Consider the following 53,929-nt stretch of genomic DNA (forward strand, 5'->3'; position numbering starts at 1 on the left):
GGCCTGTCGGTTTCGCCCGGCGGGGGGTGGGGGCGTGGGGGCCTTCGGAGCGCGGCGTGCCAAATAGCCCCCCCCCCCCCCCCCCGGCCGGCCGGGGGGGGGGGGGGGCCCCCCCCCCCCCCGACGGCCTTCGGATGAGGTGCTCAGAACACCGGCTGGCCGGCGCGCACCAGGCGCCAGGAGTCGGTGAAGAAGTCTGCCGGGTCGATGACGCCCTTGGCCTTCACCCAGGCGATCATCGTGTTGCGGATCTCGTCCGAGTTCGACCAGACCAGCTTGGCCTGCGCCACGTGCGGGAAGTTGCCGCCGCCGTTGGCACGGTAGTTGTTGACCGCCAGGACGAACTGCGCGGCCGGGTCGATCGGCTTGCCCTGGAACGACAGGTTGACGATCCGCTGACCCTTCGGCTGCGCGATGTCGATGTCGTAGCTCAGCCCGTACAGCGAGTCGTAGTTGTAGTCCGGCGTGGTCTCCGCGCCGGTCAGCGCGTCCTTGTCGACCGGCGCGCCCGGGGCCAGCTGGTTGTAGTACTTGGCCGAGAACTCCAGGTAGTCCTTCAGCTGCGCACCCGTCAGGACGCGCGCCTCCAGCGTGTTCTCGTAGATGTACAGACCCGCCGCGTCGCGCAGCTTCACCTGGCCCGCCGGGATCAGCGCCGTCCGGTTGAACGGCGCCGCCTGCGCCAGCACCGGCAGGTTGGCGTACTGCCCGCCCGCCAGCGCCGCCTTCACCGCGTCCGCCTGCACCCGGCCGATCAGGTCGATGATCGGGGTCGCCCGGAACCGCGCCTCGGCGATCGACAGATCCGTCTTGCAGGTGCCGATCTGCTGGTTGACGTACGCCACGACCTTCTTGTGCTGCTCGGTCAGCGCGTCCACGATCTCCGGGTTCTCCGGCACGGTGTTGGAGTTCAGCACCCGCGAGGACACCGAGAGGACCTTCCACGCGCCGTCGGCGAACTCGACGTCGAAGTCGAAGCAGCTCAGGCGCTGGCCCCAGCACAGCGGCTCGGAGAGCACCACGGTCCTGCCGGTCTTCTTGTTGACGATCAGCCGCTGCGCCACCTCCTTGTGGGTGTGGCCCACCAGCACCGCGTCGATGCCCGGAACGGTCTCGGCCATCTCGCCGGAGGCGTCCTCGGGCCAGGGCAGCTGGTCGCCGTAGGTGGTCGGCTCGTCGATGCCGGAGTGGGCGGAGACGACGATGACGTCCGCGCCCGCGGCCTTCATCCGGGGCACGTACTTGGCGGCCGTCTCGACGATGCCCGGGAAGACCATCTTGCCGGTGACGTTGGCCTTGTCCCAGATCGCGATGCCCGGGTTGGTGAGGCCGAGGATGCCGACCTTCAGAGGGGTGTCCTCGTCCAGCCACACCTCCTTGATCACGTACGGCTTGAAGGCCGGCTTCTCGTTCTTCGCGTGCAGCGCGTTGGCGCCCAGCAGCGGGAACTCCAGCTGGTCCTCGAAGGCCTTCACGGTGGGGATGCCGTAGTTGAACTCGTGGTTGCCGAGCGCGGCGGCGTCGTAGCCCATGAGGTTCATGGCGACGGCCATGGGGTGGTCGGGCACGTTGTCGCCGTCGGTGGCGATCGGCTCGATCCGGGCGTAGTAGTAGGTCAGCTGGGTGCCCTGGATGATGTCGCCGGAGTCGATCAGCAGGCAGCGGTCCCAGCCCTTCTCCTCGCGGACCTGGTTGGCCAGGGTGGAGATCTTGGCGAGGCCGACGTCGTTGTGCGCCTTGTCGGCGTACACGGCGTCGGTGAAGTAGTCCCAGTTGAGCACCCGGCCGTGCAGGTCGGTGGTGCCCATGACGGTGAAGGCCTGCTTGCGGCCCTTGCGCTTGCCCTTGGCGGCCGCCGGAGCCGGCTCGGCGGCCACGGCGGCGGGGGCGGCGGCGACGACTGCTCCGCCGGTCAGGGCGGCGCCGGCTGCGGTGGCGGCGGACCGGGTGACGAAGTCACGGCGGTTCAGGGGCATGGACGACTCTCCCGGGTGGGGACTGACGGGCCGATGGTCCGTCAACTGGTGTTCGGGTGGCGTGCCGAAGCGCATCGACGCGCGTAGAAGGACGCGCGTAGAAGTGTGCCGTGCGGGCCCGGCCGGTGGATAGCCCTCCGACGTTTCCAGCAGGTGAGATCTTGGCGACTCGTTCGTGACGGGGGTGCGCGGAGGGCGGGGTGGTAAGGGGACCCGGCCGGGCCCTGTCCGGTTTCCTCGGGGGCAGGACCCTCGGGGGCAGGACGCTCAGTTCAGGTCCGCGACCAGTCGGCGCACCTCGCGGCCGAGCTCCGCCTCCGGATCCGGGGCGTCCGGCCCCGCCCACGGCCGCCAGGTCAGCGCCCGCAGGTAGCCGGCCACCGCCACCGGCAGCCGGTGCCGCACGATCTCCTCGGGCACCGGCCCCGGCTCCGCCGAGCGCAGCGCCGCCAGCAGGCCCGCCACACCGGCCGAATCCGGCAGCGGCACCGTGGCCAGGTAGTCGGCCAGCGCGGCGAGCTCGGGATCGGGTCGCGGTGCGGGCTCCGGCGCGGGCTCCGGCGCGGGCTCCGGGTCCGGCCTGGGCGTCGACGTGGAAGCCGTCGACGGCCCCGACGGCCCCGACGGCAGCGGCGGCCCCGACGGCAGCGGCGGCACCAGCGGATCGACGGGCAGGACGACGGGCGGCACGACGGGCGGGTCCGTCCGCGCGCCCGGCGTCAGCAGCGCGCCCGCCCCGTACAGCCCCGCCACCACCGCCGGCCACCACGCCCCGCCCAGCCCGGCGAAGTGCAGCCCCAGTCCCACCGCGCCGCCCCCGCAGCCGACCAGGTTCCGGGCCGACTCCAGGTACCGCAGCACCCGCCGGCCGAACCCGTCACTGGTAGCCACGAATCTCCTCGAACACCCCGTCCAGCGAACCCGACCCGTCGAACAGCTTGCCGCCGCTCACGTCCGCGATCCCCTGCAGCTGGCTCACCGCCGCCTCCCCGAACTTGATCGGGAACACCGGGATCGACTTCTGCCCGGCCGGCAGCCCGTCGTGGAACCGCTTGAAGTCGCCGTCCGAAGCCCCCTCGTTGCTCTCCCCGTCGGTCATCAGCACGATCGACGTGAACCGGTCGTCCCCCGCCGCCGACTGCTGCCGGTCGATCACCCGGTACGCCTCCTCCAGCGAGTCGTACAACGCCGTACCCCCCGACGCCGCCAGCGACTGCACGTCCGCGTCGATCGACGCCAGCTCCGTCTCCGGGCCCGGCTTGCTCCCCGAGGCCGGCACCGCGTGCGTCCTCGCCCACTTCACCTTCGACGCGAAGGAGATCAGCGTCACCTCCTCGCGGTCCCGGAACCTGCGCACCGCCCGGGTGTCGTCCGCCCCCGTCAACCGGCCCAGCGCCGACTTCAGAGCCGAGATCCGCGAACCCTCCATCGACCCCGAGGTGTCCAGCACGTACACCGTCCGCGACGGCCGCCGCAGCTCGTTCTGGTACGAGGCCAGCAGCCCGTCCGCCACCGCCCGGCTCCCCGGGAACGGCAGCTCCCGGCGCCGGTCCGCCGGCAGCCCGGCCGCCGGCGACACCCCCGGCGCCACCGGGCGGCGCAGCGTCACCTCGGAGATCCGTTTCTGCACGTCCTCCTTCAACAGGTACGCCGTCAACCGCTGGAAGGAGTCCCGCTCCCGCTGCGCGGACGAGGACAGCAGCGACAGCGGATAGTCCGCCGACACCACCCCGTCCACCGGGCGGATCACCGTCAACTGCTGGTCCGCCGCCAGCGACTTGTTCATCGACAGCAGCACCGACTCGTAGTTCACCAGCGCCCCGACCTTGCCCGGCTCCGCCCGGGTGTAGGCCTGCGCCAGCCAGCCCGAGGAGCCCGACGTCAGCTTCTGGCCGGTGAAGAACTGCTTCAACTGCGGCGCCGCCTTCTGCACGTCCCCCTCGGTCAGCGCCGCCCCCGCACCCGAGAACGCCGAGGCCACCGCCACCAGCGTCGAGAAGCCCGAGTTCGACCGGGACGGGTCCGCCATCCCGTACGCCAGCTTCCCGGCCGACGCCGCATCCCCGACCTGCGCCCAGGAGACCTTCGAACCGTCCCCCCAGCCGAGCTCGTTGAGGACCGAGGACCGCACCCCCACCGCCACCGGCGACACCATCACCGGCGTCTCCGACAGCACCTTCGACTTCCCCGCGTCATCCAGTCGCAGGTACTGGTTGGACGGGAACCACACCGCGTCGTACTTGCCGTCCGCCCGGCCCGAGGACACCGCGTCCGCGCCGTCCAGCGAGCCCGTCCAGGAGAACTGCACCGTCACCCCGGTCGCCTTCCTGGCGTCCTCCAGGATCGGCGCCAGGTCCTGCAGCTCGCTGCCGGCCAGCACCCGCAGCACCCCCGGCTGCGCCGTCGTGGCCGGCGGGTCGGACGGCTTCGGGCCCGGCGGGGTGGAGGTGCAGGCGGCGGACGCCAGCAGGGTCGCCAGCGCGGCGACCGGCCAACTGTGCTTCTTCATCCGGGAGTTCACTGAGCCTTCCCCTTGGCGGCCTTGATCAGCCTGGTCAGGATGTCGGGCACGGGAATCTGCGGCTGGTTGACCTTCGCCGCCGCGAGATTGGGCGCCAGGACCGGGGTCTTGCCCTTCACCAGCGCGGCGAAGGCGTCCGGGTCGTCCTGCGGGCGGAAGCCGAACTTCGCCTCCAGCCGACGAAGTTCGGCGTTGTCGTGCAGCTGGGCGGCCAGCCGCCGGCCGTTCGGCGTGCGGCCGACGATGGTGTGGTCGGTGTAGATGGTGGTGTCCGGGTACAGCACCACCATGTCGCCGGTCGACTCGCCCTTCAGCACCATCGCGGCGGCCTGCGACTCGTACGCGAGCACCAGCGGATTGCCGACCCCGGCCAGGAAGGCCTTGAACGGCTCGTCGCTGCTGCTCTTCTGGCCGCCCTGGATCGCCGTCGCCGTGCGCAGCACGTCCTTGGTGGCGTCGATCCCGGCCTGGTCGTAGACCACCTGGCGGTTGTTCAGCAGGTACGACAGCAGGGCGATGTGCAGCGCCCCCGAGGAGGACGTCTCAGGGTCGGTGGTGGTGAGGAACACCGGGCCCTTCAACTCCGCGTGCTCGGTCGCGCCCGCGAGGTCCGGCCAGGTGCGGCCGGCCTTCAGCGCGGCCAGGTAGGCGTCCATCCGGAACGTCCACAGCCCGGTGGAATGGTCCAGGGTGGCCAGGCCGTTGCCCATCAGGACGTCCGCCACCGGGCGGTGCGCGAGGATCACCAGCGGCGAGTAGAACGGCTGGACCGGGACCTCCTTGATGTTCCAGTCCACGCGCAGCTTGTCGGCCGGTGGCTGACTGGCCGGGAACGCGAAGTCCTTCGCGTCGCCGTCCATCAGCCAGGAGCCGATGCTCTCCGCGTTCACCTTCATGCCCTGCTTGGCCAACTCGGCGACGACCTGCGGATCCTGGAAGAAGTCGCGCTTCTCCGAACCGATCAGGCCGGAGACGGTGACGATGTCGCCGCCCGGGTCGTCCTGCGGGATCAGCGCGTACGTCACCCCGCCCAGCAGGGCCAACGCCGCCAACACCCCCAGAGTGCGTCTCATGCCGAACGCCTCCCCCTCGTCCGCTACGTCGTCCGGGTGGTCACCCGGGGGTGACGAGCGTCCCGCCGGGCGGGGAGCGGCGGCCGAACCGACGGTGAACCAAGGGTGAACACCCCTTCACGGGTTCGCATCGGAAGGCCGGACGGCGACGGCACCCGGGCAGCTGCTCGCACACCGGTCCGAGGATGTGTCAGATTGTTCAACTCGCCTTACGGCAAAGGTCATCCCGCCGTCCGGACCCGCGTCGTGGTTACGCGCCGGTAATGCCTACCCTCAGCAGTATGCGCCGAGCAAAAATCGTCTGCACCCTCGGGCCGGCCACCGACTCGTACGACCAGATCAAATCCCTGGTCGACGCCGGAATGGACATCGCCCGTTTCAACCTCAGCCACGGAACCCACGACGAGCACGAGGAACGCTACCGCCGCGTCCGCAAGGCCGCCGACGAGAGCGGCCGCAGCGTCGGCATCCTCGTCGACCTTCAAGGCCCGAAGATCCGGCTCGACACCTTCGCCCACGGCCCCGTACTTCTCGAACGCGGCGACGAGTTCACCATCTCCACCGACAACGGCGTCGTCGGAGACAAGGACATCTGCGGCACCACCTACCCCGGCCTCGCCGCCGACGTCACCCGCGGCGAACGCATCCTCGTCGACGACGGCCGGGTCACCCTGGAGGTCGTCGAGGTCGACGGGCCGCGCGTGCGCTGCCTCGTCATCGAAGGCGGCCTCGTCTCCGACCACAAGGGCCTCAACCTCCCCGGCGTCGCCGTCTCCGTCCCCGCACTCAGCGACAAGGACGTCGCCGACCTGCGGTGGGGCCTGCGCACCGGCGCCGACCTGATCGCGCTCTCCTTCGTCCGCAGCGGCCGCGACATCGAGGACGTCCACCGGATCATGGCCGAGGAGGGGCGCCTCGTCCCCGTCATCGCCAAGATCGAGAAGCCGCAGGCGGTCGACAACCTGGAATCCATCGTCGACGCCTTCGACGGCATCATGGTGGCCCGCGGCGACCTGGGCGTGGAGATGCCCCTCGAACAGGTCCCGCTCGTCCAGAAGCGCGCCGTCAAACTCGCCAAGCGCAACGCCAAGCCGGTCATCGTCGCCACCCAGATGCTCGACTCGATGATCAACGCCTCCCGGCCCACCCGGGCCGAGGCCTCCGACGTCGCCAACGCCGTCCTCGACGGGACCGACGCCGTGATGCTCTCCGGCGAGACCTCCGTCGGCAAGTACCCCGTCGAGACCGTCAAGACCATGAGCCGCATCATCGAGGCCGCCGAAACCGACATCCTCGCCGCCGGACTGCCGCCCCTGACCACCGGCAACAAGCCGCGCACCCAGGGCGGCGCCGTCGCCCGCGCGGCCGCCGAGATCGGCGACTTCCTGCACGCCAAGTACCTCATCGCCTTCACCCAGTCCGGCGACACCGCGCGCCGGCTGACCCGCTACCGCTCGCCCATCCCCGTCCTCGCCTTCACCTACGAACCCGCCGTCCGCAGCCAACTCGCCCTCACCTGGGGCGTCGAGACCTTCCTCGGCCCCTTCGCCCCCACCACCGACCAGATGGTCGAACAGGTCGACGCGGCCCTCCTGTCGCTCGGCCGCTGCCAGAAGGGCGACATCGTCGTCATCACCGCCGGCTCCCCGCCCGGCCTCGCCGGCTCCACCAACCTCGTCCGCGTCCACCACGTGGGGACCCTGGACAACTGACAGCCACTGGGCGGCATCCCTCGTGTGAGGGATGCCGCCCAGGACGGAATGAGTGCGATGAACGAGCACACCCCCTGGCGCGCTTTCCGCGAGGAGATCCTCAACCACCCCGGCGCGGGCGCAGCCTACGAGGCAGCCAGGGCCCGATTCGAACAGGACGAACAGGTGGAGCCGGAGCCCGAGGGTGGCTGAACCGCTCTGCCACTGTCAGTACTTGGGGCCGATGTGGGCGTCCATGAGGGCGACGGAGTCCCTGCGGGCGACGGAGATGTTGGTGGCACCGGTCGGCCGGGCCGCGGCCTTCCACTGGACGCCGACGGCGTCGAGGGTGGTGGTGAAGAGGCCGATGATGTCGGTCGAGGTGTTGGTGAAGAAGTAACGCGGGTACTCGTAGCGCTTCTTGACGCCGCCGACCGTTCGCATCGTCCAGTTGGTGATGCGGCAGCCGTCGGAGTGGATCAGGCCGCGCAGGAACTCCCACGGGTGGGCGTCGACGATCTCCTGCTGCCAGGGTGCGAGGGAGATCGACCGTCGGTGCTTCGGGCCGGGGCCGTGCTGGGGGAAGAGACAGGGCCAGTGCTTGCTGGTGCTCACGACACTGGTGCAGCCCGGTGCGCGGACGCGCTGAACCCTGTTGAGCGGCATGACGGCGGAGACGGCGCGCTCGCATTCGTCGATGAGGCCGGGCCAGGCGTCGCAGCACGCGATGCGGAGGGCGTAGACCTTGCGGCGGCCCTCGCTGACACAGCCGTCGCCGAGGTAGAGGCCGAGGAGGTAGGCGTAGTCGGCGCGCGGGCGTGAGGGGTCGAGCCGGCCGCTGCGGACCGGGCACTCGGCGGTCATCCGCGGGCTGGGCACGGCACCGGAGGCCCACGCGCGGATCGCGAACCGGGATATTCCGGTCGCGCGGCTGACCTGGCTGAAGGTCAGCCCGGTCGCGTGGAGGTCGAGCGCCCGCTGCCGCGTGGCCACGTCGTACATGTGGCTGTCAGTGCTTGGGGCCGATGCGGGCGTCCATCAGGGCGACGGAGTCCTTGCGGGCGATGGAGATGTTGACCTGGCCGGTGGGGCGGGGGATCGAGGCCTTCCACTGGACTCCGACGGCGTCGAGGGTGGCGGTGAAGAGGCCGATGATGTCGGTGGAGGTGTTGGTGAAGAAGTAGCGCGGGTACTCGTAGCGGCGGACGACGCCTTTGACGGTCTTGGTCGTCCAGTTGGTGATCCGAGTACCGTCCGAGTGGATCAGGCCGCGCAGGAACTCCCATGGATGAGCGTCGACGATCTCCTGCTGCCAGGGCTCCAGGGCGATGGTGCGCTCGTGCTTCCTTCCCGGGCCGTGCTGGGGGAAGTAACAGACGAGGTGTGTCGAGTACGCCTTGACGTTGTGGCTGCCGGGCCGCCGCACGCGGCAGGGTGTCAGGTTGGGCAGGACCTGTCGCATGGCCGTTTCGGCGGCATTCATGATTCCGGGCCACTTGTCGTCACAGGATATGAACAGGCTGGGGACTCGATGCTGCTTGGGGTGGCTGATGTGGCCGTCGCCGAGGTGGAGCCCGAGCAGGTACGAGTAGGCGGGGCGGTTCAGTTCGTCGCCGTGGCAGTGCATGCAGGTGGTGTGCTTGCGGCCGGGGAGTTCGCCGCGCTTGGCGAGATCCTGATGCTTCCACCAGGAGACCGTGCCGCAGGGGACGGCCAGTCGGCGGGCGGTCTCGGCCGTGCCGACGCCGCTGCGGAGGAGGCTGACGGCCTGCTCGCGTACAGATCGGTCGTACATGTGACCGAGATTGCACGGTCGAGGGGATGTTGGCATGCAAACAAAGAGAGCTTCACCCGAGTGGGTGAAGCTCTCCGGCTGTTGGACCGAATTAGGCTTCCTTCGATTCGAAGGTTAGGTGCCCCGAGTGGGATTCGAACCCACACTGTATGGTGTTTGAGACCACTGCCTGCTGCCGATTGGGCTATCGGGGCCTATGATTCGAAGGCGGTTGCCCGAATCGATTAACTCAAACATACCGTGTCTAGGTACCCTCGTGCATGCAGTACCCCGCCGGAACTAGGAGCCCCGTGAGCACCGCCGACGAGCAGGCACAGCCGCTTGAGACCGATTCGCCCCAGATCACCCGGATTGTGATCGCCGAGGATGAGGCGCTGATCCGCCTCGACCTCAAGGAGATGCTCGAAGAGGAGGGGTACACCGTCGTCGGTGAGGCCGGGGACGGGGCCACGGCGGTGAAGCTGGTGGAGGAGCTTCGGCCGGACCTCGCGATCTTCGATGTGAAGATGCCGGTGCTGGACGGGCTCTCCGCCGCCGAGCAGATCCACGAGAAGCACCTGGCGCCGGTTCTGATGCTGACGGCGTTCTCGCAGCGGGAGCTGGTGGACCGGGCGCGGGACGCCGGGGCGATGGCGTACATCGTGAAGCCGTTCAGCAAGGCGGATCTGGTGCCGGCGATCGAGATGGCGGTGTCGCGGTACACCGAGATGCGGACGCTGGAGGAGGAGATCGCGGATCTCACCCAGCGGCTGGAGACCCGGAAGCTGGTGGACCGGGCGAAGGGCGTGCTGCAGACGAAGTTCGGGCTGAACGAGCCGGCGGCGTTCCGGTGGATCCAGAAGACGTCGATGGACCGTCGGATGACGATGGCCGCGGTGGCCGAGGCGGTCATCGAGGAGGGCGCGGCCCAGGACCGCAAGAAGGCGGACGAGGACGCGTCCGAGTAGACGGACGCGAGGAGGGCCCGGCAGATCTCGTCTGCCGGGCCCTCCGTGCGTGGAGGCGTGGATGCGTGGAGGTGTCAGTCCTCGCCGAGGTAGGCCTTGCGGACGGACTCGTCGTGCAGGAGGTCGGCGCCCGTCCCGGAGAGGACGATGCGGCCGGTCTCCATGACGTAGCCGCGGTCGGAGAGGGAGAGGGCGGCCTGGGCGTTCTGTTCGACGAGCAGGATGGTCGTGCCGGCGGCCTTGAGCTCGATGATGGTCGCCATGATCTTCTGCATCATCAGCGGCGACAGGCCCATGGACGGCTCGTCGAGCATGAGCAGTTTGGGCTGGGACATCAGGGCCCGCCCCATGGCGAGCATCTGCTGTTCGCCGCCGGAGAGGGTGCCGGCGGCCTGGCGGCGGCGTTCTCCGAGGATGGGGAAGAGGTCGTAGGCGCGGTCGACGTCGGCGGTGATGCCGGCGGTGTCGGTGCGCAGGAAGGCGCCGAGGAGGAGGTTCTCCTCGATGGTCATGCGGGGGAAGATGTGCCGGCCTTCGGGGGAGTGGGCGAGGCCGAGGGCGACGATCTTGTGGGCGGGGACGGCGGTGAGGTCCTGGCCGTCGAAGGCGATGCGTCCGGCGGTGGGTTTGAGGAGCCCGGAGAGGGTGCGCAGGGTGGTGGTCTTGCCGGCGCCGTTGGTGCCGATGAGGGTGGTGACCTCGCCCTGGTTGACGGTGAAGCTGATGCCCTTGACGGCTTCGATCTTGCCGTAGGCGACGCGGAGGTCCTCGACCTCGAGGAGTGCGGTCACTGGTCGGTCTCCGTAACGGTCTCCGCGACTGCGGGGGTGGTGCCTTCGAGCGGGGCGCCGAGGTAGGCGGTGATGACGCGTTCGTCGTTCTGGACGGTTTCGCGGTCGCCTTCGACGATCTTCTGGCCCTGGACGAGGACGGCGGTGCGGTCGCAGAGGTTGAAGATGAAGCGCATGTCGTGCTCGATGACGAGGATCGAGACGCCCTGGTCGCGGATGGCGAAGACGAGTTCCTCGGCCGCGCGGGTCTCCTGGGGGTTCATGCCGGCGGTGGGTTCGTCGAGCAGCAGGAGGCCGGGGTCGGAGGCGAGGGCGCGGGCGATCTCCAGCTTGCGCTGTTCGCCGTAGGGGAGGTTGCGGGCGAGGTGGTCGGCCTTGTCGGCGAGGCCGGTGAAGGCGAGGAGTTCCATGGCCTTCTCGCGGCTCTCGTTTTCGGCGCGGTGGTAGCCGGGGCCGCGGAGGATGGCGGAGAAGATGCCTTCCTTGGTGCGGGTGTGGCGGCCGACGAGGACGTTCTCCAGGACGGTCATGTTGGCGAAGAGCCGGATGTTCTGGAAGGTGCGGGCGATGCCGGCCTGGGTGACGAGGTGGGGCTTGGGCGGCAGGAGGGTGCCGCGGTAGCGGACGGCGCCCTCGGTGGGGACGTAGAGGCCGGTGAGGCAGTTGAAGAAGGTGGTCTTGCCGGCGCCGTTGGGGCCGATGAGGCCGATGATCTCGCCTTCGCCGACGGTGAGGCTGACGTCGTTGACGGCGGTGAGGCCGCCGAAGCGCATGGTGACGCCGGTGACTTCGAGCAGGGGTGTGGCGGTGGTGGTCATCTGGGTGGTCACGCCCCTGCCTTGGTGAGTGCGGCGCCGTCGCCGGCGGGCTGGGCCGGGATGGCGGCCTCGTGGAACTCCAGTTGGCGGCGCCGGTTGGGGATGAGGCCCTCGGGGCGGACGCGCATCAGGATGATGAGGGCGGCGCCGAAGGCGAGCAGCTGGTAGTCGGAGAGGAATTCGAGCTTCTTGGGGATGAGGAAGAGGAGGGTGGCGCCGGCGAGGGGCCCGCTGATGGTGCCCATGCCGCCGAGGATGACGGCGGCGAGCAGGAACGCGGAGTTGGGCGGGAGGGCCTCGGCGAAGGTGTACTGGTCGGGGGTGACGGTGTAGCTGACGTGGGCCTGGACGGTGCCGGCGAGGCCGGCGAGGCAGGCGCCGAGGGCGAAGGCGAGGAGCTTGAGGCGGAAGCCGTTGATGCCCATGGCCTCGGCGGCGGTCTCGTCCTCGCGGATGGCGACCCAGGCGCGGCCGATGCGGGAGTTGCCGACCCGGGCGAAGACGAGCACGACCAGGGCGGTGACGAGGAGCATCAGCAGGTAGTAGTTGGAGAAGCGGCCGAGCTCGATGCCGGCGACGGTGTGCGGCTTGCCGAGGTCGAAGCCGAGGATCTCCAGGTCGGGGATCCGGGGGATGCCGTTGGAGCCGTTGGTGACCTTGGGGCCGGTGGTGCCGTTGAGGTTGAGCATGGTGATGCGGAAGATCTCGCCGAAGCCGAGGGTGACGATGGCGAGGTAGTCGCCGCGCAGGCGCAGCGTGGGGGCGCCGATGAGGACGCCGAAGACCATGGAGACGGCGGCGCCGGTGAGCATCGCGGCCCAGAACGGGAACTGGACGTGGATGGGGGAGGCGGGGGAGCCGGAGACCAGGGCGGCGGCGTAGGCGCCGACGCCGAGGAAGGCGACGTAGCCGAGGTCGAGCAGGCCGGCGAGGCCGACGACGATGTTGAGGCCGAGGGCGACGGTGGCGAAGATCAGGATGTTGGTGGCGACGGACGTGTACTGGTCGCTCGTCTGGGTGAAGGGGAAGCTGGCGGCGGCGGCGAAGGCGGCGCCGGTGGTGACGGGGCGGTGCTTGACGGTCAGGGCGCGCAGCCGGGCGAGCAGGCCGGACCGGGTGAGGGCGGGGACGACGAGGGCGGCGAGCAGCAGGTAGCCGATGAAGAGTTCGCCGTACTCGGTGTCGATGCCGAAGGTGATCGTGAACAGTCCGAGGCCGAAGGCCAGGACGATGATCAGGACTTCGGCCCAGGAGGGGAGTTGGCGCGGCGCGGGCAGGGGCCGGTCGACGGTGCCCAGGCGCAGCCAGGTGTGGGCGAGGTGGCCGAGCTGGAGCAGCAGGACGACGCCGGCGGCGATGGCGAGGGCTCCCGCGAGGGCGGTCATCACGGGGGCGACGGGCTGGTCGCCGGGGATGGCGTGGGCGGCGAACCAGCCGGCGGGGGCGACGGGGACGAGCAGGAAGAGGCGCTTGTCGAGGATGCGCAGCGGGACGCGGGTGCGGCGGTCGAGGGGGAGGCCGAGGGCGCCGAGGACGGTGAGGAGGCCGCCGGCGGCGAGGATCCAGCCGCCGGCTTCGAGGTTGGCGAGGCCGCCGAGTTCGGTGGCGATGGCGGCGACGGAGAAGACGCTGACGGCGAGGGCGCCGGTGGCGGTGTAGAGGACGGCGTTGTGGCTGCGGGTGGGGGCGGCCCAGCGCAGGCCGGGGGTGCCGTGGGTGGCGAGGAGCAGGAGGAGGGTGAGGAGTCCGGCGGCGAGGGCGAGCCATTGGAGGCCGGCGGGTGAGCCGGTGTAGGTGAGGTCGCCGGGGAAGTCGGAGGTCCAGGTCCAGGGGAGGGCGGCGGAGGCGGCGGTGGTGAGGGCGCCGAGGCCGGTGAGGGCGGTGGCGGCGCGGGCCGGCAGGGGGATGACCGGGGTGGTTTCGGTGGTGGTGGTCATGGTGGTCACGCCCTGTCCGCGACGCGCTCGCCGAGCAGGCCCTGGGGCCGGACGAGGAGCACGAGGATGAGGAGTACGAAGGCCCAGACGTCCTTCCAGGCGCCGCCTCCGAAGAGGTGCATGCCGGGGAGGTGCTGGATGTAGCCGGTGGCGAGGCTTTCGGCGAGGCCGAGGGCGATGCCGCCGAGCATGGCTCCGTAGATGTTGCCGATGCCGCCGAGGACGGCGGCGGTGAAGGCCTTGAGGCCGAGGATGAAGCCCATGCGGAAGTCGACCTGGCCGCTGCGCAGTCCGTAGGCGACGGCGGCGACGGCGGCGAACGCGGCGCCGATGGCGAAGGCCATGACGATGATGCGGTCGGTGTCGATGCCCATGAGCTTGGCGGTGTCGGGGTCCTGGCTGGTGGCCTGCATGGCGCGGCCGGAGCGGGTGCGGGTGACGAACCAGCCGAGGGCGAGCATGCACAGCGGGGCGGCGATGAGCAGGAAGAGGTCGCTGCGCTGGATGGTGACGGAGCCGAGGCTGAAGGGGTCGCCGGGGATCTTGGGGAAGACCCGGGCCTTCTTGGCGTCGGGGTAGAAGGAGAAGACGAGTTGCTGGAGGAAGATGGACAGCCCGATCGCGGTGATGAGGGGGGCGAGTCGGGGGGCGTTGCGCAGGGGCCGGTAGGCGAAGCGCTCGGCGGCGACGGCGGTGAGGGTGGAGACCAGGATGCCGGCGATCAGCATGAGCGGCAGGGCCAGCCACAGGGTGGTGCCGCCGGGGAGGGCGAGGTAGGCGGTCAGGGCGCCGAAGCCGCCGACCATGACGATCTCGCCGTGGGCGAAGTTGATGAGCTGGACGATGCCGTAGACCATCGTGTAGCCGATCGCGACGAGTCCGTAGAGGGCGCCGAGGATCAGGCCGTTGGCCAGCTGCTGCGGTAGGTCGTGCACCGCTGGGCCTCCGTAGTGCGTTCGGGGTTGTCCGCGTGGGTGGTGGATGTGGGGGCGCGCGGGGGCACTCGTGGCGCCCCCGCGCGCTGTGCTGCTGGAAGGTGGTGCGGGCCGGCTCAGCGGTTGAGGTTCAGCCGTCGAGGGCTGAGCCGCTGGAGGCCCAGCTGTCGAGGGCTCAGCCGTTGAAGGCCCAGCCGCTGGAGGTTCAGCCGCTGGAGGTTCAGCCGTTGAAGGTGCCGGTCTTCTCCACGGTCCACTTGCCGTCCTTGACGGTGTAGACGGTGAGTTGCTTGTTGGTGGTGTCGCCGAACTCGTCGAAGGAGACCTTGCCGGTGACGCCGTCGAAGGAGACCTTCTGGACGGCGTCGACGACGGCGGCGCGCGGGTTGGCGGGCAGCTTGCCGTTGTTGGCGGCGGCGACGGCCTTGACGGCCTGGATGATGGCCCAGCCGCTGTCGTAGGAGTAGCCGCCGTAGGTCTCGTAGGGGTCCTTGTAGCCGGCGGCCTTGTAGTCGGCGATGAACTTGGCGGCGGTGGGGAGTTGTTCGACGGCGCCGCCGACGGCGGTGGCGTAGTCGCCGGCGCTCTTGGGGTTGAGCTTGATGAAGTCGGCGCTCTGCATGCCGTCGCCGCCCATCAGCGGGATGTTGACGCCGGCGTCCTTGAGCTGGAGGGAGAGCGGGCCGGCGGCGGGGTACTCGCCGCCGTAGTAGACGGCTTCGGCGCCGGAGGTCTTGACCTTGGTGACGATGGCGGAGAAGTCGCGGTCGTCGGGGTTGACGTGCTCCTCGCCGACGATGTTGCCGCCCTGCTTGGTGAATTCGGCCTTGAAGGTGGCGGCGAGGCCGGCGCCGTAGGTCTTCTGGTCGTCGATGAGGAAGACCTTGGACTTCTTGGCGTCCTTGGCGAGGAACTGGGCGGCGAAGGGGCCCTGGACGGCGTCGGTGGTGGCGGTGCGGAAGTAGGTCTTGAAGGGGCGCTTCTTCTCGCCGGTGACCCACTTCTCGCCCTGGCTGAGGGCGACGCCGGTGTTGGCGGGGGAGATCTCGACGAGGTTGGCGTCGTTGAAGATCTGCTGCATCGACTGGGCGACGCTGGAGTTGAGCGGGCCGACGACGCCGAGGACGCTGTTGTCGGCGACGAGCTGGGTGGCGTTCTGCTGGCCGGGGCCGGGCTTGGCGGTGTCGTCGAGGGCCTTGACCTGGAACTTGACGCCGGGGACCTCGTTCTGCTCGTTGGCCTTCTTGACCGCGAGGTCGACGGAGTTGCGGATGCCGATGCCGATGGCGGAGAGGTCGCCGGTGAGCGGGGCGTCGATGCCGATGGTGACGGTGGTGGCGGAGCCGCTGTTGCCGCTGCCTCCGTCGGCGGACTTCTTGTCGTCGCGGGAGCCGCACGCGCTGAGGCTCAGGGCGCCGATCACGGCAATGCTCACGACAATTGCGGAACGGTGACGCACGAGGGTCCCCTTCGGTTCGGGAGGCGCCGCGCCTGAGTTGGCGGGAGCCGGGATGCGCGGAGGGCCGGGCCCAATCCGTTGGCGCGGTGACTGGCCGTGACTCTAGATGCCTCTGGGCGACTCGGGCAGTGGTGTGGCGAGGCTGTGATTCTCTTGTTATGAGCACACAGAGCAGTTGTCTCAGCATGTGGTCGTTTTGGCGCGAGCGATCCGCCGATGTAGGGCGTTTAGGGGCTGTTGGGGCGATGTAAGGGCCAGAAATGGGGGTTGCAGCTGGCTTGGCCGATAGTCGGACGCCCGTGTCCGATTCACTTGTTCCGGTCATGCTCGTCCGGATTTCGGACAGCGAGGGCATGGCGAAGGAACTCCGGGCCGCCTGTGAGCCTCGGAGCGGGCCATTGCTCGGATTTCCTACTTGTTACGTAGCGTTACCTGCGCGGATTCCGGGCATGCTGCCGCGTCGGCCGCGCCCGGACATGCCGCCGCCCCCTTGTCCAGACCAACGCCTGCCCAGGGTGGCGGAAGGTCAAACAAGGGGGCGGTCAAGGGATTTGATGATCCGTCGGCACCGGGAAGGGTCCCGGCGCGGGGTCAGAGGTCGCGCAGCATGCAGGTCAGCCGGCAGCTGGTGACCCGCTTGCCGGTGTCGTCGGTGATCGCGATCTCGTACGTGGCGGCGGTGCGGCCCTTGAACACCGCCGTCGCCACCCCGGTGACCAGCCCGGAGGTGGCCGAGCGGTGGTGGGTGGCGTTGAGGTCCACCCCGACCGCGTACCGGCCGGGGCCCGCGTGCAGCATCGCGCCGATCGAGCCCAGCGTCTCGGCCAGCGCCGCCGACGCGCCGCCGTGCAGCAGCCCGTACGGCTGCTGGTTGCCCTCCACCGGCATGGTGCCGACCACCCGGTCGCCGGAGGCCTCGACGATCCGGATGCCGAGCTTCTCGCCGAGGGCGCCGCCGGAGAAGGTCTGCGGGTCGACGCCGAGCTTGGCGAAGTGGTCCAGCACGTCCTGCGGGACCTTCAGGACGGGGGCCGCGTCGGGGGCCGCGTCGGTCATGGGGAACTCCTGCCGCTCGGGGATCGTCATCGTGCTGCCTGTGATCGTACGACCGTCCTACTCGGCGGTAGCGGCCGTGTCCGGGGTCGGGGCGTGTCAACGGACGCCCCGGGCACGGCGGCCCCCGGCGCGCCCCCGCCGCCCGCGCCCCGCGCCCGATCGGCACGGCGCCCGACCGGCACGGCGCCCCTTTTGTCGGTGCCGGGCCATAGGATCGGTGGCCGGTAGTGGAATCGGCAGGAACGGGACGTTGACGTGGCTACGCAGAGTACGGACAAGGGCGCGACGGGTGGCGGCGGGGCCGGCCCGCGGCCCCGGCTGATGCTGCTCGACGGGCACTCGATGGCCTACCGGGCCTTCTACGCCCTGCCCGTGGAGAACTTCAACACCTCCACCGGCCAGCCCACCAACGCGGTCTACGGCTTCGCCTCGATGCTCGCCAACACCGTCCGGGACGAGCAGCCCACCCACCTCGCCGTCGCCTTCGACCTCTCCCGGCAGACCTTCCGCTCCGTCGAGTTCCCCGACTACAAGGCCAACCGCGCCAAGACGCCGGACGAGTTCCGCAGCCAGATCGGCCTGATCGGCGAACTGCTCGACGCGATGAACGTCCCCCGGCTGACGGCCGAGGGCTTCGAGGCCGACGACATCATCGCCACCCTGGCCACCGCCGCCGAGGCGGCCGGCTACGACGTCGACATCGTCACCGGCGACCGCGACTCCCTCCAACTGGTCACCGACCACATCACCGTGCTCTACCCGACCAAGGGCGTCTCCGAGCTCACCCGCTACACCCCGGAGAAGGTCGCCGAGAAGTACGGCGTCACCCCGCGCCAGTACCCGGACCTCGCCGCCCTGCGCGGCGACCCGTCCGACAACCTGCCCGGCATCCCCGGCGTCGGCGAGAAGACCGCCGCCAAGTGGGTCAACCAGTTCGGCTCCTTCGACGAACTCGTCTCCCGCGCCGACGAGGTGAAGGGCAAGATCGGCGAGAAGCTGCGCGAACACCTCGACTCGGTCAAGCGCAACCGCGTCCTCACCGAGCTCGTCCGCGACGTCGAACTCCCGCTCGGCGTCGGCGACCTGGCCCGCGCGCCGTTCGACAAGGCCGCCGTCGGCACGCTGATGGAGTCGCTGGAGTTCCGCAACGCCAACTTCCGCGACCGCGTCCACGGCATCGACCCGGCCGGCGGCGAGGAGGAGGCCGCGGCCGAACTCGCCCCCGGCGTCGAGGTCGACGGCGAACTCCTCACCGACCCGGGCACGCTGGCTGGCTGGCTGCGCGAGCACGCTGCCGACACCAAGGCCCCGGTCGCCCTCGCCGCCGTCTACCAGTGGGCGCTCGGCACCGGCGAGGTCACCGAAGTCGCCCTGGCCGCAGGGGAGTCCGCCGCCTGGTTCGACCCGGCGCAGCTCGCCGAGGAGGACGAGCGGGCCTTCGCCGCCTGGCTCGCCGACCCGGCCGCCCCCAAGGCCCTGCACATCGCCAAGCAGGTCATGCGGGCCTTCGCCGAGCGCGGCTGGGCCATCGAGGGTGTCGTCGCCGACACCGCCCTCGCCGCCTACCTGGAGAAGCCCGGCCGCCGCACCTTCACCCTGGAGGTGCTCGCCGAGGAGTACCTGGCCCGCTCGCTCACCCCCGCCCCCGCCACCGAGGACGGCCAACTCGCCTTCGACGCCCCGGAGGAGGACCCGGCGGCAGGCGCCCAGGCACTCATGCTCCAGGCCCGCGCCGTCCTCGACCTCGCCGCGCTCTTCGACACCCGCCTCGCCGAGGTCGGCGCCACCGGGCTGCTGCGCGACATGGAGCTGCCGATCGCCGCCCTGCTGGCCCGGATGGAGCGCACCGGCATCGCCGCCGACCGCCCCTGGCTCACCAGCCTGGAGACGCAGTTCGCCACCGAGATCCAGCGCGTAGTCGAGGAGGCGCACGCCGCCGCCGGGCGCGAGTTCAACCTCGGCTCGCCCAAGCAGCTCCAGGAGATCCTCTTCGGCGAGCTCGCCCTCCCCAAGACCAAGAAGATCAAGACCGGCTACACCACCGACGCCGACGCGCTCACCTGGCTCGCCACCCAGACCGACAACGAACTGCCGGTCATCCTGCTGCGCCACCGCGACCAGGCCAAGCTGCGCACCACCGTCGAGGGCCTGCTCAAGACGGTCTCGCCCAAGGGCCGCATCCACACCACCTTCAACCAGATGGTCGCCGCCACCGGCCGGCTCTCCTCGCAGGACCCGAACCTGCAGAACATCCCCGTCCGCACCGAGGAGGGCCGCGCCATCCGCCGCGCCTTCGTCGTCGGCGAGGGCTACGAGTCGCTGCTCACCGCCGACTACTCGCAGATCGAACTGCGCATCATGGCCCACCTCTCCGAGGACGAGGCTCTGTTGGAGGCCTTCGCCACCGGCGAGGACCTGCACACCACCGTCGCCTCCCAGGTCTTCGAGGTCCCGGGCACCGCGGTGGACGCCGAGATGCGCCGCAAGATCAAGGCGATGTCCTACGGCCTCGCCTACGGGCTGTCCGCGTACGGGCTCTCGCAGCAGCTCGGCATCAAGCCCGGCGAGGCCCAGGGCCTGATGGACACCTACTTCGAGCGCTTCGGCGGCGTCCGCGACTACCTGCGCCGGGTCGTCGACGAGGCCCGCGCCACCGGCTACACCGAGACGCTGCTCGGCCGCCGCCGCTACCTGCCGGACCTCAACAGCGACAACCGCCAGCGCCGCGAGATGGCGGAGCGGATGGCCCTCAACGCCCCGATCCAGGGCTCGGCCGCCGACATCGTCAAGATCGCCATGCTGCGGGTGGACGAGGCGCTGCGCGCCGCCGGCCTCACCTCCCGGATGCTGCTCCAGGTGCACGACGAAATCGTGCTGGAGCTGACGCCGGGCGAGCGCGAGCAGGTCGAGGCGATCGTCCGCGAGCAGATGGCCGGCGCCTACCCGCTGCGCGCCCCGCTGGACGTCTCGGTGGGCGTCGGCGCCAACTGGGAGGCCGCCGCGCACTGATCCGGCGGCGCGGTTCGGCGGTGCAGGGCTGCGGTGCGGTTCGGCGGTGCGGTTCTCGGCGGGCCCGGACACGGCTGGTGTCCGGGCCCGCCGCTCCGCTCCCGCGGGCCGTCGCGCAGCGGGCGCGACGATCGGCGGTGGGCAGCGGCGGATGGCGGAGAGCCCCTTGGCGGTCCAGAATGATCCGATGGTCACGCTTGAGACTCCGCGTCTGATCCTGCGTCGCTGGCGCGAGGAGGACGTCGCGCCCATGGCTGCCGTCAATGCCGACCCCGAGGTCATGCGGTGGATCCGTGACGGCAGCGTCCGTGACGAACAGCAGACCCGCGGCGGGATCCAGGCCTGGGAGAGCGAGTGGGAGGCGCAGGGCTTCGGCCTGTTCGCCGTGGAGATCCGGTCCACTGGTGAGCTGGCCGGGTTCACCGGCCTCTCGGTCCCCGAATTCCTGCCGGAGGTACTGCCGGCGGTCGAGGTCGGCTGGCGGCTGGGGCGCTCCCACTGGGGGCGGGGCTTGGCCACCGAGGCCGCTGCGGCGGCTGTGCGGTTCGCGTTCGAGGAGCGAGGGCTGGAGCGGATCGTCAGCATCACTCAGGTGGGCAACGACGCCTCCGAACGGATCATGACCAAACTGGGGATGCAGCTGGCCCGTGAGACCGTCAGTCCCGCCGGCGGTCGGCGAGTGCGGGTGTTCGCGTTGTCGTCGGACCAGTACGCCGCAACCCCTCGTCACTGAGCGCGGTCACCTCCCGCCGGCCCGCCTTCGGAGTCAGCTGCTCCCCGTCTCCCGTGCGTCGGCTGCGTCCGCGGTGTCCGCGGCGTCCGCGGCGTCGGCTACGTTCGCGCGGTGCAGGAACGCCTCGACGAGGCGGTCGGTGAAAGCCTGGTCCACGGGTTCCGCCGTCACCAGGACGCGGTGGTAGAGCGGTCCCACGAGTTGGTCGATCTCCGCCGCCATGTCGAGTCCGGCGGCGAGCTGGCCGCGTTCCACCGCGCGTTCCAGCGGGAGCCGGTCGCGTCGGCGCTGTTCGTCGAGGTACCCGGACCGCAGGGCGGCGGCGAACGCGGGATCGTGCTGGGCGTGCCCGATGAGGGCCTTGAAGACGGCGCCCGCGTCGGACCGGGTGAGGAACAGGGCCAGTTGGCGCAGGTGGGCGCGCAGGTCCGGGGCCAGGTCGCCGTGGTCCGGCGGGGTCAGGGCTTCGGTCGCGTCCTGGAGGAAGGCGTCCAGGAGGATGTCGGTCTTGGTCTTCCACCAGCGGTAGACGGTCTGCTTGGCGACGCCCGCCCGGGCGGCGATGCCCTCGATGGTGACGCCGGTGAAGCCCTTCTCGACCAAGAGGTCGTCGGCCGCCTCCAGCACTGCCTGCCGGGCCTGTTCGCTGCGGCCGTGCCGGTTGCCGTGGTGGCGTGCCGCCGGTTGTGACCCGGCCGCCGCGGCGGCCGTACTTCCTCGTTCCATGTCTGCCTCCTGGGGCCAGGGTAGGCCAGAACCGCTAGACGCAACGCAACGGTGCGTCTAGTCTAGGCCCATGACACCCACCAACACCCTCGAAGACCCCCGCGTCGCCACCGCCCTCGACCGGATGTTCCGGCATGCCGAGCAGGACGAGGCGACCAGCAGGCGGATCCGGGCGGCGTGGCCCCAGAACTCCGCGCCCCTCGGCCCGCAGGAGCAGGCCGACGCCAACGCCGAGGTGTACATGCCGATTTCCGCCCAGGGCGGCCGCCTCCTCTACAACCTGATCCGGGCCACCCGCCCCGCCACCGTCGTCGAGTTCGGCACGTCCTTCGGCATCTCCACGCTCCATCTCGCCGCCGCGGTGCGCGACAACGGGACGGGGCGGGTGATCAGTACGGAACTGAGCGCCGCCAAGGCCGCGGCCGCCCGCCGGACGTTCACCGAGACGGGACTGGACGACCTGATCACCGTCCTCGAAGGAGACGCCCGCGACACCCTCGCCGCAGTCGACGGCTCCGCGGACTTCGTCCTCCTCGACGGCTGGAAGGACCTGTGCCTGCCCGTCCTGCGACTCCTCGAACCACGCCTCGCGCCCGGCACCCTCGTCGTCGCCGACGACGTCGACCTGGAGGCCCTCGCGCCCTACCTCGACTACGTCCGCGACCCCGCCAACGGCTACCAGAGCGTCACGTTCCCCGTGGAGGACGGAATGGAGATCAGCTGCCGCCTCTAGACCCGTGTGGTGTCGTGATCGGTTGTGGGCACCGCCTTCTGCGTGGGGGTGGAACCCGGTACGACACTGGTCGTGACGCGTGGGCAACTCACGAATGCCCTGCGGGTGGACGGCCCGGATGAGGCCGACGTGGCCCCCCGGGCCGAGCCGGTCGCCGTCGGCCGACGGCCCGGAGGCCCGGCCCTGGGAAAAGGACGCGCGCCACTGTGTCCGGTCAGGCGATCATGGCTGCCATGACGGACGCAACCGGACCGGAGCCGCTGGGCGTGTGCCTCGTGGCCAATGTCGCTCAGGAGACCGGTCACGGCGAAGGCGGGTCGGAGATCCGCAAGGGGCTGCGGCACTTCGCGCCGGGGGCGAAGGTGTGGATCGCGCCGCCGGCCTGGGGCGACGGCGGTGACTGCGTCATCGTGGCCGGACGTCACCGGGGCAACAGCCGTCGCTACGTGCGGATCGTGATCAAGAGTCGGCTCCTGGCGAACTTCAGGGTCCACGCCGTCTACAGCCCGGCGCTGGTGCGCGCGTTGACGGAGGCGGGACCCGGCGAGGAGAAGGACTTCGGCGCCCGCTTCCTGTGGGACCCGGAGCAGGCGGAGAGCTGGGCGCGATCCCGGAACACGCCGAGGACGGGCTGAGGGCGGGCTGAGGGTGGGCTGAGGGCGGGCTGAGGGCGGCGAAACCGGCGCGCCGGTGGGGCGGCGCGCCGGGAACACTGCTCCGGGTCAGCCCGCGAGGTGCTCCAGGAGCAGCGGCACGATCCGCTCGGCGTCGGCCTCCGGCAGCCAGTGGGTGGCACCCTCCAGCGCGACGAACCGGTACGGGGCGCTGACGTGCTTGGCCGTCAGGTCGGCGGCGTCGCGGCCCAAAGCGCGGTCCTCGGTACCCCAGACGAAGAGCGTGCGGACGGTGATCTCGCCGGCCGGCACCCGGAGTTCCTCGTTGATCGCCCGGTACCAGTTGAGCCCGGCCGTCAGCACGCCCGGCTCGGTCAGCCGTCGGACGTTGGACTCGGCCTGGTCCGTCGGCAGTGCGCCCCGGTAGATCGCGCGCAGCCTGGCCGCGTCGTCGGCCAGCATGGCCTGTTCGGCCACGTGCTCCGGAAGGCGGAACTCCCTGATGTACTGGGAGCGTTCGCGCTGGTCGCTGTCGTTGTTCAGGGCCTCGTAGAGCGCCTCGGGGTGCGGGGTGGAGAGCACGGTCAGGCTGTGCAGCCGCTCCGGGTGGGTGGAGGCCAGCGCCCAGGCGACGAGGCCGCCCCAGTCGTGGGCGACCAGGTGGAAGCGCGGCGCGTCCAGGGCGTCGGCGAAGCCCAGCGCGTCCGCGACCAGCAGCTCGACGGAGTAGTCCGCGATGTCCGCGGGGCGGGCGTCGGGGGAGTAGCCGCGCTGGTCCACCGCCACCGCGCGGTAGCCGGCCGCGGCCAGCGCGGTCAGCTCGGCGCTCCAGCAGTCGGCGAACTCGGGGAACCCGTGCAGCAGCAGGACGAGTTCCCCGTCGGCGGGCCCGGCGGCCAGTCCGTCGAAGGTGTGCCGGCCGACGGTCAGACGAACGGCGGTGGGCAGGGGTGAGGACATGATCAGCTCCTGTTGGTAGCGCGTCAACAGGGCGATCACATCATAGGGTTGGGCGGGCGGATGCGGCGGGCGCTGCGGTGGCCGACGCCAGTGCTCGCCCTTGGCGCGAGGGCCCGGGCGCAGGAAGTCGGCGGGGCCGACTTCCTGCGCCCAGCTCGGCCCGTCGCCGTCGACGACCGCGCGCGGGGTCGCCGCCTTCGAGGTCTCGGGCGACGAGTGGAGCGGCGATCACGGCCGTGGATGCATGGCAGGCTGGCCCTGCATGGTGATCAGTGATGTGTCGTGGGCCGATGACGAGGTGTTGGCGGTGTGTCCTGAGCTGACGGATGCCGAACTCGACGAGTTGTTCAGCGCGTCGTGGCCGAATCACAAGCCGACCTCCTTCGCGCCGATGCTGGCCCGCAGCCTGGCTTGGATCGCGGCGCGCCGGGGGAACCGGCTGGTCGGATTCGTCAACGTCGTCGGCGACGGTGGTGTGCACGCCTTCGTCCTGGACACCACCGTGCACCCGGACGAGCGCGGGCAGGGGCTCGGGACCCGGTTGGTGAGGGCGGCTGCCAGCGAGGCGAGCGCACGCGGTGCCGAGTGGCTGCACGTCGACTACGAACCGCACCTGGAGTCCTTCTACGGTCAGTGCGGATTCCGGCCGACCGCCGCCGGGCTCATGCGACTCTGAGCGTTCCGCCTCCGTCGCAGGGATGACTGGGCAGTCTGAAGCGGTGGGTGATCGGTGAGGATCGTTGCCATGACTTACGTGATCGAAGCTGCTCGTCCGGGCGACTCCGCGCAGCTGGGGCCGTTGCTGCTGAGGGCTTGGCTGCAGACATACCCCAACCCGGAGGTGGGGATCGACGAGGACTGGATCCGTGAGCACCGCGGCTCGTCAGCTACCGCGGAAGGCATCAACCAGTGGCGGGAGTTCATCGAGGCAGCGAACCAGGACCCGGATCTGCTGTTCTGCCGTGTTCTCCGTTCTGAGACCGAGATCGTCGGCGTTCTCTGCGGGCGCCGCGGCGAGGTGGTCACTCTCGGACCGATGTATCTGCTGGAACACGTCCAGGGCCAGGGACTTGGTGGCCGCATGATGACCGAGTTCCTCACCTGGGCCGGAGCCACACCCATATGCCTATGGGCCACCGATTACAACGACAGCGCGGTCCGCTTCTACCAGCACCACGGATTCAAGGTCACGAGCGAGCGAGAGCTTTGGCAAGGAAAGCTGCCCAACCTCCGTATGACCCGCGAGGTCGCACCCAGCCTCAACAGCTGAGCTACCCGCGTTGGCAGCAACTGCCTCGAAGGCCAGCTGCGGGAGAACCCACGCCACGAGCTCGTGGGTGGGGCGAATGCAGACTCGACGGCCCGCCGCCGGAAGGGGTGGCGGGCCGCCTTGTCGACTGCTGCTGTTTCTCGTGAACATCCACGGTCCTCAAGATCGGCAACCGCGGCTCAAACCGGCAGACAAACGCTACTGCTGGAAGTGAACGAAGCCAGGGCGGTGTGCGGCAGGTGGGCTCTGCGGGGGTTGGGGGCGGGTGTGCGCAGGAAGTCGGGTGGGTCGACTTCCTGTGTTCATGGGTGGGTTGCGTGGGTGGCTTGGGCTTGGGCTTGGGTGCGGCAGTGGGTGAGGGCGGGTTTGAGGCGGGGGTCGGGGTTGGGGGTGGCGGTGAGGAGTTCGCCGGCGGTGGTGAGGGTGGTCCAGTAGTGGGTGGGGTCGCCGGTGGTGGGGTGGGGTTGGGTGGCGGTGAGGGAGAGGTAGGCGGTGGTGAGGTTGCCGGTGGTGAACCAGCGGGTGAGGCCGTGTTGGTGGCCGGCGCGGATGCTGCCGTGGGCGTCGATGGCGGTGAGGAAGAGGTCGATGACGGCGAGGTCGCGGTCGTCGGGGGTCTTGGGGATGTCGAAGACGCCGAGGGCTTCGAGGAGTTCGCCGGTGTCGTTCTCGGTGCCGGGGCGGGGGTTGGCGAGGAGGGCGTCGTAGCAGTCGTCGAGGCGGCGTTGGGTTTCGGCGGCGGGGATGCCGAGGGCGGTGCAGACGGCGCGGGCTGAGCGCAGGGGCTCGCGGGTGCGGCGGGCGAGGGTGGCGTAGGTGTCGGCGGGGGTGGAGCCGGTGTCGAACAGGTGGCGGGCGGTGAGGGGGAGTCGCATGGTGGGCACCTGTTCAGACGGTGAGGAGGGTGGACGTGGGGGAGGACGTGGGGGCGATCAGGGCCCAGACGAACTTGCCGACGCCGCCGGCGCGGGGGCAGCAGCCCCACTTCTCGGCGAGTTCGTTGATGAGGAGGACGCCGCGTCCGTGTTCGTCGTCGGGGGTGGGGGTGTGGAGGGAGGGGCGGCCGGTGCCGGCGTCGTGGACTTCGAGGCGCAGGCGGTCGGCGGTGAGGGAGAAGCGGATTTCGATGAGGCGGTCGGTGGGGGCGTCGGTGTGCTGGACGGCGTTGGCGAAGAGTTCGCCGAGGAGGAGTTCGGCGGTGTCGCGGTAGCGGTCGCCGGTGGGGAGGGCGGCGAGGTAGGCGCGGAGCAACTGCCGGGCGACGGGGGTGGATTCGGTCCGCGAGTCCAGGCGCGCGGCGAACGTGCGGGGGCGGTGGGCGGCGCAGGTTTTGAGCATGGCGAGGCACCTCGGAGGGCGGAGTGGAAGAGCGTCACGGCGTCGCTTCGATGTGTAGTGATGCGACTACCCAGAGCACTCACTGTGGCTTAGTATTGGCCATGCCTTCAACTCTTCGGACCGGAAGGGAAAGTCGCTAGCGATCATGAACCGTAAGGAACTTGACCCCGACTCCTCACCCACCGCCAAGTTTGGTGTGCTGCTTCGGCAGGCCAGAGAGGCGAGAGGCTGGACGCAGGAACAGTTGGGGGGACTCGTCGGGTACTCTGCCGTTCACATCTCCGCCGTGGAAACTGGACGAAAGTCTCCAACCAGTAAATTTTCGAAGAGAATTGATGGCGTGTTTGAAACGGATCAGTTCGAACGAGAGTGGCGCCAGTCCGGACAGAGAGTTCTGTTCGAGGGCTTCGACCAGTACGCAGCCAAAGAGCGGGAGTCCGTGGCCATTCGGATCTTCGAGCTGGACATGGTGCCTGGCATGCTCCAGCACCCGGACTACAGTGCCGCGTACGAGATGGCGCCGGTTCGACGGGGTGAAGCCACGCAGGAGCAGGCGGAGGAGCGGCTGAAGGTCTTGGCCGGACGCCAGCGGCTGCTCGACCGTCCTGTGACGGTCCACGTGGTCCTCGACGAGTCGGTTCTACGGCGTCAAATCGGCGGAGCGGCTGTTATGGCCCGCCAGATGCAATATCTGGAAGACCTTGCGGCGCGCCCCCACGTCATCCTCCAAGTCGCCCCGTTCACGCTTGGTGAGTCGCGCCCCTTCTCGCACTCGGTCACCTTGTTGACCCTGCCCACTCGCACGATGGTTGGGTACACCGAAACGCTGGGGCGGAGCCTTCTGGAACGGGACTCTGAGGTCGTGGCCGGATGGGCTGGCCAGTACGATCGCCTTCAGGTCGACGCTCTCACCCGGCCGGACAGCGCGGCCATGATCCGGGAGGCACGGAACGATTATGAACGGCACGCACGATGACCACCCGGCTGACGCCGCGTGGCGAAAGAGTTCCTACAGCAACGGGCAAGGCGGGTGTGTCGAGGTCGACGACTCGCGCCCTGGAACGGTTCGCGACTCCAAGGACCCCGACGGACCAGCCTTGGCGTTCCCGGTCGACGCCTGGTCCAGCTTCGTCGGCGCCGTCCGTTCTGGCGAGTTCGGCGACGTCTGAGGAGGCTCGCACGTCTTTTGACAGCGGAGGCGGAAGAGCATGCCCAGGCGTGATTACGAGGACGACCCGGACGCCCCCGAGGCGAACTCGCTCGTTCCGGCCGCGTCCGTCGTCGTGGTCGACGACACCGGCTGCGTCCTCCTTCAGCGCCGGACTGACAACGGGATGTGGGCCCTGCCCGGCGGCAGGATGGACATCGGCGAGTCGCTCGCCGGGTGCGGGATCCGGGAGACGCGCGAGGAGACCGGTGTCGACGTCGAGATCACCGGGATCGTCGGCACCTATACCGACCCCCGGCACGTCTTCGCCTACGACGACGGATGACGTGGAACGAGTTCGGCACGGTCAGCTGGCGCAAGAGCAGCTACAGCGGCGACAACGGGGGCGACTGCATCGAGGTGGCCCCCGGATTCCCCGGCCTCGTCCCCGTGCGTGACTCCAAGGACCCGCACGGGCCGGTGCTCGTCTTCCCGGCCTCGGCCTGGACGTCCTTCCTCTCCTCCGTCCAGGCCGGTGACTTCCCGGAGCGGTGACCCGCCGCCGGGGGCGCATCGCCTTCCGCATGCGCCTGTCGCAGCCTGAAACGCGCCTTCTGACCAGGCGAAGCGCGGTTCGGTCCCTACGCTGGATATCGGCCCGCCAGCCCCGTCGAAGGACCGCGTATGCGCCGCTCCCGTCTCATGCTGTCCCTGGCCCTGTCCGCCGTGACTGCCTCCGCCCTCGTCGCCGCCGACGCCGCGCCGGACGGGCCGGTCCCGTCGGTCAGCCTGCCGGTGCTCCGCGACCCGCAGGCCCAGCAGAAGCTCCACCGCATGACGGACCCGGTGCAGGACTGGGTGGAGTCCGGCGACCCGGCGGCGGACGGCTACGCCGGGACCGTGATCGACGCGTCGAACCAGCACGCCGACGTCTACTGGAAGGGCGAGGCCCCGGCCGAGGTCCGGGCGCTGCTCGACGCGAACGCGGGCCCCGGCTACACCGTCGACGTCCACCAAAGCCCTTACTCCCGCGCGGAGATGCGCGCCGCGATCGACCGGTTCACCGCCGCTGTGGCGCCCGAGGCGTGGACGTCGATCGGCCCGCAGGAGGACGGCACCGCCATCGCGATCACGTACGTGCCGGCGAAGGCGACCCGGCCGACCGGCGGCGCCACGACCGAGCAGGCGTACTCCCGGACGGCCGCCGAGATCGCCGGGATGCCGGTGACGGCCACCGTCGAGGGCATCCCTGCAGCGCTGTCCGGCAGCCGGCACTCCGACAGCGCGCCGTACTACGCGGGCGCCGAGGTCAACACCGGCAAGGCCTCGTTCTGCTCGACCGCGTTCAGCGGTTGGAAGGACAGGACGAAGGTGCTGCTGACCGCCGCACACTGCGGCGGCGGCCGGTACTACAACGGCACGGGCGGCTACATCGGCGACCTGTACGCGATCGGCGACGGTTTGGACGTCGGCATGATCGCGATCAACGGTAACGGCACCGGCCGGTTCTACGACGGTGCCTGGTCGGACAGCAGCGGTTCGTCGCGACGCACGTACGGGATCGGACGCAACAACGTGGGGGACCTCGTCTGCCTCAGCGGCGCCCAGTCGGGGTGGAAGTGCGACGTGGAGGTCAAGAAGGTCGATGTCGAGACGACGAACGACGAGGGGACGAAGATCAAGCCGGTGGACATCGCGGAGTCGAAGGGTGGTGACCGACGGGCGATCGGCGCGAAGGGCGACAGCGGCGGCCCCGCACTCGCCAACCCGTCCGGCGCGAACGGCGACATGGAGGCTCGCGGCGTGATCGTGGCCGGAAGGTCGGAGGTCGGTTGCCCGGCTGGATCGACGGCACACTCGACGACCTGCTACGCGCAGGTGCTCTACGTGCCGATGACGCCGGTGGTGAACCAGATGGGCTTCTCGATCTCCTGACGGCAGCGCGAGCCGGGAATCCCGCCCCCGCCGAGGAGGAGTGTCAGTTCCGCGGGTTGAGGCGGCGGGTGGGCTCCGCCGTCGACGGGTCCTCGGGCCAGGGGTGGCGGGGGTAGCGGCCTCTCAGCTCTGCGCGGACGGCGCGGTAGCCGTTCTGCCAGAAGGATGCGAGGTCGCCGGTGACGGCGGCGGGGCGGCCGGCGGGGGAGAGCAGGTGAATGGTCAGCGGGACGCGGCCGGCGGCCAGGGCAGGGGTCTTGGTCCAGCCGAAGAGTTCCTGCAACTTGACGGCCAGCACCGGGCGTTCGGTGGTGTAGTCGACGCGTATCTTCGAGCCGGACGGCACGGTGACGCGCTCGGGGGCCAGCTCGTCCAGGCGGCCTGCCTCGCCGGTGGACCAGGGCAGCAGGCGTTGCAGGGCGGCGGTCGTATCGATGCGGGCGAGGTCGGCGCGGCGACGGGCGCGGGAGAGTTCGGGCTCCAGCCATTCGTCGGCGCGTTCCAGCAGCGCGGCGTCGGAGACGTCCGGCCAGGGGTCGCCCATGGCGGTGTGGAGGAAGGCGAGGCGTTCGCGCAGGCCGGAGGGGAATGTCAGCAGGGTGCTGATGCCCTCGCGGGCCAGGCCTTCGAGGATGGCGGTGCGGACGAGGGCCCGGTTGGGGCGGCTGAGCGGCTTCTCGGCGAGTTCGATCGCGCCCAGCGATTCGACCCGGCGGGAGACGACCTCGTCGCGGCGGGTGTCCCAGTGGACTTCCTCGCGGGATTCGAGCAGCGAGGCACCGGCAAGCCGGGCGGTGTCCTCGTCCAGTGCCGCAGCGTGCAGGATCCGGGCGGACGGGGAACCGGCCGGGCGGTCGGCGACTGCGATGGCGAGCCACGGCAGTGCGCCGAGCGCGGTGCCGGGCGCGAGTTCGGCCGCCGTCCCGGAGGCCATCAGGTACGGGCTGCGCTCGCCGGGGGCGGGGCGTTCGACCCGGGCGCGGGCGATGCGTTCGGGGAAGGCGAGGGCGACGACGAGGCCGGCGGCGGTCGTGTCGGGTAGCTGAGTGGCGGCTTCGGAGCCGGCGGCGCGCAGCAGGCGGCGGACTTCCTCGCGCCAGCGGCCGGCGTAGGGGTCGTTGGAGGAGCGGACCGCCCGCCAGACCGCGCCGAGGTCGTCGCCGAGGGCGCGCGGCGGTTCCTCGGAGAGCAGGGCGACCACCTCGGCGGCCCGACGGGCGCCGACGGCAGAGGCGCCGTCCACGAGCGCCCGCCCCAGCCGGGGGTGCAGCCCGGTGCGGGCGAGGCGCACGCCGCGCGGAGTCGCCCGGCCGTCGGCGTCGACGGCGCCGAGGGCCTGGAGGGTCTGCCGGGCGGCGGCCATCGCCCCGGCGGGCGGGGCGTCGGGCAGGGCGAGGCCGGTGGCGTCCGGGTCGCCCCAGCAGGCGGCCTGGAGAGCGAACGTGGTGAGGTCGGCGAGGGCGATCTCGGGGGTGGGGAAGCGGGTGGCGAGGGCGTCCTCGACCTCGTTCCAGCAGCGGTACACGGTGCCGGGGGCCTCGCGGCCCGCACGGCCGGCGCGCTGGCGGGCGGCGGCGAGCGAGGCGCGGACGGTGACCAGGCCGGCCAGGCCGCGGGCGTGGTCGGTGCGGGGTTCGCGGGCGAGCCCGGCGTCGATGACGACGCGGACGCCGGGCACGGTGAGCGAGGACTCGGCGACGGCGGTGGCGAGCACGACGCGGCGGCCGTCCGAGGGGGTGAGGGCGGCGTCCTGGACGGCCTGCGGGGCGCGGCCGTGGAGTTGTAGTACGTCCGCCGCCACGGTGGACAACTGCCCGGCGACACGGCTGATCTCGCCGACGCCGGGCAGGAAGCAGAGCACGTCGCCCGCCTGCTCGGCGAGCGCCCGCCGGACGGTGGCGGCGACGTGGTCGAGCAGCGCCGGGTCGACCCGGGTGCCGTGGGCGGGCCGGACGGCGCGCGGCGGCGGTGCCCACACCGTCTCGACCGGGTGGGAGACTCCGTGCGCCTCCACCACCGGCGCGCCGCCGAGGAGTTCGGCCCAGGCCGCGGTGTCGGAGGTGGCCGAGGCGCAGACCAGCCGCAGTTCGGGCCGCAGTGCCGCCCGGACGTCGAGGAGGAACGCGAGCGCGGTGTCGGCGTCCAGGTGCCGTTCGTGGCACTCGTCCAGGACGACCACGTCGACGCCGGGCAACTCCTGGTCGCGCTGGAGCCGTTGCAGCAGCACCCCGGTGGTGACCACCTCGACCACCGTCTCCGGGCCGACGCGACGGTCCCCGCGCACGGTGTAGCCGACCCGCCCGCCGACCGCCTCGCCCAGCAACCAGGCCATCCGCCGGGCAGCGGCCCGGACGGCGAGCCGGCGCGGTTCGGCGACCAGCACGCGAAGCGTCGGACGCTCGGGATCGAGCAGACCGGCGAGCGCGAGCGGCACCAGCGTCGTCTTGCCGGTGCCGGGCGGGGCGGCGAGGACGGCGGTGCCCGGCCCGTCCAGCGCGTCGTGCAGTGCGGGCAGGGCGCTGCGGACGGGCAGTTCGCGCCAGGCGGGGTTGGGCAAGGCGGGGTTCGGCGAGGCGGGGTTGGGCAAGGCGGCGTTCGGCAAGGCGTCAGCCCCGCTCGGCGACGAAGATCGCGGTGCCGGGGATCAGCCGCCCGCGCAGCGGGGACCAGCCGCCCCACTCCTGCTCCAGGCCGACCGGCCACTCGGGCTCGACCAGGTCGGTCAACCGGAAGCCGGCGCCGACGAGTTCGCGGACCCGGTCGCCGATGGTGCGGTGGTGCTCGACGTAGCTGGCACGGCCGTGCTCGTCCTCCTCGACGTAGGGGGTGCGGTCGAAGTAGGAGGAGGCGGCGGTGAGGCCCTCGACGCCGGGCTCGTCGGGGAAGGCCCAGCGGATCGGGTGGGTGACGGAGAACACCCAGCGGCCGCCGGGGCGCAGCACCCGGTGCACCTCGCGCATCAGGGCGGCGGTGTCGGCGCTGAACGGGACGGCGCCGTAGGCGGAGCAGGCGAGGTCGAAGGAGGCGTCGGCGAAGGGCAGGACGGCGGCGTCGGCCTGGACGACGGCGACGGGGGTGGCGCCGCGGCCGAGGTCGATCCGGCGGGAGTGCTGGAGTTGGCGGTGGGAGATGTCCAGGGCGACGGGGCGGGCGCCGCGGCCGGCCAGCCAGCGCGAGCACTGGGCGGCGCCGGCGCCGATCTCCAGCACGTCCTTGTCCGCGACCTCGCCGAGGAGGTGGGCGTCGGCCTCGTCGAGGCCTTCGGGGCACCAGGTGAAGCGGTCGTCGCCGAGGAACTCCCCGTGCTCGTCCTGGTACTCGTCGGCGTTGCGGTCCCACCAGTGCCGGCTGGCCCGGCTGCTCTCCCCGGTGCCGGCCGCGCGCCGTACCGCGTCGTCGCCGTCGCCGTCAAGATCATGCAGGTCGGACTGGGGGGTGGTGGCCACGGTGATAATGCCCATCGCGTAGGGTGTGGAGTGCGGAAGCGCCGCTGCCGAGACCGGGCCCGTCAAGGACCCGATCCTGGTGGTGGCATCCGGGGAAGGGCCCCCTTCGGGCGCCACCGCAAGGTGCGCAATCGGAGGATATGGCCTGATCCACACCGGGCTCCACCGTCTTGCCGCTCTTGGCGTTGACCGTGCCTGGCCGTCCCCGTATGCTACAAGTTGCGCTGCGGGCCTGCGCGCCTCAGACGGAGCAGGTCGCGCTCGCATCTGTCGAAGACCCCACGGTCGCAAGACGGACGCCGGATTTCTCGCTGTGCGGGAATGCCGGTGCGCCGTGCTCTTGGCTGTCCGGCTTTCGGTGGGAGCGATACGGGCCCTCCGCGTGGCATTACCTACGACTTTCATGTCCGTACCGGAGCCCTTTTCCTAATGACGAGCCCCACCGACTCCTCCCTCAGCACCACCCCGCAGGTCGCGGTCAACGACATCGGCGACGCCGAGGCGTTCCTCGCCGCCATCGACGAGACCATCAAGTACTTCAACGATGGCGACATCGTCGAGGGCGTCATCGTGAAGGTCGACCGTGACGAGGTCCTCCTCGACATCGGTTACAAGACCGAGGGCGTCATCCCGTCCCGCGAGCTCTCGATCAAGCACGACGTCGACCCGCACGAGGTCGTCGCCGTCGGTGACAACATCGAGGCCCTGGTTCTCCAGAAGGAGGACAAGGAGGGTCGTCTCATCCTGTCCAAGAAGCGCGCTCAGTACGAGCGTGCCTGGGGCACGATCGAGAAGATCAAGGAAGAGGACGGCATCGTCACCGGTACCGTCATCGAGGTCGTCAAGGGTGGTCTCATCCTCGACATCGGCCTCCGTGGCTTCCTGCCGGCCTCGCTCGTCGAGATGCGCCGCGTCCGCGACCTCCAGCCCTACGTGGGCAAGGAGCTCGAGGCCAAGATCATCGAGCTGGACAAGAACCGCAACAACGTGGTCCTGTCCCGCCGTGCCTGGCTGGAGCAGACCCAGAGCGAGGTCCGCCAGACCTTCCTCACCACCCTGCAGAAGGGCCAGGTGCGCTCCGGCGTCGTCTCCTCGATCGTCAACTTCGGTGCCTTCGTGGACCTGGGTGGCGTCGACGGCCTGGTGCACGTCTCCGAGCTGTCCTGGAAGCACATCGACCACCCGTCCGAGGTTGTCGAGGTCGGCCAGGAGGTCACCGTCGAGGTTCTCGACGTTGACATGGACCGCGAGCGCGTCTCCCTGTCGCTGAAGGCGACCCAGGAGGACCCGTGGCAGCAGTTCGCCCGTACCCACCAGATCGGCCAGGTCGTTCCGGGTAAGGTCACCAAGCTGGTTCCGTTCGGTGCGTTCGTCCGCGTGGACGAGGGCATCGAGGGTCTGGTCCACATCTCCGAGCTGGCCGAGCGCCACGTGGAGATCCCGGAGCAGGTCGTCCAGGTCGGCGACGAGATCTTCGTCAAGGTCATCGACATCGACCTCGAGCGTCGCCGCATCAGCCTGTCGCTCAAGCAGGCCAACGAGGCGCTGGGTGCCAACCCGGCCGAGGTCGAGTTCGACCCGACCCTGTACGGCATGGCCGCCTCGTACGACGACCAGGGCAACTACATCTACCCGGAGGGCTTCGACCCCGAGGCGAACGACTGGCTGGCCGGCTTCGAGAAGCAGCGTGAGGAGTGGGAGCGCCAGTACGCCGAGGCGCAGTCCCGCTTCGAGCAGCACCAGGCCCAGGTCATCAAGAGCCGTGAGGCCGACGCCGAGGCCGCTGCCGAGGGTGGCGACGCCGTCGCCGCCGCTGCCGGTGGCTCCTACTCGTCCAGCAGCGACGAGGGCTCCGGCGCTCTCGCCTCGGACGAGGCCCTGGCGGCCCTGCGCGAGAAGCTGGCGGGCGGCCAGAGCTGAAGCTCTGACCCGCTGCCAGTGCCTGGCGCATAGCTGAACGGTGGGCCCCACCCGGAGAAATCCGGGTGGGGCCCATTTCGTTTTCCGCCTTTGGTCGGGGTCTTTTACTTCACGTTCTTTCGTTTTTCGCCTTCACTTATTTGTGGTTTATGTGAAGGAATTTTGTGAGATGTGGCTCATTGTCCGTCTATAGGTCGAACATCGGGTTGCACCTACATTGAGGGGAGCTGCCCGAAAGGCCTCCTTGATGCGCAACGCTCCCACCGCTGCCGGCGACCCCGCGGTCCCCGGGCGGCTCGCCGCCCTCGGCCGGTTCTGCTTCCGCCACCGCCGCTGGGTGCTCGGCCTCTGGGCCGCCGTCCTGGTCGTGGGCGTGCTGATCGGCGGCCGGGTCTTCGAAGGAACAGTGGCCGGTGCCTCCTCCGCCACCGCCGAAGCCGACCGGGGCAACGCGGTGGTCGCCGCGACCGACCCGGCCCGCGGCACCGTCACCGCCGTCGTGGACGGGAAGCCGGTCGACGACCCGGCCGTACGGGCCGCCGTCACCAAGGTCACCGCCGACCTCGCCGCCCTCCCCGGCGTCTCCTCCGCGCTCGACGCCTACGGCACCGGCCCGGCGCCCGCCGCACTGCGCTCCGCCGACGGCACCGCGAGCCTGGTCACCGTACGGATGGCCGACACCAGCACCTCCGCCCAGACCGACGCCGTCACCCAGCGCCTCGCCGCGCTGAACGGCGAGGCCGGCGCCCACGTCACCGTCGGCGGGGACCTGGTGCTCCAGGACGAGGTCAAGAAGCAGACCGAACAGGACACCCGCTTCGGCGAGATGGTGACGCTGCCGCTCACCCTGATCGTCATGGTGCTGGTCTTCGGCGGCCTCGCCGCGGCCAGCCTGCCGGTGATCGGCGCGGTCGCCTCGGTGGGCGGCGCGCTGCTGGCCATGTTCGGTTTCAGCCGGATCATGGACATCGACACCAGCGTGCTGCCGATCGCCACCGTGCTCGGGCTCGGGCTCTCGATCGACTACGCGCTGCTCATGGTGAACCGCTTCCGGGAGGAACGCGGGCACGGCGCGGGCATCGCCGCCGCCGTCGAACGCACCGCCGCGACCGCCGGGCGCACCGTCGCCTTCTCCGGCCTCACCGTCGCCGTCGCGCTCTCCGGCCTGTTCGTCTTCACCAGCCCGGTGCTCGGCGCGGTCGCCGCCGCCGGGGTGAGCGTGGTGGTGATCGCGGTCGCCGCCGCGCTGACCCTGATCCCCGCGCTGCTCGGCTTCGCCGGCTCCCGGATCAAGGCGCCCGCCGCGCCCGTCCCCGACGAGGGCTTCTTCAGCCGGACCGTCCGCCGGGTCGGCAAGCGGGCGGTGCCGGTCGCGCTCGCCTGCGTCGCCCTGTTGATGGCCGCCGGCGCGCCCTTCCTGCACGCCGACATGCGCAACTCCGGCGCCGCAGTGCTGCCCGCCTCCTCGGCCGGGCGGCAGGTCGCCGACGCCGTCGACCAGCGCTTCCCGCAGGCCGCGGCCGCGCCGATCACCGTCGTCGTCGAGGGCGGCGCGCCCGTCGCCCAGGCGTACGCGGACGACGTCGTCGCCAAGCTGCCCGGGGTCGCCGGGGTGCGGGCGGTGACCCCGGTGAGCGACTCGGTGTCCACCGTCGACGTGCTCGTCCACGGCGACCCGCAGGGCCACCAGGCCAAGCAGGTCGTCCAGGAGCTGCGGGCCGACCGCGGCGGGCTGAAGACCTATGTCACCGGCGGCGCGGCCTCGGTCGTCGACTTCAAGGACGAGCTGATGTCGCGGGGCCCCTGGGCACTCGGGCTGGTCGCGGTCGGCACGCTGGTGCTGCTCTTCCTGATGACCGGCTCGGTGGTGATGCCGGTCAAGGCGCTGCTGATGAACCTGCTGTCGCTGGGCGCCTCGCTCGGCGCGCTCACCCTGGTGTTCCAGGACGGGTACTTCAGTGGGCTGCTCGGCTTCAGCCCCACCGGCGGGCTGGAGACCTTCATCCCGGTGCTGGTCTTCGCCTTCGCGTTCGGGCTGTCCATGGACTACGAGGTGTTCCTGCTCGCCCGGATCAAGGAACTGCGGGACAAGGGACACAGCTGCACCAGGGCGGTGGAGCTCGGGGTCCAGCGCAGTGGCCGGATCATCACCTCGGCGGCGCTGCTGATGGTGATCGTGTTCGCCGGGTTCGCCCTCGGGGACATGCTCATGGTCAAGCAGATGGGCATCGCGCTGGCCGTCGCCGTCGCGGTGGACGCCACCCTGGTGCGCTGCCTGCTGGTGCCCGCCGCGATGAGCCTGTTCGGCGAGTTCAACTGGTGGGCGCCCGCCCCGCTGCGGCGCCTGCACCGGCGCTTCGGGCTGAGCGAGCACGTCGAACTGCCGACCGTCGGCGCGACGGCAGTTCCGGCTCCGCGGCCGGAGGCCAGGGACCTGGTGGGTTCAGCGCAGTCGGCGCAGTAGGTCGACGCCCGCCCTCAGGGTCAGCCGCTCCTCCGGGGTGAGGCGGGCCTCGATGGCGGTGGCGATCCGCTGCTCCCGGCGGGCGCGCTGCTCCAGCAGGGCGGCGCGGCCCGCTCCGGTCGCGGTGACCAGCAGTTTCCGGCCGTCGGTGGGGTGAGGCTGCTGGGTGACGAGCCCGGCCTCGGTCAGCAGGGCGACGGTGCGGGCCATCGACTGGTGGCGGACGCGCTGGTGCTCGGCGAGTTCGGCGACGGTGCAGGCGCGTTCGTCGCGGACGAGGACGCCGAGGACGCCGGCCTGGTTCTGCGGCAGCTCGTCGTCCGGGCGCAGGGAGCGGACCAGGTCGCCGATGGCGGCGCGCAGCTCGGCGGCGAGTTCGAGGGTTTCGGGAGCCGGACTGTTCATGGGAGAAGCCTACCGGGAGTCTCCACAGCAAAACTGTACAGTCATGCTGTATGGTCTGCCGCATGAGGATCACCAAGTTCGGACACGCCTGCGTACGCCTGGAGCACGACGGGACGACCGTCGTCGTCGACCCCGGGGCGTTCACCGACCCCGCCGCGCTGACCGGGGCCGACGCCGTCCTGATCACCCACGAGCACATGGACCACTTCGAGGAGGCCCGGCTGCGCGCCGCCCTGGAGGCCGACCCGGCCCTTCGGGTGTGGACCAACAGCGCGGTCGCCGCCCAACTGGACGGCGTGGCGCAGCGCGTCGCCGTGGTCGGCGAGGGCGACGCCTTCGAGGTCGGCGGGGTCGGGGTGAGCGTGCACGGCGAGTGGCACGCGGTCATCCACCGGGACATCCCGCGGGTGAAGAACATCGGCTTCCTCTTCGACGGCCGGCTGTTCCACCCCGGCGACGCCTTCACCGTGCCGCCGCACTCGGTGGACACCCTGCTGCTGCCGCTCGCGGCGCCGTGGAGCAAGGCCGGTGAGGTCGTCGACTACGTCCGGGAGGCCGCCCCGCGGGTGGCGGTGCCGGTGCACGAGGCGACGCTGAGCCCGATCGGGCACATGATCGCCACCCGGCTGCTCGGGCCGGACGGGCCGGGCACGGGCGCGGAGCTGACCGTGCTCGGGGAGGGCGAGAGCCTGGAGCTGGGCTGACGGTGCCGGGAGGCGGGGCCGGACCGGTGCTGGTTGCGCGATGGTCGGCCGCTGGTCCCGGCGGTCCGGGCGCCGGTAGCCTGACGCCATGCTGAAGATCGGACTGACGGGTGGCATCGGCGCCGGCAAGAGCGAGGTGTCCCGGCTCTTCGCCGCCCACGGCGCGGTGATCGTGGACTCCGACGTGATCGCCCGCGAGGTGGTCGCGCCCGGGACGGACGGTCTGGCGGCCGTGGCCGCCGAGTTCGGGCCGCAGGTGCTGCGCGAGGACGGCGCGCTCGACCGCCCGGCCCTCGGCGCGATCGTGTTCGCCGACCCGGCGCGGCTCCAGGCGCTGAACGCGATCGTCCACCCGCTGGTGCGCGCCCGGTCCGCCGAACTGGAGGCCGCGGCCGCGCCGGACGCGGTGGTGGTGCACGACGTGCCGCTGCTCGCGGAGAACGGCCTCGCCCCGCTGTACGACCTGGTCGTGGTGGTCGACGCGGCCGACGACGTGCGGGTGGAGCGGCTGGTGCGGCTGCGCGGGATGGCCGAGGACGAGGCCCGGGCCCGGATGGCCGCGCAGGCCTCGCGGGCGGACCGGCTGGCGATCGCCGACGTGGTGATCGACAACGGCGGGCCGCTGGAGGCGCTCGTGGCGCGGGTCGACGAGGTGTGGGCGGAGCTGGTGAAGCGCGCCGCCGCTGCCTGAGGTTCAGGCGGCGGTCAGCGGCAGACGGGCCCGGACGGCGAAGCCGCCCTCGGTGGTGGGGCCGGCGTGCAGGGTGCCGCCGAGGTCGTCGGCGCGGGTGCGCATGCCGTCCAGGCCGTGGCCGCCGGAGGGCAGCCGGAGTCCGTCCGGGTCGGCCGCCGTGGCGGGGGAGTTGACGATGTCGAGGCGCAGCCCGTCCGGGTGGACCTCGACGGTGACGGCGACCTCGGCGGCCGGGGCGTGCTTGTGGGCGTTGGTCAGGGCTTCCTGGACGATCCGGTAGGTGGCGTACTGCACGGCCGGTCCGGGTGCGGGCAGTCCTTCGGCGGGGCCGGTGAGGGTGAGGTCGACGGCGAGTCCGGCCTGGCGGGACTCCTCGACCAGGGCGGGCAGTCCGTGCAGTGAGGGGCCCTGGTCGGAGGCCGGGGTGAGGACGCCGAGCAGGCCGCGCAGCTCGGTGAGGGCCTGGAGGCCGAGAGTGCGGATCAGGCCGAGGGTCTCCCGGACGGCGGTCGGGTCGTCGGCGGCCGCGACCTGGCAGGCGCCGGCGTGCAGGGTGATGAGGGAGACGCGGTTGGAGACCACGTCGTGCATCTCCCGGGCGAGCCGGGCGCGTTCGGCGGCGGCGGCGCGCTCCTCGGCGTACCGGCGGGCCGCCTCCAGCAGCCGGTTGCGTTCGGCGAGCGCGGCGACGGCGCGGGCGCGATGGTGGGCGGTGAGGCCGAGGGCGAGCGGGACGGCGCCGAAGACCAGCGGGTCCTCGGCCAGGTTGGCGAGGGCGGAGAGGCTGCTGACGTCCCCGAGGTCCATGGGGAGGAGCAGGCGCACCCCGGCCAGCACGGCCAGGACGGCCGGCACCCGGGTGGCGCCGCGCCGCGTGGCCAGCCCGTAGAGGGCGACGGCGAGCGGGAGTTGGCCGCCCAGCAGGGTGACGGCGGCGACGGCCGCCGGGTACCGCAGGCGGACGGCGAGGGCGAGCGCGCCGGCCGCCACCAGGCCCGCGTTGACCGGTGCCGAGGTGGTCGGCCCGATGTCGGGGTCGCCCGCGGCGAGCGGGACGAGCACCAGCAGCACCAGGACGGTCGGCCCGAGCGCGACGACCGGGCCGGGCAGGCGCAGCGGCGGGCCCGGCAGCGGTACCGCGGCGAGGGCGGAGTCCAACTGGTCGGCGGGGTGGGTCCGGTGGGCCGCGCCGGCGTGGTGGGTGGCGTGGGGCTGGTGGGCGGCGTCGGCTTGGTGGGCGGCGTCGGGCTGGTCGGTGGACTGGTGGTGCTGGTGACGGGTGGGGTCCAACCGGCCGGTGGGGCGCCGGAGTCGGGGCCGCTGCTGGGTGGGCTGGCGCATGGGGGCATGCTCGCACACCCCGTCCGGCCCGGGGTGGCGAGCGGGCCGCAGTGGCCGGGAACAGCCTGGAATTCGCCTTCCCGGGAAGGGATCATGGTCGGATGGATGATCGTTTCTCTCCCGAGCCGCCGACCGTCGTCCGGCTGCCGCAGTACACCCGCGCCGACCATGACGAGATCCTCGGCCCCGGCGACGACCCGTACGGCGTCGCCTACACCGGACTGACCTGGCTGCCCAAGGACATCCACTTCGGCATCCGGGCCGCCGACGGCCGGCTCGTCGCGCACACCGGCCTGGTGCCGCTCCCGCTCACCGTCGGCGGCACCGACCTGGCGGCGATCGGCGTCGGCGGCGTCGCCGTCGCCCCCGACCGGCGCGGCGCCGGCCTCGCGCGGGCCGTGGTCCGGGCCGCCCTCGGCCACGCCCGCACCCTCGGCCACCGCCACGCGCTGCTGTTCTGCCGCCCGCCGCTGGCCACGTTCTACCGGGGGCTCGGATTCCGCGAGGTCGCGGAGGAGGTGACGGTGGAGCAGCCCGAGGGACGGTTGGCGGTGATGCCGCTGCGCACCATGTGGGCGCCGTTGGCGGAGGGCGCCGGGTGGCCGGAGGGGCCGGTGCGGTTGCGCTCGCTGCCGATGTGACGTGCCCTGTGGGGATGGGGGTGGGGGCGGGTTCTGGGCGGGGTCACTCCGGCCAGGCGGAGTTCTCGATCACGGCGGCGAAGTCGGTCCGCTCGAAGTCCGGGTCGAAGTGGGCGAGGACGTCCGCCTTGACGTTGCCGAAGGCGGTCTCCGGCTTGGGCGCGACGCCGTCGTGGAAGGCGCGCAGGATGCCGCGCTTGAAGTCCGGGCGCGGATGGGCGGCGACCACGGCGTCCCGGTCGGCGGCGGCGAGGTCCGCGTACCCGATGCCGAGTACGTCCAACTCCACGCCGGCGGTGGTCAGCGCGATCTCCGGCTCCAGGAACTCCGGGATGCCGGGCGTGGTGTGCAGGGCGATCGCCTCCCACACCAGGCGCACCCGCCGCTCGTCCACCCCGTGCCCGCGCAGGAACGCGGCGGCGGCCTCGGCGCTGTCCACCTCGAAGCGCCGACCGGAGGCGTGGTGCTCGGGGCCCAGGCCGAGATCGTGGAACATCGCGGCCAGGTACAGGAGTTCGGGATCGAAGTCGAGCCCCCGGCGGCGGCCCTGGAGGGCGCCGAACAGGTAGACCCGGCGGGAGTGGTGGTACAGCAGCTCGGTGGTGGCGTCCCGGACCAGCTCGGTGGCCTCGGCGGCGAGGCGGCTGTCGGGGATCCGCACCCCGGCGATCTCGGTGGCGGTCATGCGGTGGCCTCCAGGGTGGTGGTGCTCGGGTCGGTGCCCGGGACGGTGGCGGTCGGTACGGCGGCGGTTCGGTCGGCAGGGGTCGGGTCGGTCGCGGTCGGTGAGCCCGCCGCGTGGGCGACGGCGGCGCCGGCCAGCGCGCGGATCATGGCGTGCGCCCGGGTGCCGTCGCCGGACAGCTCCGGCTGGAAGAGCGAGGCGAGGAAGAACGGGTGGTCCGGCAGTTCCAGGACGCGCACCTCGCCCGCGCCGTCCGCGCCGCTGAACCGCAGCCCGTGCGCGCGCAGTCGGTCCAGGTAGTCGGCGTTGAGGCCGTACGCGCAGTGGTAGCGCTCCAGGGTGCGGGTGGTGCCGAGGACGCGCTCGGCGAGCGTGCCGGGGGTGATCGCGACCGCCCCCTCGTGGCCGACCAGGGAGCAGGCCAGCGGCACGATCACCTGCTCGTCCCGCTCCGGGTGCTCCTCGCCGTGGACGGCCCCGCCGAGGCCGCAGACGTTGCGGGCGTACTCCAGCACCGCGTGCTGGAACCCGGCGCAGGTGCCGAGGAAGGGGATGCCGCGCTCGCGGGCCGTCCGGACGGCGGCCAGCGCGCCCGCCTCGCTGCGGTAGGGGCTGCCGGGGAGCAGCCAGACGGCGTCGAAGCCGTCCAGGGCACCGGGCGCCCCGGCGTCCTCGGTGGGGATCCAGTAGGCGTCCAGGACGAGCTGCTCGCGCTCGGCGAGGGCGTCGAGCAGGCCGGGGATGCGGGCGTGCGAGCGGACGGCGGGGGAGCGGTCGCCGACCAGGGCGATCCGCGGGGTGAGGTAGGTCATGGGACTATCCTGACCCCGCACCCGAGATCAGCGCCAACGATGATTTCTTACCTCTCGATCAGAAGAGTTGATGACTGCCGTGGATCCGCAGCAGCTGCGCACCTTCGTCACCGTCACCCGCCTCGGCTCCTTCTCCGAGGCCGCGCGGGAACTCGGCTACACCCAGTCCGCGGTCTCCCAGCAGATCGCCGCCCTGGAGGCCGACCTCGGGACCGGCCTGCTCAGTCGCCGTCCGGTCGGCCCGACCGAGGCCGGCCTGCGGCTGCTGGAGCACGCGGCGCCCCTGCTGGTCCGGCTGGAGGCGGCGCGTGCCGACGTCGCACGCCTGGCCGGTGCCCCGAGTGCCCGGCTGGTACTCGGTGCCACCCCGCTGGCAGTCGGAGCGACCCTGGGGCGCGCACTCGGCGAGGTGCGCCGGGCCCACCCGGCGGCCGACCTCGTCGTCCGGGTCCTCGCCCAGGACGCGCTGCCCGCCCAGGTCGCCACCGGCGAGGTCGACCTCGCCCTGATCGACGGCCTCGCCGCCCCCAGCGACCCGCTGCCGCTGCCCGACGTCGGCCCGCTCACCACCGTCGCCGTCGACGAGCAGCCCGTCGCCGTCGCTCTCCCGGTCGGCCACCCTCTGGCGGGCCGCACCGGCGTCGCGCTCGCCGACCTCTCCGCCGCCCGCTGGCTCGACGCCCCCGACCTCACCCCGACCGCCGCCCGGCTGCGCGCCGCCGCCGGTGTCGACGGCTTCCGCCCCGCCACCCGCTACCGGGGCACCGACGTGCACGGGCTGCTCGCCCTGGTCGCCACCGGGCACGGGCTCAGCCTGCTCCCGGCGTCCGTCCTCGCCGGGGCGCCCGGCGTCGCGTCCGCGCCGATCGCCGCCCCGCGGCTGGTGCACCGCACCGAACTGGTGCACGGCAGCCTGCCGGAGGGGCCGGCCGCGCTGCTGGCGCGGCTGCTGTCGGGCACACCCTGAGCCCGCTCCCCGGATCGCGCCGGGCGCCCGCGGTGTTTGTGGAGGCGCGATCACCGGGCGTTCACGTCCTGGGACTGACGGTGGTCGCATTGGTGGTGCTGTCATGGGCACAGTCGCCCGGCGCGAGGCCGGGCAAGGCCCAGGAGATCCCCCACATGATGCTCCGTCAGCGTCTCACCGTCGTCGCCGCGGCGGCCGTCCTCGCCGCCGCCGGGCTCGCGGCCGGCACCGCGCAGGCCGCCCCCGACAAGGGCTCGCCCGTCAAGATCCGTCCGCTCGCGGCGAGTTGTTCGCAGGCCTACCTGCCGCTGCCCGACCCGTTCTGCACGCCGGGCGCCTACAACCCGGACGTCACCCAGGCCACCATCGGCCAGACCATCTGCGTCTCCGGCTGGACCTCCACCGTCCGCCCGCCGACCAGCTACACCAACGCGCTGAAGGCGCAGCAGATCGCGCAGTACGGCTACGCGGACACCAACCTGTCCGACTACGAGGAGGACCACTTCGTCCCGCTGGAGCTCGGCGGCGCCCCGCGCGACCCGCGCAACCTCTGGCCCGAGCCCCGCTACGGCAGCCAGACCGCGACCGGCAAGGACGGCGTCGAGACCAAGCTGAAGAACGCGGTCTGCAAGGGCAAGGTCGGCCTCGACGACGCCCGCAGCGCCATCGTGACCGACTGGACCACCGCGCTCAGCAGCCTCGGCCTCTGACCCTCTGACCCTCTGGTCCTCGTGCTGGTGCGGCGGTCGGTCCGTCCGGTCCCCTGTGCCGGACGGGCCGACCTGCCGTCCGCCCCGGGCGCCGCCTCGGCGGTGCGCGGGGCCGTCTGTGGTGGTTCTGTGGTGGTGGCTGGGGCGCGGCGCCGGGTCAGCGGCCCGAGCGGTCCGGGGCCGGGCCCGCGGTGGTGCCGGGCCGTGTGTGCGCGGCGCCGTCCGCCCGTTCCCGCTGCCCGGTCGCCTCGCGGATGCGGGCACTCGGCATGGCTGTTCCCTTCCCCCGTACGTTCTGCCGCCCGGCCGCCGGCCCGCTGCGCTCCTCTGTTCCGAGGGGCGGTCGGGCTCGGCTGCGTCGACGGCGGTCGAAACTTATGCCACCGGGCCGCCGGGAGCAAAGCGGGATACCGGTGGGTAGGCCGCCTTGCCCGGCCGTTGCGGGGGCGTTGGTGGTGAAGGTGTGTGCGGGCGTGTCGGAAGGTATGGCGGGCCTTCGGCGCCCGACCGGTCGGCGGGACGGCGCGCGGTCGCGGATTCCCCCTGTCGGGCGGGGGTTCGCCGGTCGGTCGCAGCCCCGGCCCGCCCGCCCGTGCGGGCCCGCGGCCGGTCGCGGCGGACGGCTGATGCCAAGGCTTTCCCCCGACCGGATCCGCCGCCCTCCCTCCGGGTGACCGGCACGCCCCGGCACGCCCCCGGCACGCTCCCGGCCCCGGACCGGACCGGTGGCGGATCAGGCGTGGGTGCCGGGGACGCCGAGCTGCTGGGCGAGCCAGGGGAGGGCCTGGGCGAAGGTGGCGGCCCCGGTCTGCCAGGTGTGCTTGCCGGAGCCGACGGCGGTGGTGGTGCGGATGCCGTCCTTCCGGGCGGCGTCGTTGAGGGCCCTGGCGGACTCGATCTGGCCGTGCTCCTCGTCGCCCTGCCCGAAGTAGCCGGAGACGCCCTGGTACTTGGGGTGGTGGGCGAGGACGGTCAGCGGGTCGTGGGCGGCCCAGGCGGCCGCGTCGCCGCCGTACAGCTCCTGGACGGTGTGGTCCCTGTCGCCGGTGGCGGGGCCCTTGTCGCCGGAGAAGTCGCCGAAGTGGGTGAAGACGTCGGGGTGTTCGACGGTGAGGTCGACGGCGCAGGTGCCGCCCATGGACCAGCCGGCCACGCCCCACCTGTGCGGGTCGGTGGCGGCGTTGAAGGTCTTCTGGACGAACGGCGGGACGTCCTTGAGCAGATGGCTCTCGGAGTTGCCGTGCGGGCCGTCGACGCACTCGGTGTCGATCCGGAAGCCGCCGGTCGCGTCGACGAAGACGAGGATCGGCGCGAAGCCGTTGTGCTTGGCGGCGAAGTCGTCCGCGGTCTTCACCGCGTTGCCGGAGCGGATCCAGTTGTCGGGCGCGGCGAACTCGCCGCCGATCAGCTCCAGCGCCGGCAGCTTCGGCCGGTTCTGGCTGCGGAACCACGCGGGCGGCAGGTAGACGAGCTCCTGGCGGTGGGTGAAGCCGCTGGCCGTGCTGGGGATGTCCACCTGGACGATGCGGCCGGTCCTCGTCTTCCCGTGCAGGGAACCGAGTTCGGCGAGCGTGATCTGCTCCGGCAGCGGCTGCCCGCCCAGTTCGCCGATCGCGTCGTCGAGGGTCGGGTAGTAGCCGGTGGCGATGTTCACGCTGTTGGCGGCGCAGAACAGGGCGAGCAGCGCGGCCGGCGGCGCCAGCGCCCGGCGCCACCAGCGGGCGCCGCGCCAGCCGAACCCGAGCGCGCTGACCGCCGCGACCGCGACCCCGCCCCACAGCCACACCCCGAACGGGATCGGATCGGTGATCCCGGCGAGCGTGAGCACCCCGACGGCGGCGAGGGCGGTGAGCAGCAGCGCCGTCCCGAGGGCGATCGGGCCCCACTTCAGCCGCCAGGCCCGGTCCCGCCAGCCGAGGGCGGCCAGGAACAGGACGAGGGCCGCGGCCTGGACGGTCCAGGGGAACCAGCCGCCGAGCAGGGAGACGTTCATCTGGCGGAGGCTAGGGGTGCCGGATGAGAAGTCGATGAGAGGCTGACAGGTCGCTGGGAGGCGGCTGGGAGGTACCGTCGGTGGCCCGCGTAGGCCCCGGTTGACGGGCGCGCGGCCGGGGGCGCTACATTTGAACGCGTTCAGGTTTGCTGCTAGGGGGAGTCATGGTGGTGGTGCCGACAAGCGCGCGCCTGCTGGCGCGTGCCTTCTTCCGCTGCACGGGGAGTGCGGGGGCGACAGGGAAGTGGGTCACTTGAACGTGTCTCTCTTCTGTGTGATGAGGTTGCGCGACTCGTCGAGGGACAGGGCGGTTGCCATGATTTCGTCGAACGCCGCTCGATAGACATCGACTTGGTCCGGGTCCTCAACCCAGTCGCTGCTGAGCATTCCGTTGAGCAGGACCAGGTCGAGATCGCGTTGCCGAAATTCCAGGAGTGCGAACGGCCCGGTCATTCCGGGATGCGGCGGTGCCATGGCCGGCATGATCTGAATCCTGATGTTGGGGACCAGGCTGAACCGCAGCGGCTTGTCCAACTGGCCGGCCATCACGCCCGGGGCGCCAGGGGTCCTGTCGCTGCCGGGCTGGTCGCCAGTCACGCTCTACGTGGCGATGGGGCGGTAGGCGGCCCGCCGTACGGGAGTGCGGTCCGTCGTACGGGAGGGCCGCTTGCCGCCGTCAGGCGGCGAAGCGCTCGCGCAGTGCCGCCAGGCCGGCGGTGAACACCCCGTGCACCCGGTCCGTGGACTCCTTGCGGTGCTCGGCCTCGATGTCGTAGGTGGCGCTCCACTCCACGAAGCTGGCGCCCAGCTCGGTGACCGGGGTGACCCGCAGGGTGGCCCGGTAGTCGTCGAATTCGAAGGTGCCGTCCGGGAAGCTGTAGGTGTAGCTGCGGGCCTCCTCGTCGTAGGCGAGCAGCGTCTCGTGCAGTGCCACGCCGTCGATCTCGAACACCCGGACCGACCCGATCGCGTTGCCCGTCAGCTCGTTGCCGAGGCTGCTGGCCGGCAGGTTCGGGTGCCAGCCGCCGAGGTTGTGGAAGTCCCCGAGCAGCTCCCACACCCGCTCGGCCGGAGCCTCCACCACCGTGCTGACCTTCGTGCCTGCCATCGTCGTTGCCGCCTTTCGCGTGCCTCCGTACGGACGGGCACCATCCTCGGGCCGCCGCGCGGTAGGCGCCAGGGGGCCTGGCGGTCGGCGCCGGGGCGTCACCTGTCCGGCGCGGCCGCTTCGAGGTCGTCGACGGTGCCGGACATGACGGTGCGCAGGTGCCGGGTGAGGTGGTCGGTCGGCCAGTCCCACCAGGCGAGGGCGAGCAGTCGGGCGATGTCCGGCTCGCTGTAGCGGGTGCGGATGAGCTTGGCCGGGTTGCCGCCGACGATCCCGTAGTCGGGGACGTCGTCGACGACGACGGCGCCGGAGGCGATGATCGCGCCGTGGCCGATGCGCACGCCGGGCATCACCATGGCGCCGTAGCCGATCCAGACGTCGTTGCCGACCACCGTGTCCCCGCGGCCGGCGAGGCCGGTGATCAGGTCGAAGTGCTCGGCCCAGCTTCCGCCCATGATGGGGAACGGGAAGGTCGAGGGGCCGTCCATGCGGTGGTTCGCCCCGTTCATGAGGAACCGGACCCCCGTACCCAGCGCGCAGAACTTCCCGATCACCAGCCGCTCCGGGCCGTAGTGGTAGAGCACGTTGCGGGTCTCGAACGCGGTCGCGTCGTCCGGGTCGTCGTAGTAGGAGTAGTCGCCGACGTCGATCAGCGGGGACGTCACCAGTGGCTTGAGGAGCACCACGCGGGGCTGCCCGGTCACCGGGTGGAGAGTCGAAGGGTCCGGCGGAACGGAACTCATGGCGACACGACTCCGGCTCGTCAGGGGTGAAGCGTGGGAGGGACATTGATCATCCCACCGTCTAGGATCGCGGATCATGGACGCGAGCACCGGCATGATCACCGTTCCGTCCGGCCGCGTCACGCTGTCGGACCGTCGCACGCAACGGAGTTGGAGCGTCGAGCTCGCCCCCTACGAGCTGGCGGCCTGTCCGGTCACCCGCGAGCAGTACGGCGCCGGGGCCGGCGACCGGCTCCCCGCCGACAGCGTCTCCTGGTACGACGCCGTCCACTACTGCAACGAACTGTCCCGGCGCCACGGCCTCACCCCCGCCTACCACCAGGACGGCGAGTCCGTCACCTGGGACCGCGCCGCCGACGGCTACCGGCTGCCCACCGAGGCCGAATGGGAGCACGCCTGCCGCGCCGGGACGGACGGCCCCCGCTACGGGCCGCTCGACGAGATCGCCTGGCACCGCGGCACCTCGGGCGCGCGCCCGCACCAGGTGGGCGGTCTGCGCCCCAACGGCTTCGGCCTGTACGACCTGCTCGGCAACGTGTGGGAGTGGTGCTGGGACGTGTACGACGCCGAGGTGTACGGCGGCTACCGGGTGCTGCGCGGCGGCGGCTGGTTCGACGAGCACTGGAGCTGCCGCGCCTCCGTCCGCCGCCGCAGCCACCCCACCCTGCGGATCGACGACGTCGGCTTCCGGCTCGCCCGGTCGATCACCGCCTGAAGGCGCGCGCCGCGGGGAACCCGGGCCAGGTCACGGACCGTTGGGGTCTGCATGAACGATGCACCGGTGTCCCTCAGACCGATCGGCCAAGCCGACCTCGACCCGCTCGAAGTACTGCTGAACGACCCCCAGGCGGTGGGCCCGTTCCAGTGGTACGGGTGGCGCGACCCCGGGCGGTTCCGGCGCCGCTGGGCGGAGCACGGCCTGCTGGCGCCCGAGCAGTCGATGCTCGCGGTGCTGTCCGGGGACGAGTTCGCCGGGTTCGTCGCCTGGCGGCAGGTGGGCCAGGTGGACGTGGCGCCGTACTGGAACGTCGGCATCGTGCTCCGCCCGGAGGCGCGCGGCCGGGGCATCGGCACGCAGGCCCAACGGCTGCTGGTGGACTACCTGTTCGCCCACACCCCGGTGATGCGGCTGGAGGCGGACACCGAGGACGCCAACCTCGCCGAGCAGCGCGCGCTGGAGAAGTGCGGCTTCGTCCGCGAGGGCGTCCAGCGCAGCAGGGGCTTCCGGGACGGCCAATGGCGGGACATGGTCCTCTACAGCCTGCTGCGCACCGACCCCCGGCCCTGATCCGCAAGACCCGTCAGGCGACCCCGAACCACTCCTCCGCGAGGGCGTCCAGCGTCCGCGCGGAGGGCTTCAACTCCCTCAGGTACCACGGCAGGTTGCTGTACACGTGGAGCAGCGTGTACGCCATCAGCAGACGCGGCTCGAAGCCGCGCCCGTACCCCGCGAGGAGGCGGCCGAGCAGGCGGCGGTCGGCGCGGGTGGTGAACAGGCCGACGGCGACGAGGTCGTAGGCCGGGTCGCCGACCATGGCGGGTTCGAAGTCGAGCAGGCCGGTGAGGCGCCAGCCGTCGGCCGGGTCGACGAGCAGGTGCTCGCGCATGAACTCGGTGTGCAGCAGGGCGCGTTGCGGCGTCCGGGGCAGCGGCGCGGCGGCCAGGAAGTCCGGGATCTGCTCCAACCAGGCTTCGGGCAGGCCGCGTTCGCGCTGGCGGGCCACCGCCCCGGCCCGCTGCCGGTCCAGGAAGGCGCCCCAGTCGCCGGGGCCGAGGGTGTCGGCGAGCGGTCCGGGGTCGAGGGCGTGCAGGGCGGCCAGCGCCCGGCCGCAGTCGTGGGCGATCCGCTCCCGGTCGGCCTGCGGGATCCGCGGCCAGGCGGGGGCCAGGCCCTCGCCGGACAGTCGTGACATCAGCACGTAGCGCCAGCCGTTGACGTGGGCGCCGGCGGCCCGTACGTCGGGGGTGGGGATCGGCAGGGCGCCCTGGAGACGGGTGAGGACGCGCTCCTCGGTGACGCCGTCCTCGGCGCTGGCGGCGGGGAACAGCTTGAGGACGTGCGCGTCGCCCACCGCGTAGACCGGGACGGACCCTTCCGCGAAGCGCTCCAACGGCAGCCAGGCGAGGCCGAGTTCGGCGCAGAGCGCCTCGGCTCCGGGGCGCATCACCGCCTCGTCGCGCACGATCGCGTCCCACTGTTCTTCCGTCTCCACCACCGGCAGCATGGGCGCACGGTAGGCGGACCGGCGTCGCCGCGGCAAAGGCTTTTCAGCGGTCGGGGCCGGCCGGCCCCGGCGCCAGGGGTGGGCCAGGAGCGGGAAGCGCCCCGCGCCGGAGCGGTTCACTGGGGCCCGCAGACGTCGGTGGCGGCGGGGGAGAGGGGTTCCGGGCCGCCGGCCGGGTCGCGGGTGAGGAGGTAGCGGGCGCCGGGGCCGGTGTCGGCGGCGCGGTCGGCGGCGTTGTAGAGGGAGCAGCGGGAGAGGGAGAGGCAGCCGCAGCCGATGCAGCCGGTCAGCTTGGCCTTGAGGCGCTGGAGCTCGGCGATCTGCTCGTCGATGCGGCTCTGCCAGGATTCGGCGACCCGGTCCCACTCGGCGCCGCTGGGGGCGGGGCGCTCGGGGAGCCGGTCGAGGGCGACGCGGGCCTCGTCGAGGGAGAGGCCGACGCGCTGGGCGGCGCGGACGAAGGCGATCCGGCGCAGCGTGCCGCGGGGGTAGCGGCGCTGGCCGCCGGCGGTGCGGGTGGCGTGGATGAGGCCGAGGCTCTCGTAGTAGCGCAGGGCGGAGGCGGCGAGGCCGCTGCGGCGGCCGAGCTGGCCGATGGTGAGCAGGTCGTCGCGGTGCGGGCCGGGTGCTCGGCCGTGGTCCGGGGTCGCGGTCATGGGCACCCACTCTAGCCGCTTGACCTCAAGTCGACTTTAAGTTGCACCATCGTGGTCATGACGACGAACGCAACCGCGGACCTCGCGGAAACCGCCCGTTTCGAGGACCTGTCGGCGCTGATGGGCCTGATGACCGGCGACGAGAAGCACGGCCCGGCCGCCACCTCCACCCTGGACGCGCTCTGGGTGCTGTACGACCGGGTCCTGCGGGTGAGTCCGGAGCGGGCCGAGGCGCAGGACCGGGACCGCTTCCTGCTCTCCAAGGGCCACGGCCCGATGGCGTACTACGCGGTGCTCGCGGCCAAGGGCTTCATCGACCCCGGGGTGCTGCCGAGCTTCGGCGGCTACGACTCTCCGCTCGGCCACCACCCGGACCGGATGCTCGTCCCCGGGGTGGAGATCGCCTCCGGCTCGCTCGGGCACGGCCTGCCGCTGGGCGTCGGCACGGCGCTCGGGCTGCGGGCGCAGGGCCTGACCGACCCGGCGGTGTGGGTGCTGGTCGGCGACGCCGAGTTCGACGAGGGCTCCAACCACGAGGCGGTGGCCTTCGCCGGTGCGTACGGGCTGGAGCGGCTGCACGTGGTGGTGATCGACAACTCCTCGGCCACGCACGGCTGGCACGGCGGGATCGCGGCCCGGTTCGCGGCCGAGGGCTGGTCCGCCGTGACGGTGGACGGCCGCGACCACGAGGCGCTGTACCGCGCCTACACCGCCGAGCACCCGGGCCGCCCGCACGTGGTGGTCGCCCGGGTCGAGCCCAAGGACTCCTGAGCCCGAGGACTCCTGAGACCGAGGACTGCTGAGCCAGAGAACCCCCACGCAAGCGCCAACCAGCACGCAAGCGCCAACCAGCATGAACCGAAAGGCACTTCACCGATGGACACCATGCGCGACCGCTTCATCGACGTCACCAGCCGCCTGCTGGACGAGGACCCCCGGCTGGCCGTGGTGCTCGCCGACATCAGTGCGGCCGCCTTCGCCCCGGCCCAGCAGCGCCACCCGGACCGGGTGGTCAACGTCGGCATCCGCGAGCAACTGCTGATCGGCGCGGCCGGCGGCCTGGCGCTGACCGGGATGCGCCCGATCGCCCACACCTTCGCCAGCTTCCTCGTCGAACGTCCCTTCGAGCAGGTCAAGTTGGACCTCGTCCACCAGGGCGTCGGCGCCGTCCTGGTGAGCGCGGCCGGCTCCTACGACTGGCCGGCCGGGGGCCGCACCCACATGTCCCCGGGCGACGTCGCCCTGCTGGACACCCTGCCGGACTGGACGGTCCACGTGCCGGGCCACCCGGACGAGGCCGAGAGGCTGCTGCGCCACGCCGTCGCGGACGGCGACCGCAACGTCTACGTCCGCCTCTCGGAGCACCGGAACGCGCAGGCCCTGCCGGTCGAGGCGGGCCGGTTCACCACCGTGCGGCAGGGCTCGCGCGGGGTGGTCATCGCGGTCGGGCCGATGCTGGACGCGGTGCTCGCGGCCACCGAGGGCCTGGACGCCACCGTGCTGTACGCGGCGACGGTGCGCCCCTTCGACGCGGCCGGGCTGCGGGCGGCGGTGGGGGAGCGGGCGGACGTGGTGCTGGTGGAGCCGTACCTGGCGGGCACCTCGGCGAACGAGGCGCACGCCGCGCTGGCCGACCGCCCGCACCGGGTGCTGGGCCTGGGCGTGCCGCGCGAGGAGCACCGGCACTACGGCTCGATCCCGGAGCACCTGACCGCCTACGGCTTGGACGCGGCCTCGCTGCGGGAGCGGATCGGCACCTTCCTCTGGTGACGTTCCTCTGGTGACGTTCCTGTGGTGACGCGCGGGGTGGGTCAGCGCGCGACGGTCGCCACCGCGACCACCGCCACCGCGTCCGCCCCCAGCCGTACCGCCGTCCCGTCCAGCGCCGCCGCCCCGAAGGCCGCTACCAGTTCGCGCCCGGTCCCGTCCAGTGGCAGGGCGGCCTCGGTGGGGCCGAGGTTCACGGCGATCCGGTACGGCCCCCGGTGCACGACCAGCCAGCGCGCCGCCTCGTCGTACGCCACCCGCACCGCGCCGAGGTCGGGGTCGGACAGCTCCGGCCGGTCGCGGCGCAGCCGGATCAACGTCCGGTGCCAGGTGAGGAGTTCGGCGTGCGGGGCGCGCCGGGGCTCGGTCCAGTCGAGGACGGAGCGCAGGACGGTGGCGGGCTCCTGCGGGTCGGGGACGGACTCGGCGGCCCAGCCGTGGTCGGTGAACTCCCGGCGCCGGCCCTGCCGGACGGCCTCGGCGAGCTGCGGGTCGGTGTGGTCGGTGAAGTACTGCCAGGGGGTGGCCGCGCCCCACTCCTCGCCCATGAACAGCATCGGGGTGAACGGCGAGGTGAGCACCAGCGCGGCGCCGCAGGCGAGCCGGCCGGCGGTGAGGCAGGTGGAGATGCGGTCCCCGAGGGCCCGGTTGCCGATCTGGTCGTGGGTCTGGAGGTAGCCGAGCAGCCGGTGTCCGCCGTCCGGCGGGAAGGGGCGGCCGTGGCCGCGGCCGCGGAAGCCGGACCAGGTGCCGTCGTGGAAGAAGCCGCGGGTGAGCGTCTTGCTGAGGGCGGCGAGCGGGTGGCGGGCGAAGTCGCCGTAGTAGCCCTGGGATTCGCCGGTGAGCGCGCAGTGCAGGGCGTGGTGGAAGTCGTCGCTCCACTGCGCGGTGAGGCCCTGGCCGCCGGCCGCGCGCGGGGCGGTGGTGTGCGGGGTGTTGAGGTCGGATTCGGCGATCAGGAACAGCGGGCGGTTGGTCGCGACGGCCAACTTCTCGACCTCGTGGGACAGTTCCTCCAGGAAGTGGACGGCCCGGTCGTCCGCGAGGGCGTGCACGGCGTCCAGCCGCAGGCCGTCGATCCGGTAGTCGCGCAGCCAGCCGAGCGCGCTGCCGGTCAGGTAGCGGCGCACCTCGTCGGAGCCGGGGGCGTCCAGGTTGACCGCCGCCCCCCACGGCGTGTGGTG

At 71.8% G+C, this 53,929-nt stretch carries 53 protein-coding genes, 1 tRNA gene and 1 pseudogene (1 of these 55 running past the window's edge); 25 read left to right on the forward strand and 30 right to left on the reverse strand.

Annotation, left to right across the window (positions count from 1 at the left end):
* Positions 1-143 precede the first annotated feature (143 nt).
* From ACIOGZ_RS30235 to ACIOGZ_RS30250, 4 genes are all read right to left on the reverse strand, one after another.
* A complete protein-coding gene (locus ACIOGZ_RS30235; RefSeq protein WP_363588921.1) occupies positions 144-1,976 on the reverse strand; it encodes a 5'-nucleotidase C-terminal domain-containing protein in 1,833 nt (610 codons plus the stop codon).
* A 267-nt stretch (positions 1,977-2,243) separates the two neighbouring features.
* Complete coding sequence (locus tag ACIOGZ_RS30240; protein WP_363633729.1) at positions 2,244-2,867, reverse strand: hypothetical protein; 624 nt, start codon at positions 2,865-2,867, stop codon at positions 2,244-2,246.
* Positions 2,854-4,485, reverse strand: coding sequence for a VWA domain-containing protein (locus tag ACIOGZ_RS30245; protein WP_363588917.1), 1,632 nt, complete (start codon positions 4,483-4,485; stop codon positions 2,854-2,856). Before ACIOGZ_RS30245 ends, ACIOGZ_RS30240 begins: the two co-directional genes overlap by 14 nt.
* An 8-nt stretch (positions 4,486-4,493) precedes the next feature.
* Positions 4,494-5,570: a hypothetical protein gene (locus tag ACIOGZ_RS30250; RefSeq protein ID WP_063347154.1), complete on the reverse strand. Its 1,077-nt coding sequence runs from the start codon at positions 5,568-5,570 to the stop codon at positions 4,494-4,496.
* Between the two features lie 281 nt (positions 5,571-5,851).
* Here ACIOGZ_RS30250 and pyk point away from each other — a divergent pair, with 281 nt between their 5' ends.
* Positions 5,852-7,282, forward strand: a complete 1,431-nt coding sequence (gene pyk, locus ACIOGZ_RS30255) for a pyruvate kinase (protein ID WP_363588915.1) — start codon at positions 5,852-5,854, stop codon at positions 7,280-7,282.
* A gap of 57 nt (positions 7,283-7,339) precedes the next feature.
* Positions 7,340-7,474, forward strand: coding sequence for a hypothetical protein (locus ACIOGZ_RS30260; protein WP_400988443.1), 135 nt, complete (start codon positions 7,340-7,342; stop codon positions 7,472-7,474).
* Between the two features lie 15 nt (positions 7,475-7,489).
* On the opposite strand, the gene ACIOGZ_RS30265 is transcribed toward ACIOGZ_RS30260, so the two are convergent.
* The 3 genes from ACIOGZ_RS30265 to ACIOGZ_RS30275 form a co-directional block, all read right to left on the reverse strand.
* Positions 7,490-8,263, reverse strand: coding sequence for a transcriptional regulator (locus ACIOGZ_RS30265; RefSeq protein ID WP_400988445.1), 774 nt, complete (start codon positions 8,261-8,263; stop codon positions 7,490-7,492).
* A 7-nt stretch (positions 8,264-8,270) separates the two neighbouring features.
* Positions 8,271-9,056: a helix-turn-helix domain-containing protein gene (locus ACIOGZ_RS30270; RefSeq protein WP_400988447.1), complete on the reverse strand. Its 786-nt coding sequence runs from the start codon at positions 9,054-9,056 to the stop codon at positions 8,271-8,273.
* A 119-nt stretch (positions 9,057-9,175) separates the two neighbouring features.
* Positions 9,176-9,250: transfer RNA gene (locus ACIOGZ_RS30275), tRNA-Leu, on the reverse strand.
* A 66-nt stretch (positions 9,251-9,316) separates the two neighbouring features.
* Here ACIOGZ_RS30275 and ACIOGZ_RS30280 point away from each other — a divergent pair.
* Positions 9,317-10,003, forward strand: a complete 687-nt coding sequence (locus ACIOGZ_RS30280; RefSeq protein WP_371516576.1) for an ANTAR domain-containing response regulator — start codon at positions 9,317-9,319, stop codon at positions 10,001-10,003.
* Positions 10,004-10,077: 74 nt separating this feature from the next.
* On the opposite strand, the gene ACIOGZ_RS30285 is transcribed toward ACIOGZ_RS30280, so the two are convergent.
* The 6 genes from ACIOGZ_RS30285 to ACIOGZ_RS30310 form a co-directional block, all read right to left on the reverse strand.
* Complete coding sequence (locus ACIOGZ_RS30285) at positions 10,078-10,794, reverse strand: ABC transporter ATP-binding protein (protein WP_363618946.1); 717 nt, start codon at positions 10,792-10,794, stop codon at positions 10,078-10,080.
* Positions 10,791-11,612 (reverse strand): ABC transporter ATP-binding protein, encoded by an 822-nt coding sequence (locus ACIOGZ_RS30290; protein WP_363588927.1) that lies wholly within the window; start codon positions 11,610-11,612, stop codon positions 10,791-10,793. Before ACIOGZ_RS30290 ends, ACIOGZ_RS30285 begins: the two co-directional genes overlap by 4 nt.
* Before the next feature lie 8 nt (positions 11,613-11,620).
* Positions 11,621-13,549, reverse strand: a complete 1,929-nt coding sequence (locus ACIOGZ_RS30295) for a branched-chain amino acid ABC transporter permease (RefSeq protein WP_363588925.1) — start codon at positions 13,547-13,549, stop codon at positions 11,621-11,623.
* 5 nt (positions 13,550-13,554) lie between these two features.
* Positions 13,555-14,484, reverse strand: coding sequence for a branched-chain amino acid ABC transporter permease (locus tag ACIOGZ_RS30300; protein ID WP_063347149.1), 930 nt, complete (start codon positions 14,482-14,484; stop codon positions 13,555-13,557).
* Positions 14,485-14,704: 220 nt separating this feature from the next.
* The gene (locus ACIOGZ_RS30305; protein ID WP_363588910.1) at positions 14,705-15,943 is read right to left on the reverse strand and encodes a branched-chain amino acid ABC transporter substrate-binding protein; all 1,239 of its coding nucleotides are present in this window, start codon (positions 15,941-15,943) and stop codon (positions 14,705-14,707) included.
* A 591-nt stretch (positions 15,944-16,534) separates the two neighbouring features.
* Complete coding sequence (locus ACIOGZ_RS30310; protein ID WP_363368771.1) at positions 16,535-16,999, reverse strand: hotdog fold thioesterase; 465 nt, start codon at positions 16,997-16,999, stop codon at positions 16,535-16,537.
* A 321-nt stretch (positions 17,000-17,320) separates the two neighbouring features.
* On the opposite strand from ACIOGZ_RS30310, the gene polA reads away from it, so the two are divergent.
* Positions 17,321-20,008 (forward strand): DNA polymerase I, encoded by a 2,688-nt coding sequence (gene polA / locus ACIOGZ_RS30315; protein ID WP_363633565.1) that lies wholly within the window; start codon positions 17,321-17,323, stop codon positions 20,006-20,008.
* A 187-nt stretch (positions 20,009-20,195) separates the two neighbouring features.
* Positions 20,196-20,741: a GNAT family N-acetyltransferase gene (locus tag ACIOGZ_RS30320; RefSeq protein ID WP_400988450.1), complete on the forward strand. Its 546-nt coding sequence runs from the start codon at positions 20,196-20,198 to the stop codon at positions 20,739-20,741.
* A gap of 33 nt (positions 20,742-20,774) precedes the next feature.
* On the opposite strand, the gene ACIOGZ_RS30325 is transcribed toward ACIOGZ_RS30320, so the two are convergent.
* On the reverse strand, positions 20,775-21,467 hold the full coding sequence (locus ACIOGZ_RS30325) for a TetR/AcrR family transcriptional regulator (protein ID WP_400988452.1): 693 nt from the start codon (positions 21,465-21,467) through the stop codon (positions 20,775-20,777).
* A 70-nt stretch (positions 21,468-21,537) separates the two neighbouring features.
* Between ACIOGZ_RS30325 and ACIOGZ_RS30330 the strand changes: the two genes are divergently transcribed.
* Positions 21,538-22,200, forward strand: coding sequence for a class I SAM-dependent methyltransferase (locus ACIOGZ_RS30330; protein ID WP_363588904.1), 663 nt, complete (start codon positions 21,538-21,540; stop codon positions 22,198-22,200).
* Positions 22,201-22,406: 206 nt separating this feature from the next.
* The gene (locus ACIOGZ_RS30335; protein WP_363588902.1) at positions 22,407-22,835 is read left to right on the forward strand and encodes a hypothetical protein; all 429 of its coding nucleotides are present in this window, start codon (positions 22,407-22,409) and stop codon (positions 22,833-22,835) included.
* An 87-nt stretch (positions 22,836-22,922) separates the two neighbouring features.
* On the opposite strand, the gene ACIOGZ_RS30340 is transcribed toward ACIOGZ_RS30335, so the two are convergent.
* Entirely contained in the window at positions 22,923-23,774 is an 852-nt protein-coding gene (locus tag ACIOGZ_RS30340; RefSeq protein ID WP_363588900.1) for an alpha/beta hydrolase, read from the reverse strand.
* Between the two features lie 262 nt (positions 23,775-24,036).
* Between ACIOGZ_RS30340 and ACIOGZ_RS30345 the strand changes: the two genes are divergently transcribed.
* Together ACIOGZ_RS30345 and ACIOGZ_RS30350 are read left to right on the forward strand one after the other, a co-directional pair.
* The gene (locus ACIOGZ_RS30345) at positions 24,037-24,450 is read left to right on the forward strand and encodes a GNAT family N-acetyltransferase (RefSeq protein WP_400812009.1); all 414 of its coding nucleotides are present in this window, start codon (positions 24,037-24,039) and stop codon (positions 24,448-24,450) included.
* Between the two features lie 69 nt (positions 24,451-24,519).
* Entirely contained in the window at positions 24,520-25,044 is a 525-nt protein-coding gene (locus ACIOGZ_RS30350) for a GNAT family N-acetyltransferase (RefSeq protein ID WP_363633555.1), read from the forward strand.
* Between the two features lie 302 nt (positions 25,045-25,346).
* On the opposite strand, the gene ACIOGZ_RS30355 is transcribed toward ACIOGZ_RS30350, so the two are convergent.
* Complete coding sequence (locus ACIOGZ_RS30355; RefSeq protein WP_400988455.1) at positions 25,347-25,919, reverse strand: hypothetical protein; 573 nt, start codon at positions 25,917-25,919, stop codon at positions 25,347-25,349.
* Between the two features lie 13 nt (positions 25,920-25,932).
* Positions 25,933-26,382: an ATP-binding protein gene (locus tag ACIOGZ_RS30360; RefSeq protein ID WP_400988456.1), complete on the reverse strand. Its 450-nt coding sequence runs from the start codon at positions 26,380-26,382 to the stop codon at positions 25,933-25,935.
* Positions 26,383-26,527: 145 nt separating this feature from the next.
* Here ACIOGZ_RS30360 and ACIOGZ_RS30365 point away from each other — a divergent pair, with 145 nt between their 5' ends.
* The 5 genes and pseudogenes from ACIOGZ_RS30365 to ACIOGZ_RS30385 all read left to right on the forward strand — a co-directional run bounded on the left by ACIOGZ_RS30365 (position 26,528) and on the right by ACIOGZ_RS30385 (position 29,464).
* Positions 26,528-27,358: a Scr1 family TA system antitoxin-like transcriptional regulator gene (locus tag ACIOGZ_RS30365; RefSeq protein ID WP_400988458.1), complete on the forward strand. Its 831-nt coding sequence runs from the start codon at positions 26,528-26,530 to the stop codon at positions 27,356-27,358.
* Positions 27,339-27,551, forward strand: a complete 213-nt coding sequence (locus tag ACIOGZ_RS30370; RefSeq protein ID WP_400333150.1) for a DUF397 domain-containing protein — start codon at positions 27,339-27,341, stop codon at positions 27,549-27,551. Before ACIOGZ_RS30365 ends, ACIOGZ_RS30370 begins: the two co-directional genes overlap by 20 nt.
* 39 nt (positions 27,552-27,590) lie before the next feature.
* Positions 27,591-27,872, forward strand: a pseudogene (locus ACIOGZ_RS30375) (NUDIX domain-containing protein); the annotation flags it as partial.
* A complete protein-coding gene (locus ACIOGZ_RS30380) occupies positions 27,872-28,084 on the forward strand; it encodes a DUF397 domain-containing protein (protein WP_400988460.1) in 213 nt (70 codons plus the stop codon). The pseudogene ACIOGZ_RS30375 and the gene ACIOGZ_RS30380, both read left to right, overlap by 1 nt.
* A gap of 129 nt (positions 28,085-28,213) precedes the next feature.
* Complete coding sequence (locus ACIOGZ_RS30385) at positions 28,214-29,464, forward strand: hypothetical protein (protein WP_400988462.1); 1,251 nt, start codon at positions 28,214-28,216, stop codon at positions 29,462-29,464.
* Between the two features lie 43 nt (positions 29,465-29,507).
* Here ACIOGZ_RS30385 and hrpB read toward each other — a convergent pair whose 3' ends face one another.
* Both hrpB and ACIOGZ_RS30395 read right to left on the reverse strand, forming a co-directional pair.
* Positions 29,508-32,021: an ATP-dependent helicase HrpB gene (gene hrpB / locus ACIOGZ_RS30390; RefSeq protein ID WP_400988464.1), complete on the reverse strand. Its 2,514-nt coding sequence runs from the start codon at positions 32,019-32,021 to the stop codon at positions 29,508-29,510.
* 49 nt (positions 32,022-32,070) lie between these two features.
* Positions 32,071-32,925 (reverse strand): class I SAM-dependent methyltransferase, encoded by an 855-nt coding sequence (locus ACIOGZ_RS30395; protein ID WP_363584190.1) that lies wholly within the window; start codon positions 32,923-32,925, stop codon positions 32,071-32,073.
* A gap of 414 nt (positions 32,926-33,339) precedes the next feature.
* On the opposite strand from ACIOGZ_RS30395, the gene rpsA reads away from it, so the two are divergent.
* Both rpsA and ACIOGZ_RS30405 read left to right on the forward strand, forming a co-directional pair.
* Positions 33,340-34,830, forward strand: coding sequence for a 30S ribosomal protein S1 (rpsA, locus tag ACIOGZ_RS30400; RefSeq protein ID WP_063347134.1), 1,491 nt, complete (start codon positions 33,340-33,342; stop codon positions 34,828-34,830).
* A gap of 247 nt (positions 34,831-35,077) precedes the next feature.
* The gene (locus ACIOGZ_RS30405) at positions 35,078-37,294 is read left to right on the forward strand and encodes an MMPL family transporter (protein ID WP_400988465.1); all 2,217 of its coding nucleotides are present in this window, start codon (positions 35,078-35,080) and stop codon (positions 37,292-37,294) included.
* On the opposite strand, the gene ACIOGZ_RS30410 is transcribed toward ACIOGZ_RS30405, so the two are convergent.
* Positions 37,274-37,699: a MarR family transcriptional regulator gene (locus tag ACIOGZ_RS30410; RefSeq protein ID WP_363584187.1), complete on the reverse strand. Its 426-nt coding sequence runs from the start codon at positions 37,697-37,699 to the stop codon at positions 37,274-37,276. The two genes, ACIOGZ_RS30405 and ACIOGZ_RS30410, sit on opposite strands and share 21 nt — an antisense overlap.
* Positions 37,700-37,761: 62 nt before the next feature.
* Between ACIOGZ_RS30410 and ACIOGZ_RS30415 the strand changes: the two genes are divergently transcribed.
* Positions 37,762-38,403, forward strand: coding sequence for an MBL fold metallo-hydrolase (locus ACIOGZ_RS30415; RefSeq protein ID WP_363584185.1), 642 nt, complete (start codon positions 37,762-37,764; stop codon positions 38,401-38,403).
* Positions 38,404-38,491: 88 nt separating this feature from the next.
* Positions 38,492-39,094: a dephospho-CoA kinase gene (gene coaE / locus ACIOGZ_RS30420; protein WP_363584183.1), complete on the forward strand. Its 603-nt coding sequence runs from the start codon at positions 38,492-38,494 to the stop codon at positions 39,092-39,094.
* Positions 39,095-39,097: 3 nt separating this feature from the next.
* Here the strand turns inward: coaE and ACIOGZ_RS30425 are convergent, their stop codons facing one another.
* Entirely contained in the window at positions 39,098-40,438 is a 1,341-nt protein-coding gene (locus ACIOGZ_RS30425; protein WP_363630289.1) for a histidine kinase, read from the reverse strand.
* A gap of 101 nt (positions 40,439-40,539) precedes the next feature.
* On the opposite strand from ACIOGZ_RS30425, the gene ACIOGZ_RS30430 reads away from it, so the two are divergent.
* Positions 40,540-41,079: a GNAT family N-acetyltransferase gene (locus ACIOGZ_RS30430; RefSeq protein WP_363584179.1), complete on the forward strand. Its 540-nt coding sequence runs from the start codon at positions 40,540-40,542 to the stop codon at positions 41,077-41,079.
* A 43-nt stretch (positions 41,080-41,122) separates the two neighbouring features.
* On the opposite strand, the gene ACIOGZ_RS30435 is transcribed toward ACIOGZ_RS30430, so the two are convergent.
* Both ACIOGZ_RS30435 and ACIOGZ_RS30440 read right to left on the reverse strand, forming a co-directional pair.
* The gene (locus ACIOGZ_RS30435) at positions 41,123-41,764 is read right to left on the reverse strand and encodes an HD domain-containing protein (RefSeq protein WP_363630287.1); all 642 of its coding nucleotides are present in this window, start codon (positions 41,762-41,764) and stop codon (positions 41,123-41,125) included.
* Entirely contained in the window at positions 41,761-42,576 is an 816-nt protein-coding gene (locus ACIOGZ_RS30440) for a hypothetical protein (protein WP_400988468.1), read from the reverse strand. The genes ACIOGZ_RS30435 and ACIOGZ_RS30440 overlap by 4 nt, the downstream gene beginning before the upstream one ends.
* 70 nt (positions 42,577-42,646) lie before the next feature.
* Here ACIOGZ_RS30440 and ACIOGZ_RS30445 point away from each other — a divergent pair, with 70 nt between their 5' ends.
* Together ACIOGZ_RS30445 and ACIOGZ_RS30450 are read left to right on the forward strand one after the other, a co-directional pair.
* Entirely contained in the window at positions 42,647-43,543 is an 897-nt protein-coding gene (locus ACIOGZ_RS30445) for a LysR family transcriptional regulator (protein ID WP_400334360.1), read from the forward strand.
* Positions 43,544-43,698: 155 nt separating this feature from the next.
* On the forward strand, positions 43,699-44,253 hold the full coding sequence (locus ACIOGZ_RS30450; RefSeq protein ID WP_400988470.1) for a hypothetical protein: 555 nt from the start codon (positions 43,699-43,701) through the stop codon (positions 44,251-44,253).
* 733 nt (positions 44,254-44,986) lie between these two features.
* On the opposite strand, the gene ACIOGZ_RS30455 is transcribed toward ACIOGZ_RS30450, so the two are convergent.
* The 4 genes from ACIOGZ_RS30455 to ACIOGZ_RS30470 form a co-directional block, all read right to left on the reverse strand.
* Entirely contained in the window at positions 44,987-46,246 is a 1,260-nt protein-coding gene (locus ACIOGZ_RS30455) for an alpha/beta hydrolase (protein WP_400988472.1), read from the reverse strand.
* Between the two features lie 249 nt (positions 46,247-46,495).
* Positions 46,496-46,843, reverse strand: coding sequence for a Scr1 family TA system antitoxin-like transcriptional regulator (locus tag ACIOGZ_RS30460; RefSeq protein WP_363584165.1), 348 nt, complete (start codon positions 46,841-46,843; stop codon positions 46,496-46,498).
* 79 nt (positions 46,844-46,922) lie between these two features.
* Complete coding sequence (locus ACIOGZ_RS30465; protein WP_400988474.1) at positions 46,923-47,354, reverse strand: SRPBCC family protein; 432 nt, start codon at positions 47,352-47,354, stop codon at positions 46,923-46,925.
* 98 nt (positions 47,355-47,452) lie between these two features.
* Positions 47,453-48,097, reverse strand: coding sequence for a CatB-related O-acetyltransferase (locus ACIOGZ_RS30470; protein WP_400988476.1), 645 nt, complete (start codon positions 48,095-48,097; stop codon positions 47,453-47,455).
* 76 nt (positions 48,098-48,173) lie between these two features.
* Here ACIOGZ_RS30470 and ACIOGZ_RS30475 point away from each other — a divergent pair, with 76 nt between their 5' ends.
* On the forward strand, positions 48,174-48,812 hold the full coding sequence (locus ACIOGZ_RS30475; RefSeq protein ID WP_363618978.1) for an SUMF1/EgtB/PvdO family nonheme iron enzyme: 639 nt from the start codon (positions 48,174-48,176) through the stop codon (positions 48,810-48,812).
* A gap of 66 nt (positions 48,813-48,878) precedes the next feature.
* A complete protein-coding gene (locus tag ACIOGZ_RS30480) occupies positions 48,879-49,385 on the forward strand; it encodes a GNAT family protein (protein WP_363584158.1) in 507 nt (168 codons plus the stop codon).
* 13 nt (positions 49,386-49,398) lie between these two features.
* On the opposite strand, the gene ACIOGZ_RS30485 is transcribed toward ACIOGZ_RS30480, so the two are convergent.
* On the reverse strand, positions 49,399-50,322 hold the full coding sequence (locus ACIOGZ_RS30485; RefSeq protein WP_400988478.1) for a phosphotransferase family protein: 924 nt from the start codon (positions 50,320-50,322) through the stop codon (positions 49,399-49,401).
* Between the two features lie 116 nt (positions 50,323-50,438).
* The gene (gene soxR / locus ACIOGZ_RS30490) at positions 50,439-50,978 is read right to left on the reverse strand and encodes a redox-sensitive transcriptional activator SoxR (RefSeq protein WP_400988480.1); all 540 of its coding nucleotides are present in this window, start codon (positions 50,976-50,978) and stop codon (positions 50,439-50,441) included.
* Positions 50,979-51,035: 57 nt separating this feature from the next.
* On the opposite strand from soxR, the gene ACIOGZ_RS30495 reads away from it, so the two are divergent.
* Together ACIOGZ_RS30495 and ACIOGZ_RS30500 are read left to right on the forward strand one after the other, a co-directional pair.
* Positions 51,036-51,749: a transketolase gene (locus tag ACIOGZ_RS30495; protein WP_350881656.1), complete on the forward strand. Its 714-nt coding sequence runs from the start codon at positions 51,036-51,038 to the stop codon at positions 51,747-51,749.
* A 105-nt stretch (positions 51,750-51,854) separates the two neighbouring features.
* Positions 51,855-52,748: a transketolase C-terminal domain-containing protein gene (locus ACIOGZ_RS30500; RefSeq protein WP_363584151.1), complete on the forward strand. Its 894-nt coding sequence runs from the start codon at positions 51,855-51,857 to the stop codon at positions 52,746-52,748.
* Between the two features lie 41 nt (positions 52,749-52,789).
* On the opposite strand, the gene treZ is transcribed toward ACIOGZ_RS30500, so the two are convergent.
* A protein-coding gene (gene treZ, locus ACIOGZ_RS30505) for a malto-oligosyltrehalose trehalohydrolase (RefSeq protein WP_400988482.1) crosses the window boundary here: on the reverse strand, positions 52,790-53,929 show its 3' portion. It continues 606 nt past the right edge of the window; only the last 1,140 of its 1,746 coding nucleotides appear in the window; its start codon lies off the right edge, out of view — the gene reads right to left on this strand; the stop codon is at positions 52,790-52,792.

This window comes from Kitasatospora sp. NPDC088160 (assembly GCF_044741445.1).
GTDB lineage: Bacteria > Actinomycetota > Actinomycetes > Streptomycetales > Streptomycetaceae > Kitasatospora.

Bases quoted from the DNA above. Each gene is read 5' to 3' on its own strand.
- ACIOGZ_RS30470 (WP_400988476.1), bottom strand. From the start codon at position 48,097: ATGAGTTCCGTTCCGCCGGACCCTTCGACTCTCCACCCGGTGACCGGG.
- ACIOGZ_RS30415 (WP_363584185.1), top strand. From the start codon at position 37,762: ATGAGGATCACCAAGTTCGGACACGCCTGCGTACGCCTGGAGCACGAC.
- coaE (WP_363584183.1), top strand. From the start codon at position 38,492: ATGCTGAAGATCGGACTGACGGGTGGCATCGGCGCCGGCAAGAGCGAG.
- ACIOGZ_RS30345 (WP_400812009.1), top strand. From the start codon at position 24,037: ATGGTGATCAGTGATGTGTCGTGGGCCGATGACGAGGTGTTGGCGGTG.
- ACIOGZ_RS30340 (WP_363588900.1), bottom strand. From the start codon at position 23,774: ATGTCCTCACCCCTGCCCACCGCCGTTCGTCTGACCGTCGGCCGGCAC.
- ACIOGZ_RS30355 (WP_400988455.1), bottom strand. From the start codon at position 25,919: ATGCGACTCCCCCTCACCGCCCGCCACCTGTTCGACACCGGCTCCACC.
- ACIOGZ_RS30385 (WP_400988462.1), top strand. From the start codon at position 28,214: ATGCGCCGCTCCCGTCTCATGCTGTCCCTGGCCCTGTCCGCCGTGACT.
- ACIOGZ_RS30440 (WP_400988468.1), bottom strand. From the start codon at position 42,576: ATGACCTACCTCACCCCGCGGATCGCCCTGGTCGGCGACCGCTCCCCC.
- ACIOGZ_RS30260 (WP_400988443.1), top strand. From the start codon at position 7,340: ATGAACGAGCACACCCCCTGGCGCGCTTTCCGCGAGGAGATCCTCAAC.
- ACIOGZ_RS30380 (WP_400988460.1), top strand. From the start codon at position 27,872: ATGACGTGGAACGAGTTCGGCACGGTCAGCTGGCGCAAGAGCAGCTAC.
- ACIOGZ_RS30465 (WP_400988474.1), bottom strand. From the start codon at position 47,354: ATGGCAGGCACGAAGGTCAGCACGGTGGTGGAGGCTCCGGCCGAGCGG.
- ACIOGZ_RS30485 (WP_400988478.1), bottom strand. From the start codon at position 50,322: ATGCTGCCGGTGGTGGAGACGGAAGAACAGTGGGACGCGATCGTGCGC.
- polA (WP_363633565.1), top strand. From the start codon at position 17,321: ATGCTGCTCGACGGGCACTCGATGGCCTACCGGGCCTTCTACGCCCTG.
- ACIOGZ_RS30235 (WP_363588921.1), bottom strand. From the start codon at position 1,976: ATGCCCCTGAACCGCCGTGACTTCGTCACCCGGTCCGCCGCCACCGCA.
- ACIOGZ_RS30265 (WP_400988445.1), bottom strand. From the start codon at position 8,263: ATGTACGACGTGGCCACGCGGCAGCGGGCGCTCGACCTCCACGCGACC.
- ACIOGZ_RS30430 (WP_363584179.1), top strand. From the start codon at position 40,540: ATGGATGATCGTTTCTCTCCCGAGCCGCCGACCGTCGTCCGGCTGCCG.
- ACIOGZ_RS30360 (WP_400988456.1), bottom strand. From the start codon at position 26,382: ATGCTCAAAACCTGCGCCGCCCACCGCCCCCGCACGTTCGCCGCGCGC.
- soxR (WP_400988480.1), bottom strand. From the start codon at position 50,978: ATGACCGCGACCCCGGACCACGGCCGAGCACCCGGCCCGCACCGCGAC.
- ACIOGZ_RS30270 (WP_400988447.1), bottom strand. From the start codon at position 9,056: ATGTACGACCGATCTGTACGCGAGCAGGCCGTCAGCCTCCTCCGCAGC.
- ACIOGZ_RS30250 (WP_063347154.1), bottom strand. From the start codon at position 5,570: ATGAGACGCACTCTGGGGGTGTTGGCGGCGTTGGCCCTGCTGGGCGGG.
- ACIOGZ_RS30455 (WP_400988472.1), bottom strand. From the start codon at position 46,246: ATGAACGTCTCCCTGCTCGGCGGCTGGTTCCCCTGGACCGTCCAGGCC.
- ACIOGZ_RS30495 (WP_350881656.1), top strand. From the start codon at position 51,036: ATGACGACGAACGCAACCGCGGACCTCGCGGAAACCGCCCGTTTCGAG.
- ACIOGZ_RS30325 (WP_400988452.1), bottom strand. From the start codon at position 21,467: ATGGAACGAGGAAGTACGGCCGCCGCGGCGGCCGGGTCACAACCGGCG.
- ACIOGZ_RS30475 (WP_363618978.1), top strand. From the start codon at position 48,174: ATGGACGCGAGCACCGGCATGATCACCGTTCCGTCCGGCCGCGTCACG.
- ACIOGZ_RS30450 (WP_400988470.1), top strand. From the start codon at position 43,699: ATGATGCTCCGTCAGCGTCTCACCGTCGTCGCCGCGGCGGCCGTCCTC.
- ACIOGZ_RS30405 (WP_400988465.1), top strand. From the start codon at position 35,078: ATGCGCAACGCTCCCACCGCTGCCGGCGACCCCGCGGTCCCCGGGCGG.
- ACIOGZ_RS30370 (WP_400333150.1), top strand. From the start codon at position 27,339: ATGAACGGCACGCACGATGACCACCCGGCTGACGCCGCGTGGCGAAAG.
- ACIOGZ_RS30350 (WP_363633555.1), top strand. From the start codon at position 24,520: ATGACTTACGTGATCGAAGCTGCTCGTCCGGGCGACTCCGCGCAGCTG.
- ACIOGZ_RS30245 (WP_363588917.1), bottom strand. From the start codon at position 4,485: ATGAAGAAGCACAGTTGGCCGGTCGCCGCGCTGGCGACCCTGCTGGCG.
- ACIOGZ_RS30290 (WP_363588927.1), bottom strand. From the start codon at position 11,612: ATGACCACCACCGCCACACCCCTGCTCGAAGTCACCGGCGTCACCATG.
- ACIOGZ_RS30425 (WP_363630289.1), bottom strand. From the start codon at position 40,438: ATGCGCCAGCCCACCCAGCAGCGGCCCCGACTCCGGCGCCCCACCGGC.
- ACIOGZ_RS30445 (WP_400334360.1), top strand. From the start codon at position 42,647: ATGACTGCCGTGGATCCGCAGCAGCTGCGCACCTTCGTCACCGTCACC.
- ACIOGZ_RS30500 (WP_363584151.1), top strand. From the start codon at position 51,855: ATGGACACCATGCGCGACCGCTTCATCGACGTCACCAGCCGCCTGCTG.
- ACIOGZ_RS30435 (WP_363630287.1), bottom strand. From the start codon at position 41,764: ATGACCGCCACCGAGATCGCCGGGGTGCGGATCCCCGACAGCCGCCTC.
- ACIOGZ_RS30320 (WP_400988450.1), top strand. From the start codon at position 20,196: ATGGTCACGCTTGAGACTCCGCGTCTGATCCTGCGTCGCTGGCGCGAG.
- ACIOGZ_RS30395 (WP_363584190.1), bottom strand. From the start codon at position 32,925: ATGGGCATTATCACCGTGGCCACCACCCCCCAGTCCGACCTGCATGAT.
- ACIOGZ_RS30310 (WP_363368771.1), bottom strand. From the start codon at position 16,999: ATGACCGACGCGGCCCCCGACGCGGCCCCCGTCCTGAAGGTCCCGCAG.
- pyk (WP_363588915.1), top strand. From the start codon at position 5,852: ATGCGCCGAGCAAAAATCGTCTGCACCCTCGGGCCGGCCACCGACTCG.
- ACIOGZ_RS30365 (WP_400988458.1), top strand. From the start codon at position 26,528: ATGAACCGTAAGGAACTTGACCCCGACTCCTCACCCACCGCCAAGTTT.
- ACIOGZ_RS30280 (WP_371516576.1), top strand. From the start codon at position 9,317: ATGCAGTACCCCGCCGGAACTAGGAGCCCCGTGAGCACCGCCGACGAG.
- ACIOGZ_RS30410 (WP_363584187.1), bottom strand. From the start codon at position 37,699: ATGAACAGTCCGGCTCCCGAAACCCTCGAACTCGCCGCCGAGCTGCGC.
- rpsA (WP_063347134.1), top strand. From the start codon at position 33,340: ATGACGAGCCCCACCGACTCCTCCCTCAGCACCACCCCGCAGGTCGCG.
- ACIOGZ_RS30295 (WP_363588925.1), bottom strand. From the start codon at position 13,549: ATGACCACCACCACCGAAACCACCCCGGTCATCCCCCTGCCGGCCCGC.
- ACIOGZ_RS30330 (WP_363588904.1), top strand. From the start codon at position 21,538: ATGACACCCACCAACACCCTCGAAGACCCCCGCGTCGCCACCGCCCTC.